Genomic DNA, 55,759 nt, shown 5'->3' on the forward strand with positions numbered 1-55,759 from the left:
GGGACGCGCACGCGCGTGCGGCGCGGCGCACCACGTCGGCGAGCGCGGCCTCGAGCACGGTCCGGCAGCGCCGCGTCCGGGCGGCCGCGCGGCGCGCCGACAGCCCCAGCGCCGCGCCGAGCCGGGCGGGCGGCAGGCCGTGCCGGAACGCCAGCAGGACGATCTCCTGATCGACCGGGTCGAGGTGGGCGAGGGAGGCGCGCAGGAGGTCGTGCAGTTCCTCGGACGGCGGCAGGTCGTCGGCGTCCGGGATCTCCGCGCCTTCCAGGAAGGGCGCGTCGGCGAACTCGCCGTCGCGTTCCCAGTGGAGGTCCTTGACGCGTCCGCGCCGGATGCAGCGGCGGCGCACCGCGCCGTACAGCCAGGACCCGAGGTGGAGGTGGTCGCGCATCCGGGGGGCGCGGCGGGCGGCGTCGATGAAGGTGTCGTGGACGATCCGCGCCGCGGCCCTCCCATCCCCCAGCATCGACAATGCGTAGTCGTAAATGCGCTCGCCGTATTCGTCGTAGACAGCGGCGAGGGCCGACTCGTCGCCCTCGTTCAGCCCTTTGACCAGCTTCCGGTCGGGCGCGTCAGCGGACGGGGACAACCTCGGCATTCAAGCTCCCGGCACCGGCATGGGAGTCCGTCCCCAAGGGGGTCGTCCGGACAATCGGCCCACCTTGCATACACCCGACGACCCCCGGAAGGCCACATGATCCCCGAAATCGCCATTAACCATGACCTTAGGGTGACCGGTCACGTCCCTGCGTGATCACGCGGACCCTGACTGGACGTCAGAATGCCGTTCACGGTTCGTCGTGCCGGTCCGGCCGCTGGGGCGGGATGCCGGGGAAGTCGTCGCCGAGGGCGTCGTCGTCGCGGAGCCGCGCCACGGCCCGCGAGACGGTGCTCTTGACCGTCCCCACGCTGACGCCGAGCACCTCCGCGATCTCCGCTTCGGACATGTCCTCGTAATAGCGGAGCATCACGGCGAGACGCTGCCGCTCGGGCAGCCGGCGGAGGGCGCGGCCGAGGGCGTCCCGCATATCGCTCCGGCGCGTGTGATCGTCCACGGGCCGGTCCGGAAGTTCGTCGGTGGGGTAAATGTCGAGTTTGCGCCTCCGCCACCAGGAGATCTGCGTATTCACCATGGCCCGCCGGACATATCCGTCGATCGCCGCGCGATCCTGAATGCGGTCCCATGCCAGGTACGTCTTGGCGAGGGCGGCCTGGAGGAGATCCTCGGCCTCGGCACGGTCGCTGGTCAGCCGCATGGCGGCACGGAGCAGTGCCGGCCCGCGCTCCGCCACGTAGTCGCGGAACTCCTCATGCCGTGTCCTGCCCAACTCACCACCGCACCAGGGGTCGCGGAGCCGCCCGGCCGCCTTTCCGGATCTTGGACCGTGCGCACTCCCGGTACAGTTGACGATCGCACGAAGATCGTAATTCCGGGCCTACATAAAGCACATATTCGGGTCAACCAGTGCAGAATCTTCAACCCAGGTAGATCAGACGTCCCCCACCGTGCGACTTATCGCGACAAATCCGTCGACAGGCATGTCGGCACACGTGAACCTTGACTCGCTGTCCTAACAACAGCGCCCCCGCCGGCCCGGTCCCGACAGCCGTGCCTCCACCGACGACGACGCCGGAGCGCCGACGCATGCCGCCACGTCACCGCCGCGCAGCGAGCCGCCGCCACCGCAAGGCCCCCCTCGGCGGCCCCGCACGCCCGGCCGTCCCGGACCCGGGCGTCCCGCCCGCGGAGCCGTCGTCCTCCGGCCCCTTCGCGTCGTTCCGCGGCCCCGCGCGCCGCCTCGTCCCCGTCCAGGTCCAGATCCGGCGGGCGACCGGCCGTCCCGACGCCGACCCCACGCCCCCCGCCGGGAAGGCGGAAGCGCCCGAACCGGCGATCGCGCAGACCGAAACGAGCACGAAGCCCGGGCCGGCCGGGACGGAGCCGACCGCCGGAACGAACCCGACCGCCGGAACGGACCCGACCGGACAGGCGACCGCGGCACCTTCACCCGCCGGGACGGAGCACGTCGGCGAGGCGGGCGCGCAGGCCGGGCCGCGCGCGTCCGAACGGGCGAAGCCGGCCGAACGGGCGAAGCCTCGTTCCGAGGGCGGGGACGGCGGCGGGAAGCCGGGCGCGCCGACGTGGGGCGTCCGGGCGGGGACGATCGTGGACGCGACGGCGCGGACGATCGTGCTCGATGTCGCGGGGACGTCCGTCCGGTTCGGGGTGGACGAGGACGTGCGCGTCTGGCGCGGCGGCCGCGGGACCGCGGGGGCGCTGCGGCCGGGGCGGCGGGCGATCGTGCGGGTGGGCGGCGGCGCGCCGGGGGCCGACGGGTTCCGGGCCGACCGGATCTGGGTCGACATCGAGCGCGTCGCCGGCACGATCACGGCGTGCGGGCGGGACACCGTGGAGGTGGACATGGGGCCCCACCGCGGGCGCGCCCGTGTGGTGATCCCCCCGCACGCCCTCGGCGCGGTGCAGGTCAGGCACCCGCGGATGCAACCGGGCTACCTGTTCGATGTGATCTGCGTGGACTCGCCGGACGGGCCGCTGGCGGTGCGGCCGGGCACGTCCCAGCCGGGGTACCGGGTGTCGGACCTGGCGGCGCCGGAGCCCGCGGCGCCCGTCCCGGGAACGCTGCACGGGACCGTGACGTGGTTCGGCGGGCTGGCCGCTCCGGCGGGGGCGGCGTATCCGGCGGTCGATCCGGAGGGGCTCGCCGGGGGGTGCGCGGACGCGCCCGCGCCGTGCGTCGCGATGCCGTACCTGTCGCTGGGCAGCGAGATCGTGGTGCGGAACGAGTGCGGCGGCCGGGAACGGTCCGTGCCGGTGGCCGAGTGCGGGTGCGTCGCGGCGCGGTTCTGCGACCGGTGCACCGAGTGCGGGGCGTCGCCGCGCGGCCGGATCGCGGAGCTGACGCCCGCGGCGTTCGTCGGGCTCGGCGGCGAGCTGGACGCGGGCTGCTTCAACGCGACGGTGCGTCCGGTGCTCGGCGGGAGGGCGGCGCGATGGTGACGGCGGCGCAGAACGCGCAGGTCCTGCTGCTGGCGGCGGTGCTGCTCGCGGCGTGCGCGGCGAAGCTGGCGTTCCGGGAGCCGGTGCCGTCGGCGCCCGACCACGTGCACGGGGTGCCGGTCCCGGCGGGCGCGGCGCGGGTGACGGCGCTGCGGTACAGCCGCCGGACGACCGTGTGCCTGGGGGTGGGCGAGGGCGTCCTCGGGGTGGCGCTGCTGGTGTCGTCGCACCTGTCGGTGCGGCTGGCGACGACGGTGGCGTTCGCGGCGGCGACGTGGGTGGTCGGCGAGCTGCGGGTGCGGCGGCCGGACGCCGGGTGCGGCTGCTTCGGCGGGCTCAGCGGGAAGCGGGTGGGGCGGCGCAGCGTGGCGCGGGCGGTGCTGCTCACGGTGGCGGCGGTCACCGCGCTGGGGGCGCCGCACACCGGGCTGGACGCCCTGCGCGACGGGCACGTGCTGATCGGCGCGGTGTTCGCGGTGGAGCTGGCGCTGTTCGCGGCGCTGTCGCCGGAGCTGACGGCCCTGCTGGGGCGGCGGCGCCTGCCGGGGGCGCGTCCGGTGACGCCGTGCGAGCGGCGGCGGAGCCCCCTGGCGGAGACGTACGCGACGCTGCACGCCAGCCCCGAGTGGGCGGCGCACGAGGACGCGGTGACGAGCGCCGTGCCGCTGGACGTCTGGCGCGAGGGCTGCTGGCGGTTCCTGGCATACCCGGCCCGCCTGGACGGGCGGGACGTGCGGCTCGTGTTCGCGGTGTCGACCGCGGAACGCGATCGGGTGGTGCGGCCCGCCCGCGTGCAGGCCGAACCACGGCTGTCTGCGGCTCTCTAGCCCCGTATCGGGGCAGCCCGATAAAGCCCTAGAGAATCATCGCGATGGTTCTCTAGGGCTTTCTACGTTCGCCCGTAGATACGCTTATAGATCGATGCGAAGGAAAATCTAGCCTTCTCTAGCGCTCCGGCTAGAGAACCGAATAATTCTCACGAAGGACGATGCGGCTCTCTAGCGGTCTATGGGCCGGACGCTAGAGAACCCTAGAAAGCGGAACGGGTGCCTTGTCAGCCGGGCTGGGAGCGGAGGAACGTGCCGAAGTGCGGCACGGTGAACGCGATCATGCCGCGTTCGGCGCTGTAGATCAGGCCCTTCTTGATGAGGCCGTCGCGGGCGGGCGACAGGCTGGACGGCTTGCGGCCGAGCTCCTCGGCGACCGCGGCGGTCGGAACGGGGTCGTCGCCGAGCATCGCCATCGCGCGCATGTAGTCGCGTTCGGCGGGCGTGGCCCGCTCGTAGCGGCTGCCGAAGAACCCGACGGCGAGCTCGCTCTCGGCCTCGGGCGCGGCGACCTTGATGTCGTCGGCGGTGATCGGGGAGCCGGGCGCGACGTCCCACACGACCTTCGCGTACGCCTGCACGAAGTACGGGTAGCCGTCGGCCGCGCCGTACAGGGCGTCCAGGGCGTCCTGGGTGAAGGTGACCTCCTCGCGCTCGGCGGGCGCGAGCAGCGCGTGGTCGGCGGACTCGCGGTCGAGCCGGTCGATGCGGGCGTACCGGAACAGCCGCTCGCTGTAGGACTTGCTCGCCGACAGGACGGCCGGGAGGTGCGGCAGCCCGGCGCCCACCACGATCAGCGGGCCGCCGACCTGCGACAGCTCGTGGCAGGCGGCGCACAGCGCGGACACGTCGTCGGCGGGGACGTCCTGCATCTCGTCGACGAACAGGGCGATGCCCGCGCCGACGTCGGTCGCGACGGACGCGGCGTCCACGAACAGCTCGGTGAGGTCGATCTCGAGGTCGCCGGAGTCGGCGCGGCCTCGCGCGGCGGGCACGTCGATGCCGGGCTGCCAGCGGTGCGCCCGCGCCTTCGACGCGCCGGACGGCTCCTCGCCGGCCTGCGCGAACGCCTTGAGCACGCCGAGGAAGGCGTCGATGCGGTCGGGCGCGCGGTGCCGGGGCGCGAGCTCCCGGACGGCGCGGTGCAGCGCCGACGCGACCGGGCGGCGGATCGACTGGTCGGGCCGGGCCTCGATCTTGCCCGTCCCCCACAGCCGCTGGATCGCCATCGAGCGGAACGCGTTGAGCAGCACGGTCTTGCCGACGCCGCGCAGCCCGGTCACGATCATGCTGCGTTCGGGGCGGCCGCGGGCCACCCGTTCGAGCACGACCTCGAACTGCCGCAGCTCGCGGTCGCGGCCGGCCAGCTCGGGGGGACGCTGCCCGGCGCCGGGGGCGTAGGGATTGCGCACGGGGTCCACGCTCTCGGACTCTATGAGGCGGTATAGCTGCGGCCGTAGATTTGCGTAGAAACCGCTGCGGCGTGTCGCGGGCCGCCGCCGGTGGCACGCGGTCCCCGCCGCCGGTGCCGCCGTCCCCTCGCGGATCGCCGTCGTCGCCATGTCGCCTCCCCGGGCGGGCGCGTTCGCGGGCTGGATTCGGAACCGTCGAACCTCTGTTCGACTCGTTCGAACACAGTAGCGCACGCGCCCGCCGCCGTCACACGAACCCGGCGGGTTCGCGGCGGGTTCACGCGAGGGACTCGTCGGCCTCCGACCGGTGCGGGACCTTTTCCGCCGGGATCGTCCCCATGCGTCCGGCCTGGAAGTCCTCGAACGCCTGCACGATCTCGTCCCGGGTGTTCATCACGAACGGCCCGTACCGCGCGACGGGCTCGCGGATCGGCAGCCCGCCCAGCACGAGGATCTCCCAGCCGTGCGCGCTCGCCTGCGGCTGCGCGTCGGCGGCCCGCAGGACCAGCCCGTCGCCCGTCCCCTTGTGGTGGGAGCCGCCGAGGACGGCGAGCCGCCCCTCGTCCAGCGCGACCTCCTCCACGCCGACCGTCCCGCGCCCGGACAGCACGTACACCATCGCGTTGAAGTCGCGCGGCCACGGCAGCGCCAGCCGGGCGCCCGGCGCGACGGTCGCGTGCAGGTAGTTGATCGGCGTGTAGGTGACGCCCGGCCCGTCGTGCCCGGCGAGCGACCCGGCGATGACGCGGACGAGCGACGACCCGTCGTCCGCGGCGAGCAGCTTCACGTCGCGCGCCTCGATGTCCTGGTAGCGCGGCGCGACCCACTTCTGCGCGCGCGGCAGGTTCACCCAGAGCTGCACGCCGTGGAACAGCCCGCCCCGGGAGACGAGTTCGGGCGGCGGCTGCTCGATGTGCTGGATGCCGGACGCGGCGGTCATCCACTGCGTGGCGCCGTCGGTGATGAGGCCGCCGCCGCCCGTGGTGTCCTGGTGCTGGAACGCCCCGTCGATGATGTAGGTGACGGTCTCGAAACCTCGGTGCGGGTGCCAGGGGGTGCCCTTCGCCTCGCCCGGGCCGTACTCGACGGCGCCCATGTGGTCCAGCAGCAGGAACGGGTCGGCGAGCGACAGGTCGATGCCCGGGAACGGGCGCCTGACCTGGAAGCCCTCGCCCTCGACGTGCTTCTTCGCGGTGACGACCTTGGCGACCCGCCGCCAGTCGGTGCCGCCCTCGGGCAGCCGGGGCAGGCGCGGCAGGGTCAGCGGGTTCGCGGTCACGGCGGGCATGGTGTCTCCCCTCGGTCGGCGCCCGGCCGGCGGCCGGACGTTCCGTCCCGCACAACCTAGTTGATGGTTCAACTATTTCCGGTTCGGGGTACCGTCTTCCAAGGAAGCCGTACCGGGGACATTAATTGAACGTTCAATCTGTGTTCTATACTGGTGCGTATGAGCGAACCGCGCTGGCTCGACGCCGCACAGCAGCGCGACTGGCGTGCCTACGTGGACGGCAGCGTCCGGCTGAGCGACATCATGGACCGCGACCTCAAGGCCAAGCACGGCCTGTCGGTGTCGGAGTACGAGATCCTCGTCCGCCTGTCCGAGGCGCCCGAGCGGCGGCTCCGCATGGCCGAACTCGCCGAGAACGCCAGCCAGTCGCGCAGCCGCCTCTCCCACACCTGCGCCCGGCTGGAGTCGAAGGGCCTCGTCGAGCGCGACAACTGCCCGAGCGACAAGCGCGGCGTCTTCGCGAACCTCACCGACGAGGGCCTCGCCGCGCTCGAACGGGCCGCGCGCGACCACGTCGAGACCGTCCGCGAGTACTTCATCGACATCATCGAGCCCGAAGACCTGGAGGCCGTGGGACGCGCCTTCAGCGCCGTCCTCAAGCGGCTGGAGGCCGGGCCCGGGCGCCCCTAGCGGGGCCCGGAACGGTCCGGAGCGGTCCGGAGCGGCCTACAGCGGCGCGGTGAGGCCGGTGAGCAGGCCGACCGAGATCAGGCTGAGGAACACCCAGCCGAACATCATCCCGTAGCCGAACGTCCGCCACCGGCCGCCGACCCGCCACACCAGCAGCCCGCCCAGCCCGAACGCGAACACCAGCAGCGCGACGAACTGCGGCAGGACGTTCGGACGGTCCGACGACATCAGCGGCGCGTACATCATCACGAGATCGACGAAGAGGAACGCGCCGCAGCCTCCGGCGAGCGCGGACACGTCCCGTCCGACGAACGCGCGGGCGCGCTCGACGAACGCCTCCGCCCGCTCCGTGCGGATCCGCGGCCCCGGCGTCCGGTCGACGTCCACCTGCTGCGCGACCGCGAAGATCTCGTCCTCGAGCGACGCGCCGTCGCGCTCCCGCTCCTCCGGATCCGCCATACCGGCTCCCTGGCCCGAGGTCGCCGGGTGCCCCGCCCGGCCCTGGAATGGGTGCGGCGCCCGTCCTGCCCGGCCCCGTTCTCCGGCGGGCGGCCCCACCGGAACCGTAGCGAATCCCGGGGTGACGCGCAGGGCACGCCGCGTGTCATTCTGGAGTCATGCCAGGTAGCAGGCTTGCGAAGAGCGCGGCGGCCGCCGCCGCGCTGCTCATGCTGGGGGCCGCGGCCGCGTGCGGCGGCGACGGGGACACCGAGGGCACCGCCCCGGCGACCCCGCCGACCGCGACGGGGACGGGGGGCTCGCCGACGGCGGCGCCGACGAACATGGAATTCCGCGCGGAGGTCAAGGAGGTGACCGCGCGGGACCTGCCGCACTCGTGGCGGGAGGGCTGCCCGGTGCCGCCCGGCGACCTCCGGATGATCGAGATGACGTACTGGGGGTTCGACGACCGCCCGCACACCGGCGGACGGCTCGTGGTGAACGAGAGCGCCGCCGACGACCTCGTGTCCGTCTTCCGGAAGCTGTACCAGATGCGGTACCCGATCGACCGCATGGAGCCCGTCGACAAGTACGAGGGCAGCGACTTCGACTCCATCGAGGCCAACAACACGTCGGCGTTCAACTGCCGCCAGGCGACCGGGTCGGGCTCGTGGTCGCAGCACGCCTACGGCCTCGCCGTGGACATCAACCCGTGCCAGAACCCGTACGTCAGCGCCGACGGCTCGATCGCGCACCCCGACTGCGTCAAGTACCGGAACCGCGATCTCGACGAGCCGGGCATGATCCATGCCGGCGACGACGTCGTCGACGCGTTCGCGGACATCGGCTGGGGCTGGGGCGGGACCTGGACGGGCGCGAAGGACTACCAGCACTTCAGCTCGAACGGCCGCTGACCGGCGCGGACGCGCCCGCCCGGGCGACGGGGGCTACATCAGCACGAACGCGACCGCGGCGATCGCGATGACGACCACGACCGCGGCGATGCCGAAGACGAGGCCCTGGTTCATGCCCGGCGCCTTCGCCGGCTGCTGCGGCGCCTGGCCGGCGAAGTTCTGGAACTGGTGCGTCGTGCCCGCGGGATCGTTCGGTGTCTGCGACATGCGGACGAGCGTAACGGATCACTGACGGGCCTTCACGGACAAATCGCCCGCGCGTGGTGGCGGAGAGTGTGGGATTCGAACCCACGAGGACTGTCCCCAGCCCTGGGCGCTTTCAAGGCGCCTGCACTAGTCCACTATGCGAACTCTCCCGGCGACCCATGCAGGTCGGTGCCCACGATAGCGTCCGCGCGCCGGTGGCTTCGACCGCATTCCCGGATCCGTGCGGGCGCCCGCCGGACGTCCGCGCCCGTCAGGCGTCCGGGACGCGGTACCCGGGGATGGACGGCCAGCGCACGGTCAGCACGACGGACTCCTCCTCCGCGCACCACGAGTGGTCGACGCCGCGCCCCCACACCACGTAGTCGCCCTGCTCGCACAGGACGACGTCCCGGCCGGGGAACTCGAGGCGGAACCGCCCGCTGATCAGCACCAGCAGCGCGGTGCGCTTCTCCCCGTCCGTCCAGGCCGCGCGGCGCTCCCCCCTCGGGTGGACGCCCCACTTGATCTCGACGTCGTCGCTGTGCCGGAGGTCGCCCGCGGGCTTGAAGTGGCCGAGCAGCCAGCCGCGGTCGCCGGCCGCGTCCACCGCGGCCTTCCCGACGTACACCCCGTCGCCGCCCGCGTCCCGTTCCCCGCCGCCCCGTTCGTCCACGTCCATGTCCGCGTCCACGTCGGGAAACTCTACGCCGTCACGGCGCGCCGGGCCCGGATCAGCCCTGGGGGGCGTCGCGGTCGGGGCGGCGGAACGCGAAGCCGTCGCCGACGACGGCCGCGAGATTGAGGTACGCCTCGCGGGTCGGCGGCGCGAGCTGCTCCAGCTCGACCTCCGCGCCCTCCTCCAGGTGGTCGTCGTACGGGATCCGGACGACCGCGCGGCAGCGGCTCTCGAAGTGCGCCTGGAGCTTGTCGAGGTCGACCTGGCTGCGGGTGCGGTTGCGGACCATCGACAGCACGACGACGCCGTTGCGGACCAGGTGCCCGTGGTCGTGCGCCTCCAGCCAGTCGAGGGTCGCGCTCGCGGACCGGGCGCCGTCCACCGACGGGGAGCTGACCAGGACGAGCTGGTCGGCGAGGCTCAGCACGCCCGCCATCGCGGAGTGCAGCAGCCCGGTCCCGCAGTCGGTGATGCAGATCGAGTAGAACTGCTCCAGGATCACGGCGACGGCGGCGTAGTCCTCGGCGCTGAACGCCTCGCTGACGGCCGGGTCGCGGTCGGACGCGAGGACCTCGAGCCGGGCCTGGTTCTGCGACGTGAACGCGCGCACGTCCGCGTACCGGTGGATGTTGTCGCGGTTGTTCAGCAGGTCGCGGACCGTCGCGGCCGTCTCCAGCCTGACCTTGTCCGACAGCGTGCCGCGGTCGGGGTTGGCGTCCACCGCGATGACGGTGTCGCCGCGCAGCGAGCCCAGCATCGAGCCGAGCCCGGTGGTCGTGGTCGTCTTGCCGACGCCGCCCTTCAGCGACATCACCGCCACCCGGTGGTGCCCGCCCGCGACCTGGGTGCGGGCGCGGGCGATGAGGTCCTTGCGGCGCAGCTCCCCCTGGGACTCGCCCAGGTGGAGGTTGCCGCCGCTGGCCTTGTAGACGGCGCGGCGCCACCCGGACGACGGCGCGATGCGGCGCTCGCCGAGCAGGTTCTCGGAGCTGAGGCTGTCGGCACCGCCCGGGTCGGACTCCTGCGGTTGCTGGGGCTGGGGGTAGCCCGCCGGGTAGGCGTACCCCTGCAGCGGACGGCCCGTGTTCGGGTCGATCGGCGCGTACGGCTGCCCGGTGTTCGGGTCCACCTGCGGGTACGGCTGCCCCGTGTTCGGATCGACCGGCTGGTACGGCTGCCCCGTGTTCGGGTCCACCTGCGGGTACGGCCGGCCCGTGTTCGGGTCGACGGGCTGGTACGGCTGCGCGGCGGCCGCGTTCGGGTCGTACGGCTGGCCGGTGTTGGGGTCGACCTGCGGATACGGCGGCGGGGTCGCGGGGCCGGGCTGGTACGGCTGGCCGGTGTTCGGGTCGACCTGCGGATACGGCGGCGGCGTCGCGGGACCGGGCTGGTACGGCTGCCCGGTGTTCGGGTCGACCGGCTGGTACGGCTGGGACGCCGCGACGTTCGGGTCCTGCTGGGAGAACTGCCCGATCTCCCAGGGCTGCTGCGCCTGGAACTGCTGCGGCTGCTGCCCGGCCGGGTCGAGCGGCGGAAGCTGCGACGGGTCGTACCCCGGGTAGCCGACGGCACCCGGGTACGGCGGCGGCAGCATCCCGCCCTCGAACGGCTGCGGCATCGGCCCGCCGTCGTACTGGCCGGGCTCGTACTGCGGGGGCTCGTACTGCGCGGGCTCGTACTGGCCGGGCTGCTGGGGCTGCTGGGGCTGCTGGGGATCGCCGTAGCCGGGGAAACCGGGCGGCACGGGGCCGTCCGCCTGCGTCTCCTGCGGCGGGGCACCGGCCGCCGGGGGCTCCTGGACGGGCGGCTCCTGGACGGCCGGGGGCGCCGCGAGCCACGGGTTGCCGACGGGCTCGGGCGGCGGCGCGCCGCCCTGCGGCGCCTGCCCGGGGGCCTGCCCGGCCGCGTCGTCCGGCTGCTGCCCGGGGGTCTCGGGCGCCGAGCCCGACGGCCGCCCCGCCGCGTCATCGTTCATCGCGTCCAGAGAGGCCAGCCGCTCCTCGAGGGAGCGCCCGTCGTGCTCGTTCCTTGCCACCGTTTCTCCCCTCGGCACCCTCTGACGAACAATCCGGAGCAGGGTGGGCATAGACCCCCGGAACAGCGTACCCGCGCGTCATTACCACGCATCCCTGTGTTACTTGCGGCACCCTCGCTTCAGGCCCGGGACGGCCTGCCTTCGACGGCCGCCGCGTGCGGTCACTGAACCGGACCGCCCGGTTCGCCGCCCCGGCTCCGGCCTCCGGACGCGAGCGCGATGCTTCGGCCCCGCCCTGGTCCGGGGCCCGGCCGCGGCCCGCTCCGGCCGATGGCCGCCTGCTCGCGTGATGGCCGCGCGGCCCCAGCGGATAACGTGAACGCATGCGTGCGATCGTGATCCGCGAGCCCGGCGACCCGGACGTCCTGGAGTGGACGACCGTGCCGGAACCGGCGGCGGGACCGGGCGAAGTACTGATCGACGTAGCGGCGAGCGCGGTCAACCGCGCCGACGTCATGCAGCGGCTCGGGTTCTACCCGCCGCCCGAGGGCGCGCCGCCCTACCCGGGCCTGGAGGTGTCGGGACGGGTCGCCGAGGTCGGCGACGGGGTCGCGTGGCCGCGCGTCGGCGACGAGGTGTGCGCGCTGCTCGCCGGCGGCGGGTACGCGGAGCGGGTGGCGGTGCCCGCCGGGCAGGTCCTGCCGCTCCCGGACGGCGTCGACCTCGTGGACGCGGCGGGCCTGCCGGAGGTCGCGTCCACCGTGTGGTCGAACGTCTTCATGCTGGGCGGCCTGCGGGCCGGGGAGACGCTGCTCGCGCACGGCGGCGGCAGCGGCATCGGGACGTTCGCGATCCAGCTCGCGAAGGCGCGCGGCGCGCGGGTCGTCTGCACGGTGGGCAGCGCGGAGAAGGCGGAGCGGTGCCGCGCACTCGGCGCGGACGTCGCCGTGAACTACCGCACCGAGGACTTCGTCGACGCCGGCCCCTACGACGTGATCCTCGACCTGATCGGCGCCAAGTACCTGGCCCGGAACGTGGACGCGCTCGCGGTCGGCGGCCGCCTTATGATCATCGGTCTGCAGGGCGGGACGAAGGCCGAGCTGGACATCGGCACGCTGCTGCGCAAGCGCGCGATGGTGCACCCGACGTCGCTGCGGTCGCGTCCCGTCCGGGAGAAGGCGGAGATCGTCGCGGGCGTGCGGGAGAACGTGTGGCCGCTGATCGCGTCCGGGGACGTCCGTCCGGTGGTCGACCGGCTGGTCCCCATGGCGGACGCGGCGCGCGCGCACGAACTGCTCGAACAGAGCGGACACGTCGGCAAGATCCTGCTGACCGTGTGAGGATGAGGGGATATGAGCGAGCCTTCAAAGAACGAGTCCGAACAGGAGCCTCAGGTTCTCGTGGTGGGCCCCGGCGGCATCGCCATGGAGGGCGGTGACCCGGATAAGGGCGACAAGTCGGTCGCCGAGATGGTCGAGCAGCCCGCGAAGGTCATGCGGATCGGCGGGATGATCCGCCAGTTGCTCGACGAGGTGAAGGCCGCACCGCTGGACGAGGCGAGCCGCGCGCGGCTCCGCGAGATCCACAAGTCGTCCATCAAGGAGCTGGAGGACGGCCTGGCACCCGAGCTCGTCGAGGAACTGGAGCGGCTCTCGCTCCCGTTCACCGAGGGGCACGTGCCGAGCGAGGCCGAGCTGCGGATCGCGCAGGCCCAGCTCGTCGGCTGGCTGGAGGGCCTCTTCCACGGCATCCAGACCACCCTGTTCGCCCAGCAGATGGCGGCGCGCGCGCAGCTCGAACAGATGCGCCGCGCCCTCCCCGCCGGGATGGTTCCCCCCACGGAAGAAGAACAGAAGCAGCACGGCACGCGCCACGCGTCCGGCCCCTACCTGTAGAGCGCTTCACGTCCGGGCCGCACCCGCCCAGGGTGCGGCCCGGACGTCTTTACGGAAACACGCGTCTTTACGGGAAGAGGCGCTCGAGCACCTGCGCGACGCCGTCGTCGTCGTTGCGGGCCGTCCGGTGCGTGACGGCCGCCAGCACCATCGGGTGCCCGTTCGCCACCCCGTACGACGTCCCCGCCCAGCCCAGCATCGGCAGATCGTTCGGCATGTCCCCGAACGCGACCACGTCGGCCGCGTCCACCCCGCGCTCCGCGCAGAACTCCGCGAGCGCCGTCGCCTTCGTGACCCCGAGCGCGCTCATCTCCAGCAGCCCCCGGCCCGACGAGTGCGTCACCGTCACCAGGTCGCCGACCGCCTGCCCCGCCTTCTCCGCGAGCACGTCCGGGTCGGCGTCCGGATGGAACGCCAGCAGCTTCGTGCCCGGACGCGCCACCAGCTCCGCGTCGTCGACGAACCGGCCGCCGAGCGCCTCCGCGTCCCAGCGGCCCAGGCTGTAGCGGGAGTCGAACACGAACCCCGTCGGGTACTCGACCGCGAACCGCAGCTCCGGGGCGACCCCCCGCAGCCGGTCGATCGCCTCCGCGAGCACGTCCGTCCCGATCTCGTGCGCGCGCAGCACGGTCTCCGTGTGCAGGTCGTACAGGACGGCCCCGTTCGCGCAGATCGCGACGCCGTGATGCCCGACCGCCGCGGCGATCTCGGTCATCCAGCGCGGCGGCCGCCCGGTCACCATGACGAGCAGCGCCCCGGCGCGCTCGACGCGGGCGAGCGCGTCGACCGTGCGGGCCGAGATCCTCCCGTCGGACCGGACGATCGTGCCGTCGAGGTCGGTGGCGATAACGCGGGGCGCAGGCTTGGTCATGTCACCTTCCAGTGCAGCTGAATCACACCTTAGGTGACCGCACAACCCACATGTCCGTCGAGTGGCCCCTTACCCCGTTCGTCCCCCCCGCACCGCGGCCCGGGACGGACGCCCCGGGCCGCGCGCGCCGGCACCGTTCAGCGGGCGACGGGCTCCAGCACGTCCGTCCCGAGGAACCGCCGCAGCGCCTCGGGCACCCGCACCGAACCGTCCGCACGCTGATGGTTCTCCAGGATCGCGACCATCCACCGCGTCGTCGCGAGCGTCCCGTTCAGCGTCGCGACCGGCTGGTTCCTGCCGTCCGCGTCCTTGTGCCGGACCGACAGCCGCCGCGCCTGGAACTGCGTGCAGTTCGACGTCGACGTGACCTCCCGGTACGTCCCCTGCGACGGCACCCACGCCTCGCAGTCGTACTTGCGGGCCGCGCTCGCGCCGAGGTCGCCCGCCGCCACGTCGATCACCCGGTACGGGATCTCCACCTTGGCGAGCATCTCCTTCTCCCACTCCAGCAGCCGCAGATGCTCCTCGTGGGCATCGGCCGGGTCGCAGTAGGAGAACATCTCGATCTTGTCGAACTGGTGCACCCGGATGATGCCGCGGGTGTCCTTGCCGTACGAGCCCGCCTCCCGCCGGAAGCACGACGACCACGCCGCGTACCGCCGCGGCAGCGCGTCGACGATCTCGTTCATGTGGTACGCCGCGAGCGGCACCTCCGAGGTGCCCACCAGGTACAGGTCGTCCTCTTCCAGGTGGTACACCTCGGCGGCGTGGGCGCCGAGGAACCCGGTGCCCTCCATCGCGTCCGGCTTCACCAGCACCGGCGGGTACATCGGGACGAACCCGTTCGACACCGCCTGCTCCATCGCGAGGTTCAGCAGCGCGTACTGCAGCCGCGCCCCCACGCCCGTCAGGTAGTAGAACCGCGCGCCCGACACCTTCGCGCCGCGCTCCATGTCGATCGCACCGAGCGCCTCGCCGAGCTCCAGGTGGTCCTTCGGCGCGAAGTCGAACTCCGTGGGCGTCCCGACGTGCTCCAGGAGGACGAAGTCCTCCTCGCCGCCCGGCGGGACGCCGTCCTCCACGACGTTCGGGACCGCCTTCAGCAGCGCGTCCAGCTCCTCGCCGAGCCGGTCGGCCTCGCCCTCGGCCTCCTTCACCTGCTGCGCCAGCTCCTTCGCGCGCGCCAGCAGCCGCTCCCGCTCGTCCCCGCTCGCCCGGGACACCGACTTGCCGAAACTCTTCTGCTCCGCCCGCAGCGTCTCGAAGGACGTCAAGGCGGAACGCCGCCTCCCGTCCAGGTCGAGCAGCCGATCGACGACGCCGTCATCCTCCCCGCGCGCGCGCTGCGACGCACGCAGCCGCTCGGGGTCCTCTCGAAGAGCTCGCAGGTCAATCACAACAGCGAGGCTATCGCCCCCGCGCCGCGCACCGGATCGTTTTTCAGGCCGCGCCGCTCGCCAGCAACGCGTGCGCCGGCAGCGCCACGCCCCCGTCCCGCTCCGGATACCGCGCCACGACCTCGTCGTACTCGGCCTTGATCCGCGCGACCGTCGCCGCGTCCTGCCGCCCCACCACCACGCCGTTGCTGCCGACCCGCGCCAGCGCGCCCAGCTCCCACCACTCGTCCGGATCGACGACGTGCTCCCACGTCACCTCTTCCACCGCGACGTTCGCGAACCCGGCCCCGGCGACCAGCCGCCGGAACGCCGCGGGCTCCCCGTGCTCCATGAACGGCGGCACCGGCACGTCCTCCGGCCACGGCACCCCCGCCCGGTCGATCGCCTCCCGCACCAGCCCCAGCGCCCCCGAACCCGGCATCGCCCAGCAGCTCACCGCCAGCCGCCCGCCCGGCCGCAGCACCCGCCGCAGCCGCACCAGCGCCGCCCCCGGGTCCCCCACATGGTTGATCACGAAGTTCCCGACGACCGCGTCGAACGACCCGTCCGCGAACGGCACGTCCGGCAGCACCGCCACCCGCACGTCCGCCTCCGGCACGTTCCGCCGCGCCGCCTCCGCCATCCCCGCGTCGGCGTCGACCGCCGTCACCGCCGCCCCCCGCCCGACCGCCGCGGCCGACACGATCCCCGGGCCCGTCCCGACGTCCAGCGTCCGCGTCCCGTCCGCGACCCCCGCCGCCTCCAGCAGGGGCCCCACCAGGTACGCCGTCAGCCGGGCGAACCCCCGCTCGTACGCGGACACCCGCCCGGCCCACAACTCACGCTCATAAGCATCGAAGTCCACCCGCGCAGTCTCCCACCCGAACGAACCCCGACGCCTTCACTGCACGTCCACGCGCACCACGGACGAGTTCGACCTCAGGTGGCCGTCGTCGCCCCAGAACCACGCCGTCCAACTCCCGTCCTGGTCGGCGGCGAACTCCTTCGCGAAACGCCCGTCGTGCCCCGTCTCGACCACCGCCATCTGCTTCCACTCGGTCGAGCCGGACGGCAGGAAGTACAGGCGGACGGGCTTGCCCGGAGCGAACGTCGGCGCGCTCCCGTCCACGGACCGGCGAAGCAGCCCGCTGACCGTGACCATTCCGCCCTTCTTCACGGTGCCCGGTGAAGCCCCGAAGTCCTGGATCTGCGTTTTGTACGTGCCGATCAAGTCCACGTACGCGATGGGGGCGTTCGACGCCAGGTACTCGAGGTCCTCCCAGTGCACCGCGGTCCAGTAGCCGTCACGGTCCGACGTGAACGTCTCCTCGAACTCGCCGTACCTGTCCGTGTCCGTGATACCCATGTACTCCCAGGTCGATGACCCCAAGGGCATGAAGTAGAACCAGACGGGGAGTCCCCACGGCGGGTGCCGTCCTCGTCTCTCCGTCCCTGAACCAGACCAGATCTAATTTGCCGCCCGGTCGTCACATTTCGGGCACGGTGTGCCCAGTGGTCTCGAAACGCACGGGACGGGCCGCCGCGTTCGTCGCGGCGGCCCGTCCCGCACACGGTCACCGCACGTCTACGTAGGCGGTGGCCGAGTTGGCCTTCACGTGGTCCTTGTCGCCCCAGAACCAGGCCGTCCAATACCCGTCACGCTCGGCGGTGAACGCCTTGGCGAAAGACCCGTCGGCGCCGGTGCGGGTCATGCCGACCTGCTTCCACTCCGACGAACCCTTCGGCATGAAGTACACGTACACCTCCAGGTTCGGCGCCGGCGCAAGGGCGCCCGTGCCCTTGAACCTGCTCAGCACCCCGTTGACCGTGACCGGCTTGCCCGCCGTCACCGGCGTCGGCGAAGCGCCGAACCGCGAGAACTTCGTCTCGAAGTCCGGCCTGATGTCCACCCAGCTGACCGGGGCGTTGGTCCGGAGGAACTCGTCGTCGCCCCAGAACCACACGGTCCAGCCGCCGTCCCGGTGCTCGGTGAACCGTCCGGTGAAGGCGCCGTCCGCGTCAGTGGTGACCGTCCCCCGGTACTCCCACGTCGACTCGCCCTCGGGCTGGAAGTACACGTGGACGGGACGCGAACTCACCGGCCCGGCGTCGCCTCCGGCGTTCCGCACCCGTCCGCCGAGAGTGACGACTCCGTCGGCGGTGGATTCCGCGGTGACGTGCGCGACCGTCCTGTCACGCACGTCCACGTGCTCGGCCACGCTCACGGTCGCGGCATGATCGGCGCTCCCGGCGGAACGCACCCTCCATTGGAGGTCCCGGTCCGCCCCGGCGCGCAACGAGAAGGACCCGTCTTCGGCCGTCACTCCCGTGGCCGCCACGTGCCAGAACAGTTCCTTCTCGCTCGCGCTTTCCAGGTAGACCCGCTCGCCTTCGATCGGAGCGTCACCGTTGAGGAGACGCCCCGTGGCGACGACCGTGTCCTCGCCCGTCGACGGCGTGTCCTGCTGGACGGAGGCACTGAAGGCAGAGATCTCCGGCGCTCCCGTCACCGTCAGCCGTCCGGCCGTGGCCAAACTTGTCGCCAGGAAGGACGTGTCCTCGGTCCGAACCACCACAGGCCCGGACGCCTGTGCGGTGAAGGTGAAGGCGAACGTCCCGTCCTCGGCCGAATCCACGCCACCGACCCGGGTCTCGGCATCGGTGCTGTAAGCGGTGTACCCGGAGACGGTCATGTTGCCCACGGGCTCGAACCCGCCGGCGCCTTCCCGGCGTACGACGCCCTCGACCGTGACCTCGGCGCCCGCCTCGACCGGCTGGGGGGTCACGATCGACGCGGAGATCTCCGTGGCCTTCTGGGAGAAGTCTCCGTCAGGGGCATCGCCGACAAGCTGGCACACCGCCTGCCCCGCCGACACGTAGATCCGGGTGGCCGTCGAAGGGATCGAGAGCGTGAAGGATCCGTCCGCGGCCGTCGTGGCCGAGGCGTCCCCGATACCCCGGACGGTGATCCCCTCGGGCGCGGGTTCGGGTTCCGCCCCTCGAACCTTCTGAACCAGAAGGCGTCCCTGGACCACGATGCCCCGCTCGTCGGGGTCCACGATCGCGGGGGACGTCTTCAGGTCGGCGAACCGTCCCTCGTAGCAGCTGTCGGCACGGGCGCTGCGCGTCAGCGTCGCACCGTCCGCCGTCGTCACCGTCACGTCGAACACGATGAAGCCAGGGTGGGCCTCGATGTCGACCTCGTACTCGGCCTTCCAGGTCCCGTCGTTCACGGTGCCGTCGACGAGGGTGAACGGCAGCGATCCGATGGTCGCGTCCACATCGGGCAACCGCCTGTGACGCAGGACCGCCTCGACGTTCGTGACGCCGCTCTCGGACTTGGCTTTGAGGGTGACCGTGGCGGTGCGGTCGGGTGAGAGGTTGTCGAACTCGACGGACAGGCTCACGTCGGTGGCGTCCGCGTGGGCCGTTCCGGGGATGAGGAGGGCCGACGCCGCCATGATGAGGGCGACGAGGACGGCCGAGAGTTTCGTTCTGCGCAAGGGCGACCTTTCCACTGGCGGCTGGCTCAGTGGGGGACGCCCGCTAGGCGATCTTGGTTGACCTCGGGTGAATCACGTTCGGGTCACGGGGTGGGCGGGGTGGGCGGGGTGCCGCCGATGGAGGTGAGCCAGGCGGCGGCCTCGGTGTAGTCGTCGTCGTGGGTGCCGCGGCGGATCTCGGGACGGACGCGGTCGGCGCGGGGGTACGAGCCGACGTAGCGGACGTCGGCGCAGATGCGGCGCAGGCCCATCAGGGCCTCGCCGACGCGGGCGTCGCGGACGTGGCCCTCGAAGTCCATCCAGAAGAGGTAGGAGCCGAGGCCCGCGCCGGTGGGGCGGGACTGGATGAGCGTCAGGTTGATGCCGCGCACGGAGAACTCGGTGAGGATCTCCAGGAGGGCGCCGGGGTGGTCCTCGCCGATGAACGCGACGACCGTCGTGCGGTCGGTGCCGGTGGGCTCGGGCGGGGCGCAGGGGCGGCGCAGGACGATGAAGCGCGTGACGGCGTCGGCGACGTCGTGGATGTCTTCGGCGAGGACGGTCAGGCCGTAGCGGGCCGCGGCGAACGAGCCGGCGAGCGCGGCGTCGTAGTGGCCGTCGGCGACGCGCTGGGCGGCCTCGGCGTTCGACGTCGCCGCGTGCCATTCGGCGTGCGGGACGTGGTCGGCGAGCCAGCGGCGGCACTGGGGCTGGGCGATGGGGTGCGAGGCGACGGACTTGATGTCCTCGATCGCGGTGCCCGGACGGACGAGCAGCGCGAACGTCACGGGCAGGTGGATCTCGCCGACGATCTGCAGGGGCTCGCCGGTGGCGAGTTCGTCGAGGGTGGTGGGGACCGAGCCCTCGACGGAGTTCTCCAGCGCGACGACCGCGGTGTCGGCGTCGCCGCGGCGCAGGGCGTCCAGGACGGCCGGGACGGTCGCGTACGGGACCTGCTCGGCGTCGGCGGCGCCCGGGACCCGCAGGAGCGCCGCCTCGGTGAACGTGCCGCGCGGACCCAGGAAGGCGTAGCGTTCCGGCCTGGCGTCTGCGGTCACGGGGTCCCCCGACGGTGGTGTGGAAGCGCACGCCTGACATCGGCGTGGCGAGAGGGACGATTCTACTTGCCGTCAGATGCGGGTGGGGGCGGCCTCGTCGCCGAAGTCGGCGAGGGGGTCGTCCATGGAGACGACGGGTCCCTTGCCGAGGCGGGCGGCGCGCAGGGCCTGGTTCTCCTCGGGGGAGAGCCGCTCGACGGGCTGCCCCGCCTGGACGGCCTTGGCGTAGGTGCGCGTCTCGGTGCGCCCGTTGATGGAGCTGATGACGACGCCGTCGCCGACGGCGTTGAGGAGCGCGAGGGAGAAGGAGCGCCGTCCCGTCATCTCCTTGAGGGCGTCGTAGTGCACGATGGCGAGGTCGCGCAGGGCGCACTCGTCCACCGTGCCGCCCGCTACCTGGAGCTGACGCCGCAGCATGTGCCCGCATTCGTCGACGACCTGATTCACCCGGTTGTGGGCCACCACCGCGATGGACAGGCCCACGACTCCGGCGACCAGGCCGGCGACGGCCACCGTGACCAACATCACGGGGCGAGCGTACCCACCTCCGCCCGCTTCCGCGAAGGATCCCGAGGGTGATCGTCGCGTAGCGCTCGGTCGACGAGCCAGCGACCGAGGAGGAAGACGGACGCGATGGCCGCCAGACCGAAGAGATCCTGGATCAATCGGCCGAAGAATTCCGCGATATATCCGTGTTCGGGGCCGATCATCCGGGCCCCCCACCACGGCAGCGGCCACAGGAAGTAGAACCACGTCGCCGCGCCGAAAAGACATCTTCGCGTGTCTCGCCCATCGCCCACCAGAGCCCCGATGACCGGGATCATCCAGACGAAGTGGTGAATCCACCCGACCGGGGACAGAAGGACGGACAGGAGGCCGGTGATCGAGACGCCCGCGAGCAGCAGGCCGTAGGACGCCGGACGGTCCGCGGCCGGGAGGTGGTCGGTCCCCTCGAACGTCCGCGACGGCGCCCCGCCGAGCGCGTCGGCGGCGCGGGTCGCGCGGTGCGCGAGCCTGAACCCGACGTACGCGACGGCCAGCCAGAGGACGCCCCACACCGCGGTCTGCAGCGCCCCGTCCGGGAGGGCCCGCGCGACGATGCCGTTGATCGCCTGGTTCGTCGTCCCGTCGATCGCGCCCGTCCGGTCGCCGCCCTGCAGCAGCGCGCCGAACCAGTAGTCGACCGAGTCGGACGGCAGCAGCATGAACCCGAACAGCGTCGCCCCGACCGCCGTCATGACCGCGTTGCCCGCGGCGCGGAACCGTCCGGTGATCAGGAAGTAGACGAGGAAGACGCCCGGCACCAGCTTGATCGCGACGGCGAGGCCGACGAGGACGCCGCGCGGCCAGCGCGGCGAGCGGCTGCAGCAGTCGGCCAGGCACATCGCGAGCAGGAACAACCCGACCTGCCCGAACCGGACCTGGTCCCGGTCCGGCAGGATCCATGCCGCCGCCCCGACGAGCGCCCCGGTCGCGAGGGGCGCCCAGCGGCCCGTCCGCCGGATGAGGTCGCGGAACGAGTACCGGACGACGAGCACGAGCGCCGCGTAGATGAGCGCCGTCCAGACGATCTGGGCCGCGCCCCACGGCAGCAGCGTGAACGGCACGGCGAGCACGGCGGCGAACGGCGGGTAGGTGAACGGGAGGAACTGCGGCGGCTGCGTGAGCACCTCGTACAGCGGGGCGCCCCGCAGGATCGCCCGTCCGCCCTCGCGGTAGACCTCGAGGTCGACGAGCCGCTGGTCGGGCGGGTTGGTGAGCCAGTGCGAGACGATCGGCGCCACCGCGGCCGCGGCGACGGCGAACCCGGCCAGCACGATCAGCAGGTCCGCCCACCTGCCGCCCGCCGCCCGAGATCCCTTGGCCCACACCCTGGTGAGTCTATTTATCCGCGTGCCCCCCGGCGTCGGGCGGTGGGACGCCTTCCCGCGGGACGGGATCGTTCGTCGGGTACCGGGCGTTCGCGTAGCCTGACCCGCATGGTTCAGCGGGGGACGAGGGCAGGGGTCTTGCTTGCGGCCCTCGCTGCGGTGGTCTGCGGGCTGTCGGTCCTGTTCGCTCCCCCGGCGGCGGCCGAACCCGGGGGACGCGTGGTCGTCATCGGCGTTCCGGGGCTGCTGTGGAGCGACGTCGACCGGGAGAACACGCCCGCGCTGTGGAGCCTGGTCGAGGACGGTTCGAGCGCGGCGTTGAGCGTGCGGACGACGCGGCGGCTGACGTGCCCGTCGGACGGGTGGCTGACGGTGTCGGCGGGGCAGCGGGCGCGGCTGCCGAACGGGGACTGCGCGCCGCCCGCGGCGCCCGTCCCGTCCGGTGACGGGGCGGTCGCGCCGGGCTGGCCCGCGATCGTGCGGGACAACGCGGGGACCGGGTACCGCGCGAAGGTGGGGCTGCTCGGGGACGCGGTGCACGCGGCCGGGGGCTGCACGCTGGCGGTGGGGCCGGGCGCGGTGTTCGGGCTCGCCGACGGGAGCGGGCGCGTGGACCGGTACGCCGCCACGCCGGAAGAGGTGAACCCCGCGGACTGGGCGGCGTGCCCGATCGCGGGGGTGTCGGTGGACGACGTGTTCCGCGCGCACGCGGACGGCGGGACGGACGCGGACGGCGGGACGGACGCGGACGGTGCGGCGGACGAGCGGGCCGCGGCGGCGGCCGCGGCGGACCGCCGGGTCGCGCGGGTGCTGTCGAGCGTCCCGGACGGGACGACCGTGCTGGTCGCGGGCCTCGCGGACGCGAGCGCGGACCCGCACCTGCACGTGGCGGTCGCGAAGGGCGAGGGGTTCGGCGGCGGGTACCTGACGTCGGGTGCGACGCGGCAGCAGGGGCTCGTGACGCTCACGGACCTGACGGCGACCGCGCTGCAGGAGCTCGGCCTGGACCGGCCGGACGCCGCGGTGGGGTCGGCGTGGCAGGGCGAGCCGACGGACGATTCGGCGGTCGAGCGGGTCGAGGCGCTGGACGACGACGATGTGGCGGCGCAGGGGATCAGCGCCGTGCAGACGTCCTTTTACTGGGTGCTGTTCGCGGCGCAGCTCGTCGCGTACGGCGCGGCGGCGCTGGCGCTGCGGAGGCTGGGCGGCGACCGGCGGTCGCGGGCGCGGATCCTCGGCGGGACGCGGGTGATCGCGCTGTTCGGCGGCGCGGTGCCGGCGGCGACGTTCCTGACCGGGCTGCTGCCGTGGTGGCGGGCGTCGAACCCGACGGTGATGCTCGTCCTGACGGTGCTGGGGTTCGGTGCGCTGCTGACGGGCGTCGCGCTGGCGGGGCCGTGGCGCAAGTCGGTGTTCCTGCCGGGGCTGGTGATCACGGCGGTGACGGCGCTGGTGCTGGCGCTCGACGTGATGACCGGGTCGAACCTCCAGCTGAACACGTTGATGGGGTACACGGCGCTGGTGGCCGGACGGTTCTACGGGTTCGGCAACCAGGCGTTCGCGCTGTTCGCGGTCGCGGCGATCCTGACGGCGGCGTGGCTGACGGAGTTCCCGCTGCGGCGGGGGCGGAAGGCGGTCGCGGTCGCGGTCGTGGCGGTCATCGGGGTCGTCGCGGTCGCGGTGGACGGGCTGCCGGCGTGGGGCAGCGACTTCGGCGGGGTGCTGGCGATGGTGCCGGCGTTCGCGATGCTCGGGATGCTGGTGACGGGCCGGCGGGTGTCGCCGGTGAGGCTGGCGGCGTTCTGCGTCGCGGGCGCGGTGGTGGTGCTCGGCATCTCGTACTGGAACGCGCAGAGCGCCAACCCCACGCATCTGGGGCGGTTCTGGCAGGACCTCGTGGCCGGTGAGGCGTGGAGCGTCGTCGTCCGCAAGTTCAACGCGATGATCGGGAGCCTCGGGTACTGGCCGTACACGGTGGCGCTGATCGCGGCGGTGGTCTTCCTGTTCTTCGTGCTGGCGCGGCCGACCCGGTGGCGGGTGTCGCTGCTGGGGCGGGCCTACGAGCACAGCCGCACGATGCGCCCGGCGGTGATCAGCGCGCTGGCGGTGGGGCTGATCGGCATGCTGGTGAACGACTCGGGCGTGGTGATCCTGTCGGTGGCGTTCAGCCTCGCGACGCCGCTGATGCTCGCGGCGGGACTGCGGTCGCTGGAGATCGACCTGAACGCAGGCACAGAAACACCAGGGCGAGCAGGACCGCGAGCAGAGTCCACGGAACGACCGTCGGCCGGACGGTCGTGAACAGCCACGACAGATCGTCCGGCATCCTTGCGAGCTTCGGCGCGCGCGCGGGCAGGTAGGCGAGGCTGAGCACGGTGGTGTGGGCGAGCAGGATCCAGTCGATGCGCGTCCACGGGAGCAGCGCGAGGAGCGCCCACCCGAACCCGTCGTACCAGGGCAGCGCGTAGGGGGCGGCGAGGAGCCACGCGAGGACGAACGCCGCCGACACCCGCGCGTGCTCCGTGTCGTCCCCGCGGGGGAGGGCGCGGACGAGCAGGGCGAACAGCGCCAGGGTGAGCACGACCATCCCGATCTTGATGAGGCCCCGGTTGGAGCCCCGGCCCATCGCGTCGTCCAGGAGGTGCCAGGGGGTGGCGAGCGACACCATCTCGCTGGCGCGGTTGATCTGGTCGAGGGCGTGCGGGCCGGCGAGGGCGTACGCGGCGGCGACGGCGGCCGCGGCGCCGCCGAACAGGGCGAGCAGGCGGAGCCGGGCGTGCCGGTCGCGCAGCAGGGCCCACGCGGGCCCGCCGCCGACGAGCGCCGCCGGGAGCTTGATCGCCGCACCGGCGCCCGTCAGCACGCCCGCCGCGAGGGCCCGCCCCCATCCGCGTCCGGAGAACACGGCGAGCGCCGCGACCATGGGGGCCACGGCGAGGACGTCGTTGTGCCCGCCCGAGACCAGGTGGTAGAGCAGCAGCGGGTTGCACGTCCACAGGAGCGCGGTGCGAAGGCGGCGCGCGCGCGTACGGGACGTCTTGTAGAGGATCCACGCGGTCAGCGCGAACGCCGCGACGTTGAGCGCCGAGAGGGCGAACACGGTCAGCTTCACCGAGTCGCCGCCGACCTGGGACGCGAGCGCCTGCCCGGCCGTCGTGATCGGCCCGTACACGCTGGTCGTCGTGCGCCACTCCTCCGCAGCGCCGATCACCGGGTCGCCCGGGACGTCCGCGGCGGTCGTCGCGTACGGGTCGTGCCCGGTGGCCGCCATCCGCCCGTACGACGCGTAGTTCAGGTGGTCGGCGGACCCGACGGGCGGCAGGAACATGAACGCGACGGCCGCGAGGAGGCCCGCCCCCACCAGCGGCAGCGGACGGACGGTCCAGCCGCGGCGAGCGGCGGCCATGCAGGCGCCCAGCCCGCCCGCGCCCAGCGCGATGCCCGCCACGACAAGGCCCGTCACCAGGTACGGCGAAGGGTTCGCGTGCAGGGAGTAGGGGGGGTCGGCCGGGGCTCCGGCGAGCGCCGGCTGGAACGCCGACGGCCCCAGCAGGGCCGTCACGAGGAAGCACAGCGTGCTCGCGCCGAGGGCGGCGAGCCCGCAGCCGCCGAGACCGGCCGGAGCCGGGCGGGTCATGGGCGGGGGCCGCGCACCCGGGCCAGCCGCCCGGCCACCGCGGGGTCGCGGACGGCCAGCGCCCGCGCCACGTCCCGGAACTGCCGGGCGCGGTGCGCCTGCGCGCGCCAGTCGGTGCCGGTGGCGCGGTGCGCGAGCGGCACCTCCACCTCCGTCACCCGGAACCCCTTGCGCAGCAGGTCGATGGTGAGGGCTGTCTCGACGCCGAACCCGGCGGCGAGCGGCCGCGCCGCCTCGAACGCCGGGCGGGTGAGGCAGCGCTGCCCGTTGAGCGGCTGGGTGGCGTCCCAGCCGGTGGCGCGGCGGATGCCCTCGCGGGACAGCCGCACGACCAGCCCGTGCCCGCCGAGCTTGACGGTGGTGGAGAACACCGCGATCGACATGTCGGCCTCGCCGCGCCGGACGGGCTCGACGAGCGGGGCCGCCTCGCGCGCGGTCCCGGCGAGGTCGGCGTCGAGGAACAGCAGGTGGCGCGGCTCCTCGCGGCCGTCCTCGAGCAGTTTGACGGCCTCGGCTCCGCTCTCCATGGCGCAGCCCTTGCCGCGGTTGCGGCCGTGCCGCACGACGCGCGCCCCGGCCCGTTCCGCCGCCCGGGCGGTGCCGTCGGACGAGCCGTCGTCGACGACCACGACGAGGTCGGCGCCCGGCAGTTCGCGGGCGGCCTCGACGGTGTCGGCGATGCGGTCGGCTTCGTCCTTGGCCGGAATGATCACCGCTACGTCCTGCATACCGGCGATCGTAGTGCGCGCGCCGCACGCTCGTGCCGGTTCGGGCGGCGGGTTCACCCGATGTTCCGGCGGTCGGTCGATGGTCGGTTCGGTCGGGTCAGCCGGCGTCCATGGCGGGCGCGGCCTCGGTCACGGTGAACACGGTGTCGAGCCCGGTGACCTGCAGGATCCGCTTGACGGCGGGGCGCGGGGCGGCGAGTTCGAGCGTGCCGCCCTGCTCCTTGAGCCGTTTCATGGCCGACAGCAGCACGTTCATGCCGGTCGAGTCGCAGAACTCGACGCCGCTCAGGTCGACCGTGATGTGGTCGACGTGGTCGCGCAGCAGGCCCGCGAGCGCGGCCTGCAGCCTGGGCGCGGTGTACAGGTCGAGCTCGCCGGTCGCCGTGACGACGGCGTGACCCCCTTGAGACGCGGTCGAGACGTTTAGCTCCACGTTCGGCACACTATCTCGCCGAAGGCCGGCGGGCCAGACGGTTCGCCGAGTCCCCTGTGACATGGGCGCGTCCGGGCGTGTCGCCCCTCCCGACCCGCCCACACCCTTTGCGTACTACGCACGGTAATGCGTTGTTTGCACCTCTGTTCGGGGCCTCGATCTTCACCGTTCGCCCTTCGCGGCGCCCCCGTTTGGGGGACGCTGAACCTGAGCAACAGCGGACGGCGCCGCCGCCCGCGCGGCGGAGCATTGGGGGGTGCGCCGGACATGACGGCCGAAGACCGCGAGGCCCGGCTTCGCGAACGTCTGGAGACGATCCGCGCGCGCTCCGCGAAGGCGAGCTCGTGGCGTTCGTCCACCGGGCACCTCACCCGGCTGGTGAACAAGGACGGCTTCGTCCCCGTGAAGGCGCGCCTGTCCCGGGAGGACGTCGCGTTCATCTCCGGCGCCCGCGACGAGGTGCTCGCGTTCGCCGAACTGTCGCTGCGCCTGCTCGACCTGCACCGGCCCCAGGACGCGGGCGGCATCACCAGCGACCCCGACCGCCCCATCCGCCGCTGCCGCGCCTGCATGACCCGCTGGCCCTGCGCCACCGTCCGCCTGATGGCGGACACGGTGTTCGACGGCGACACCTCCGGCTCCGGACGCTGACCGCCCTCCGCGGCCCGGCCGGCGCCGCCGAGCACGGCCGGGGTCACGCGGGCAGAATGACCTCGAACCTGCAGCCGGGGCCGGAGTTGGCGACGTCGATCTCGCCCGCGTGGGCTTCGATGATGCCGCGGGCGATGGCGAGGCCGAGCCCGGCGCCGCCGCCGGGGCTGCGGGCCGCCTCGCCGCGGAACGCGACGTCGAAGACGCGCGGCAGATCGTCCTCCGGGATGCCGCCGCAGGCGTCCGCGACCGTCACCCGCGCCCGCCCGTCCCGCACCTCCCCGACGATCTCCACGGTGCCGTCGCCCGGGGTGTGCCGGATCGCGTTCACCACCAGGTTGCGCAGCGCGCGGCCCAGCTCCCCCGTGTCGACCTGGACGGGCCCGGCGGCGCGCACGTCGCCGGTCAGCCGGACGCCCTTGGCGCGGGCGAGCGCCTCGGTGCCCGCGACCGTCTCGGCGACCAGGTCGGCCAGCCCGACCCGGCTCCGCGTCAGCCGCAGCGCGCCCGCGTGGATGCGGGACAGCTCGAACAGGTCGTCCACCATCCCGGTCAGCCGCTCGGCCTCCACCCGGATGCGGGAGTGGTACCGGTGGACGGTCTCGGCGTCGTCGACGACCTCGTCCTCCAGCGCCTCGGCCATCGCGCGGAGCCCGGCGAGCGGGGTGCGCAGGTCATGGCTCACCCACGCGACCAGCTCCCGGCGGCTGGCCTCGAGGGCCTGCTCCCGCTCGTGCGCGGCGGCGAGCCGCGCGTAGGCGGCGTCCAGCTCGCGGGACAGCTCGGCCAGCTCCGCGGGGAGGCGGCCCGCGGGCGGGCGGAACCGGTCCGCGCGGACGGCCTCGACCAGCGCCCGGTTCGCCGCGACGAGCCGGCGGCCGAGCAGCAGCGACACCGCCATCGCGACCAGGCCTGCGGACGCCACCACCGCGAGCACCACCGACCGGTCGTGGTCGTTGATCAGCATCAGGAACGAGATCACGAGGATCCCGCAGATCGTCGCGAGAACGGTGGCCGCGCTCACCACGACGAGCTGCGTCGCGACCGACCGGCCGCGCAGCAGGTACAGCAGGACGAGCGCGACGGCGGCCACCGTGACGGCCGCGAGCGTCGCGTAGAGGGCGACGAGGAGGAGATCGGCGAACGGGATCACGCGTCCTCCTCTTCCTCGGCGGGCTCGTAGCGGTAGCCGACGCCCCACACCGTGACGATACGGCGGGGCGCGGTCGGGTCGTCCTCGATCTTCTCCCGGAGCCGCCGCACGTGGACGGTGACGGTCGAGGCGTCGCCGAACGACCAGTCCCACACCTCTTTCAGCAGCTCGTCGCGGGTGAACGCGCGGCGCGGGCGGCGGATGAGGAACGCGAGCAGGTCGAACTCGCGGGCGGTGAGCGCGAGGGGCGCCCCGCTCAGGACGGCCTGGTGCGCGGCCACGTCCACGACGAGGTCGCCGTCGCGCCACGGCCCGCCGGGGTCCCCCGGCGCGGACGAGCCGGACGAGCCGGAGGAGCCGGGGCCGGGGCCGGGGCCGCGCGATCGGCGCAGCACCGACTTCACCCGGAGCGCCAGCTCGCGGGGGCTGAACGGCTTCGTGACGTAGTCGTCCGCGCCGAGTTCGAGCCCGGCGAGCCGGTCGGTCTCGGCGCCGAGCGCCGTCAACATCACGATCGGGACGGCCGAGGACGCGCGCAGCCGCCGGCACACCTCGAGCCCGCCGATCCCGGGCAGCATCAGGTCGAGGACGATCAGGTCCGGCGGGCGGTCGAGGGCGCGGCGCAGCGCCGTCCGGCCGTCCGCGACGCACGTCACGTCGTGCCCGTCGCGGGCGAGGTAACGGGCCACGACCTCCGCCACCGTGGGGTCGTCGTCCACGACCAGGATGCTGCCGGGGGCCGTCACGGGGCCACCGGCCGGGGGGTTCGCGCGCATATCACGGACCCAAAGTACGGGGCTCACCGGCGGTTCACCGCACGCGTCATCACTCTGTAAGGAGTCTGGCACGGAGCGAACATGGGACTTCACACTCGGCGACGATCGGCGCTTTAATGGCCGAATGCCGCAAACTCGCTCCGCGACCTCCACCGGCGCGGTCTTCGCGCTCATCATGGTCGGGGGCGCCCTCGCCACCGGCGTCGTGCTCGTCCTCACGACCTTCCGGAACTACCACTCGTTCACGATGCTCGGTTTCCGCGCGTCGGACGGGTACTTCCTGATGGAGTGCTTCCTCGCCGGAGCGGTCATCGGGGGCGTGCTGCTGTTCACGCGGCCGCGCGGCGCGGCGGCCCCGATCGCGGCGGCGATCGCGGCGTTCGTCGCGGTGGAGGTGGGCGTCCGGATCGGGGCGTACATCGCCATCATGCTGTCGGTGGGGCACTTCCCGGGCACGGGGCCGCTCGGCGACCTCCTGGAGCCGGGGCCGGTGAAGTTCATGGCCTACGAGCTGCTCGCGTCGCTGGTCGCCGGAGGGCTCGCGCTGGCGAAGGTGCTGATGTCGTCCGGTGCCGGGACGAACCCGGCGTTCGGCGCCGGGGCTCCCGGGCAGCCGTTCGGCGCCCCCGGCCAGCCGTTCGGCGCCCCCGGGCAGCCCCCTGCGGGGCAGCCGTACGGAGCTCCCGGCCAGCCCGTCCCGGGACAGCCCGTCTCGGGGCAGCCGATGCCGGGGCAGTTCGAGGCGTTCGGGCAACCCGCTCCGGGCCAGCCCGCGCACGGCCAGCCTGCTCCGGGCCAACCCGCTCACGGGCAGCCCGCGCCGGGCGGGCCCGCGCCGGGCGGGCCCGCGCCGGGGGCGTCCGGGTGGGCGCCGGGGCAGCCCATCGAGCCGCCCGCATCGCCGGGAGGGCAGCCGGGGGCGTGACCGCCGGGGGGCGGACGGACGCGGCCGCCGCCCGTCCGGATGCGTCCCCGAGGCGTCCCCGACCCCGGATTCAGGGTCGAGGTCGTCCTTCAGGGTGATGACGGGTGCCGGTGAGGCGGCCTACCTTGGGGGTATGGGCCGAACCATATTGATGATCCTCGGCGTGGTGCTGGCGGTCTGGCTGCTGTTCACCGTCGTCGGCGCCATCCTGTCGATGCTCAAGTTCTTCTTCTTCATCGGGCTCGTCGCGGTCGTCGTCGTACTCGCCGTCACCGTCGTCTCCAAGATGTCCAGAAGCGGATAGGAACCGGGACACCGGTCCCTTGCCGCCGGCTCGCCGATGGCCGCATGATTGCGCGATAAGTGTGCGGTTATCGGCGAAAGGACGTGTCGTGCCTGGTCTGACCGAGAAATTGCGCGAGCGCGCGCGCTCGCACCCCGACCGCATCGCCTACATCGCGGGCGACACGCAGATCACGTACGCGGACTTCGACCGCCGCGTCGACCGGGCCGCCGCGGCGCTCGCGGACGCCGGCGTCGGCGCCGGGGACCGGGTCGCCGTCCTCGACAAGAACTCGCTCGAGTACGCCGAGCAGCTCTTCGGCGCCGCCCGGATCGGCGCGGTGCAGGTCCCGGTGAACTACCGGCTGGCGCCCGACGAGGTCGCCTACATCGTCAACAACGCGCGCGCGAAGGTGTTCATCGTCGGGCCCGAGTTCGTCCCGGTCCTGGACGCGGTGCGCGACAGGCTCGAGCACACCACGCACGCGATCGTCATCGGCGGCGAGGACGGCCACGCCCACGTCGACTACGCCGCCTGGATGAACGCGGCGTCCGACACGGTCCCGGACGCCGCGATCGCGACGTCCGACGTGTTCGTGCAGCTCTACTCGTCGGGCACCACGGGCCTGCCCAAGGGCGTGATGCTCACGCACGACAACTTCCTCGCCGGCCTGCCGATGGTGAAGGAAGCCTGGGACGTCGACGAGTCCAGCGTCCTCATGGTCGCGATGCCGATGTACCACGTCGCGGGCAACGTCCTCACGGTCGGCGCCGTGTACGAGGGCATCACGGGAGTGATCGCGCGGGAGCCCGACCCGACGCTGATCGCCCGCGCGATCGAGGCGCACCGGGTCACGCACATCTTCCTCGTCCCGGTCCTGCTGCAGTTCATGCAGCTGATCCCCGAGGTGGCCGAGGCCGACCTGTCCAGCCTCCGGCTGCTGATCTACGGTGCGTCGCCGATCAGCGAGGACGTCCTGCGGGGCGCCATGCGGATGCTGCCGAACAGCGGTTTCATGCAGGTATACGGCCTGACCGAGACCACCGGCGCGATCACCATGCTGCCGCCGGAGGACCACGACCCGGACGGCCCGAACCCGCACCGGCTGCGCAGCGCGGGCCTGCCCAACTCGGTCACCGAGCTGAAGATCGTCGACCCGGCGTCGGGCGAGGAGCAGCCGACCGGGCAGGTCGGCGAGATCCTGTGCCGCACCCCGCAGAACATGAAGGGCTACTGGGGGATGCCGGACGCGACGTCCACGGCACTGCTGGACGGCGGCTGGTTCCGCACCGGCGACGTCGGCTACCTGGACGAGGACGGCTACCTCTACATGCACGACCGGGTCAAGGACATGATCATCTCGGGCGGGGAGAACATCTACCCGGCGGAGGTCGAGAACGCCTTGATGGGCCACCCGGACGTCACCGACTGCGCGGTGATCGGGGTCCCGCACGAGAAGTGGGGCGAGACGCCGAAGGCCATCGTCGTGCTGTCCGGCGACGTCTCCGAGCAGGACCTCATCGACTTCTGCCGGGAGCGGCTCGCGCACTTCAAGTGCCCGACGTCGGTGGAGCGCCGCGACGAGATCCCGCGCAACCCGACCGGGAAGATCCTCAAGCGCGAGCTGCGCGCCCCCTACTGGGAGGGCCAGGACCGGGCGGTCCACTAGGCCGGCCGGACCGGGCCGGGCGTTCGCCTCCGCGTGCGAGACGCGCGAGGGCGGCGAGGCGGGCGGGGCGTTCCGGTGGCCGGGCCCCGTCCGCTCGCCGTCCGGGCATGGACCCGGACGGACGCGCGCCGCCCGGGACGCCGCGGCGGTTCGCCGCGCGGCGGGTCGCGGGCGGGTCAGCGGAAGCGGACGGCGGCCGACAGCGGGCGGTGGTGGGACGACTCCACGTGCTCCGCCGGGACCCCGCAGGAGACGCTCGCCGACTTCGACATGAAGATGAAGTCGTGCTTCGCGATGGCGGTGCCGCGCCAGTCCTGGAGGGTCTCGTCGCCGGTCCGGGTCGTGCCGGGGCCCTGGTCGCACTCGTTGTAGGCCGCGTAGAGGGGGTCGAGGACCGCGCTCTTCGGCCCGTCCGCGAGGTCGCCGCCGATCACGACGCGGCCGGACCCGGCGAACTCGGCGAGCGCCCCGGCCTGCTTCGTCCGCCACTCGCCCGCGGGGTCGGCCGCGGCGGGGGTGAACTGGGTGACGCACACGCGGGCGCCCCACGCGTCGACCTCGCCGCACAGCGCGATGCGCCCGTCGCCCTCGGGGGCGGGCAGCTCCTCGGTCTCGGTCCCGGCGAGGGCCGCCGCGGTGCCGAGCGCGAGGCCGAGGCGGCCCTGCTCGTCCGCGCACTCCCCGCCACCGGGGTACTCGGCGAACTCCCAGCTCCACCCGTCGAGGTCGTCGTCGTCCCGGAGCGTGTCCACCTGCCCGGCGCAGACCTCCTGCAGCAGGACGGCGTTCGGTTCGACCTCGCGCCCGCCGACGACCGTCGTCCCGGCGCGCTCCACGATCTTCGCGGCCAGCCCGTCCGGGTCGCCGCCCAGCGGGCATCCGGGGCGGGCCTCGCCGCACACGTTCCACGTCACCGCGTTCACCGTCGCCGACGGCAGCTCGCGCGGCACGCTGTCGGCGTGGGCGGGGCCGCCGCCGGGGACGCCCTTGATCGCGGCGCCGGCGCCGGCGATCGTGACGATCACGGCGGCGGCCGTCACGGAGAGCAGGGGAATCAGGGCGCGGGGGGTACGCACACGTGCTCCATGTGGGGGAACTGCGGGGGGCGACGTCGGAATCTCACCACATCAAGATCGCCGCCGCCACCGGTTCCCGGGGACTCGGGCCAGCAAAATATGACAATTCAACCACCTGCCACGTGTCCGAAACCCTCTCACCTCGCGTTCCCGAACGAAAGGGCCGACCGCGCGCCCGCAGGCACTCGGCCGGCCCGCCCGGCCGCCCGGCGTCAGCCGAGGATCTCGACGACGCTTCCGGCGCCGACCGTCCGGCCGCCCTCGCGGATCGCGAAGCCCAGCCCGGCGGTCATCGCCACCGGCTTGCCGAGGTCGACGACCATCTCGACGTCGTCGCCCGGCAGCGCCATGCCGCCCTCGCCGAGGTCCACCGCGCCGACCACGTCCGTGGTGCGGAAGTGGAACTGCGGCCGGTACCCGTGGAAGAACGGCCTGCTCCGGCCGCCCTCCGCCGCGGTCAGCACCCGCACCCGCGCCCGGAACCGCAGGTGCGGCCGGATCGAGCCGGGGGCGCTGACGACCTGGCCGCGCCGCACGTCCGTCCGCTGGACGCCGCGCAGCAGGATCGCCGCGTTGTCCCCGGCCTCCGCGTGCTCCATCGACTGCCCGAACGTCTCCAGGCCGGTGACGACGGACGTCAGCGTCCGCTCGTCCAGCCCGACGACCTCGACCTCGTCGCGCAGCCGCACCGCGCCCTGCGCCACCACGCCCGTCACGACGGTGCCGCGCCCGGTGATGCTCAGGACGTTCTCGACCGGCATCAGGAACGGCTTGTCGAGCACCCGCTCGGGCACCGGGACGTACGCGTCGATCGCGTCGAGCAGGTCGCCGACGCGGGCCGTCCAGTACGGGTCGCCCTCCAGCGCCCGCAGCCCGGACACCCGCACGACCGGGACGTCCTCGCCCGGGAACCCGTACTCCGACAGCAGCTCCCGGACCTCCAGCTCGACGAGGTCGAGCAGCTCGGCGTCCTCGACCATGTCGGCCTTGTTCAGCGCCACCACGATGTGCCGCACCCCGACCTGGCGCGCGAGGACGATGTGCTCCCGCGTCTGCGGCATCGCGCCGTCCTGCGCCGACACGACGAGGACGGCCCCGTCGATCTGCGCCGCACCCGTGATCATGTTCTTCACGTAGTCGGCGTGGCCGGGCATGTCGACGTGGGCGTAGTGCCTGGTCGCCGTCGAGTAGTGGACGTGCGCGATGTTGATCGTGATGCCGCGGTCGCGCTCCTCGGGGGCGCGGTCGATGCCCGCGAACGGGACGGCCGACGCCAGCCCGCGCGCGGCGAGCACCTTGGTGATCGCGGCGGTCAGGGTGGTCTTGCCGTGGTCGACGTGCCCCATCGTGCCGATGTTCAGGTGGGGCTTGTCGCGCTCGAAGATCTGCTTGGCCATGATTCCGTCCTCACTCCTGGCTGGAACGTGAGAACCCGCGCGGACGCGGTGCGCCCGTACGTTTCCGAACCACCCCCCTCCGCTGGTTCTCCGGAGGCGGGGCGGAGAGGGGTCAGCGTCGCAGGCCGTCGACGGCCGCGTCTGCCGCTGCCACGAAGGAGGCAGCCGGCACCGCGCTCGGCAGAACGGTGTCCGCGAGCGTCCGGGTGCCGGCTGCGAAGAACATGCCGCGGACATTACGGAGTCTCCTCCGCCGCGTCGATCGATTTTTCGCGGGGCACGTTCAGCAGGACGACGCCCAGTGCGGCGCCCGCGAGCTGGCAGGCGGCGATCGCGAGGAGCAGGCCGTCCGCGCCCAGCGTCCCGGCGAGCACGGCGGTCAGCGCGGCGCCCAGCGCGGACGCGCCGATCTTCAGGCTGCCCGCGGTCGTGTTGACCTGGCCCAGCCGGTCGGGCGGCGCCTCCCGCTGCCGCAGCATCAGCGTCGCCGCGAACACCGGCCCCTCGCACAGGCCCGCGAGGACGAACGCCGCCATCGCCCACGGGACGGACGGCGCCGCCGCGGCGGCGCCCAGCGACGCGCCGAACCCGACCAGTCCCGCGATCATCACCGGTTCGGCGTGCCGGGGCGTCAGCAGGCGGCTCGACGCGAGCGACCCGAGCAGCGACCCCACGGCCATCGCCACCAGCAGCCGCCCGCCCGCGCTCGGCTCCGCCCCCAGGTGCCCGGCGAGCAGGACGGCCGTCACCGCGACGCCGCCGAACCCGAGCCAGCCCACGGTCGTCGCGACCGTCAGCGCCCGCAGCACCCGGCCCCGCACCAGGACGACCATGCCGCCGGTGACGATCGACGACACGGGCGGCGCGTCGTCCGTCCGGTCCGGCGGGGGCGGGAACGGCAGGAACGGCAGCGCGCACACCCCGACGACCGCGGCCGCGACGATCGCGACGCCCGCGAACTCGCCGCCGCCCGCGAACGCCGCGACGCCCGCCGCGAGGCCCGGACCCGCGATCGCCGCCAGGTTGTAGCTCGACGCCTCCAGCCCGTACGCGCGCGACAAACGCCCGGCGGGGACGAACCGGGGCAGCAGGCTCGTCAGCGCCACCACGATCGGCTCCGTGCAGCCGATCACCGCCGCGACGGCGAGCGCGAGGACGAGGGCGGACCGTCCGGCCGTCGCGAACAGCAGGGCCGTCGCCACCGCGTACCCGGCGGCGAGGAGGAGGGCGAGCCGCCGGGGCCGGGCCGTCCGGTCCAGCGCGTGCCCGATCACCGGCCCGCTGAGGACGTACGGGAGCGTCATCGCGGTCTGCAGGAACCCGGCGGCCGCGGCGTCGCCCGTCCGGGCCTGGACGGTCAGCACCACGGCCGTCGCGACGCCCTCCGCCGACACCCGCAGCAGCGTCGCGGCGGTGAGGTGGGCGCCGATCATGTCCCGCAGTCTCCCCCGGCCGCACGGCCTCGGAAAACCGCGATCTAGACTGCGGGTGTGACGGAGACGACAGCGCACGAGCACCGGGTCACCAGTGAGGTCGGGCGGCTGCGGACCGTCCTGCTGCACCGGCCGGGCGCGGAGCTGAAGCGGCTCACGCCGCGCAACAACGACAAGCTGCTGTTCGACGGGATCCCCTGGGCCGGGCGGGCACAGGAGGAGCACGACGCGTTCGCGGAGGCCCTCCGGTCCCGGGGCGTCGAGGTCCTGTACGTGACGGAGCTCCTGCAGGACGCGCTGGAGTACGAGGCCGCGCGCGAGCAGGCGATCGCGGACGCGATCGTCGACCTGCGGCTCGGCGACCAGCTCCGCCGCGTCGTCGAGGGGCACCTGCGCGACCTCGACCCCGAGAACCTCGCGCACACGCTGGTGGCGGGCCTCGCGCACGAGGAGCTGAAGGCGGGCCACGGGCTGGTGTACCGGCTGCTCGACGAGCAGGACTTCATCGTCGACCCGGTGCCGAACCTGCTGTTCACCCGCGACCAGAGCGTCTGGATCGGCGACCGGGTCGCGGTGACGAGCCTCGCGACGGACGCGCGGCGCCGCGAAGCCGACCTCGTGGGGCTCCTCTACGCGCACCACCCGCGTTTCGCGGGCGTCCGGCCGGTGTACGGGCCGTCCCTGGAGCACCTGGAGGGCGGCGACGTCCTGCTGCTGTGCCCGGGCGTCGTCGCGGTCGGGACGGGCGAGCGGACGACCCCGGCGGGCGTCGAGCGGCTCGCGCGGCAGGTGATCGGCGCGGGTCTCGCCCACACCGTCCTCGCGGTGCCCATCACGCAGGACCGCGCGACCATGCACCTGGACACGATCTGCACGATGGTCGACATCGACACCGTCGTGATGTACCCGCCGGTCGCGCACTCGCTCGTCGCGTACACGGTCACGCTCGACGGCGGCGACCTGCGGGTCGAGGGGCCGCGCCCGTTCCTGGAGGCCGCCGCGGCCGCGATGGGCCTCGACCGGCTCAAGGTCATCGACACCGGTCTCGACCCCGTCACCGCCGAGCGGGAGCAGTGGGACGACGGCAACAACACGCTCGCCGTCGCGCCCCGGCTGTGCGTCGCCTACGAGCGGAACATCGAGACGAACGCGCAGCTCGAGGCCGCGGGCATCGAGGTCATCCGGATCGGCGGCAGCGAGCTCGGCTCCGGCCGGGGCGGGCCCCGCTGCATGTCGTGCCCGATCCTGCGGGACGCCCCGTAGCGGTCACGCCGGCTCGAGGACCGCGCCGCGCGCCAGCTCCAGGCGGGTGCCGGCGAACCCCGCCCGCAGCCGCCGGTCGTGCGTCACGATCACCAGCGCGCCCCGGTAGGCGGCCAGCGCCTCCTCCAGCTCTTCCACGAGCATCGGCGACAGGTGGTTCGTCGGCTCGTCCAGCAGGAGGAGGTCGACCGGCTCGCCGACCAGCCGCGCCAGCTCGATCCGGCGGCGCTGCCCGTGCGACAGCTCGCCCACGCGGAGCCCCAGCTCGGACGGCCGGAACAGCCCGAGGGCGAGCAGCGCGTCCGCGTGCTCGTCGGGCGTGCCGGGACGGCCGTGCGCGTAGGCCCGCAGCACCGTGCGGTCCGCCGCGCCCGCCGGGCCGTCCTGCCGGAGCAGCCCGACGCGGCCCGGCCGCCGCACCTCGCCGGCGTCCGGCCGCAGCTCCCCGGCGAGCACCCGCATCAGCGTCGTCTTGCCCGCCCCGTTCGGGCCGGTGACCAGGAGCCGCTCGCCCGCCCGCACCGTCAGGCCGTCCACGCGGAGGCGTCCCTCGACGACCACGCCGTCGAGCGCGGCCACCTCGGTCGCGGTGGTGCCCGCGGTGGCGAGCGCGGCGGTGAAGCGCAGCGGCTCCGGCGGCGGCGGGGCGGGATGGTCGTCGAGCCACCGCAGCCTCTGCTGCGCCTGCCGGATCCGCCCGGCGGCACCGTGCGTCCGCGAGCGCGCGCGCCACGCCCCGGTGCCCATGCCCGCCTGCGTCATCTTGCGGGGGATGGCCGCCAGCCGTCCCGCGTTGGCGGTGACCAGCGCCGCGTGCCGGGTCCGCTCCGCCTTCCACTCCTCGTGCGCGCGGGCCTGCGCGGCACGCTCGGCGGCCTTCGCCGCGAGGTACCCGGCGTAGCCGTCGCCGTAGCGCCGCACCCGCCCGCCGTCGACCTCCAGGACGGTCGTCGTGACCCGCTCGAGGAACGTCCGGTCGTGCGTGATCGCCACGACCGTCCCGCGATGCGCGCGGAGCCGCCGCTCGAGCCAGGCGACGGCCTGGTCGTCGAGGTCGTTGGTCGGTTCGTCGAGCAGCAGCAGTTCGGGATCGGACGCCAGCGTGGCCGCGAGGACGAGCCGCGAGCGTTCGCCGCCCGAGAGCGTCCCGAGGGCGCGCCCCCGGTCGAGTCCGGGCAGCCCGAGCGCGTGCAGCGCGACGTCCACCCGCGCGTCGGCGTCGTAGCCGCCGCGCGCCTCGAACTCGGCGACCAGCCCCGCGTACGCGTCCAGCCCGTCCCTGTCGAGGGCGCGTTCGGCCGCGCGCATCCGCGCCTCCAGCACCCGGAGGTCGGCCAGGGCCAGGTCGACGGCCTCGCCCACCGTCGCGTGGAGCGGCAGGTCGAGCGCCTGCGGCAGATGGCCGAGGCCGCCGGGCGCGATCACCGTGACGTCCCCGTTCTCCGGCCGCACCGCCCCCGCCATCAGCGCGAGCAGCGTCGACTTCCCGGACCCGTTGTCGCCGATCACGCCGATCCGCTCGCCGGGCTTCACGGTGAGCGACACGCGGTCGAGGACGACACGGTCGCCGAAGCGCTTGGTGGCCTCGGCGAGCGCCAGTTGACTCGCGGTACGCAGAAGACCCACCTCCCTCCGATCAAGACGAGACGTACCGTCTCGCTTGCTCATGAGTATGCGCGCCTCACATGGAGAAGTCAAGACGGACCGTCTCGTCTGACGAGTGGGGCCGGGCGATCGCCTTCCCGGCCCCCGCGGCCCGCCTCTAGGCCGCCGGGACACGGCCGGACGGCGCGCCGATGCGGTGGCGGGCCAGGTCGGCCGCGACCCGCGCGGGCGGGCGGCCGTGCTCGCCCGCGGTGGCGAGCAGGTCGTCCACGGTGGTCTCGATGGCCGCCACCCGGGCGCGGGCCTCGGCGGCGTCGAGGCGGTGCAGTTCGGTGGTGACCGCGTTGATGACGCCGCCCGCGCTCACGACCTGGTCGGGCACCCAGAGGATCGACCGGGCGTGCAGCAGGTCGGCGACCTCGGGCGAGGCGAGCTGGTCGTTGGCCGGTCCGGCGATCGCCTCGCAGCGGAGCTCGGGCACGACCTCCGGGGTCAGCAGGCCGCCCAGGGCCGCGGGGATCAGGATGTCGACGTCCGCCGCGACGATCTTCTCCGGGTCGCACCAGGCGGCGCCGAGCGCGTCGCAGACGCCCTGCCTGCCCGGATCGATGTCGGTGGCCGTCAGGTCGGCGCCCTCGGCCGCGAGCAGGCGGCCGAGCCGTTCACCCACGCGGCCGAGCCCGATCAGCGCGCAGCGCCGGCCGTCCAGGCTCGGCGATCCGTACAGGCGGCGGGCGGTGGCGCGCAGCGCCGCGAGCGCCCCGTCGGCCGTGTGGGGGGACGAGTCGCCGCTGCCGCCCAGCCGCGCGGGCCTGCAGAGCAAGCGCGCCGAGGTCACCGGATTCCGCAGTTCGGTGATCTTCCAGCAGGTGAGCAACACCGCGCCCGCCCGGCTGCCCACCGTGCCGCCTCGATCTTGAAGTCGTGAGGAAAGCCGACCGCGGGCCCCGACCATCGCCCCGGCCGGAGCGGGCCGGAAAGACTGCGATCGCGTCCGAAGGCGGGTTCGAGCGGAGCGAGAACCTGATCGCGCAGCGAGCCCCTGGGCGAGCCGGACCGATGCGGCGATCGCACGCGGCGCCCGTTGAAGGAAAGGTCCCTGGGGCCTGACGCCGAGGGCGCCGCAAATGAACAATTTTGGACGCTCGGGCGGTGTCGACGGGGGCACGACAGCGCCCGAGCTCGACGAGGACACTACAAGGTGCGGAGCCGGGCACTTCGGGCGGGGGTGTACTTTTCAACTACCTCGGCCGGGGAGAGCCCCCGTTACGCCGGGTACGCCCTGGTCGTGGGCACTCCGTTGCGGGTGTCGTCGCAGAAGTCGCTCGTCGACGGCTCGTCGAAGAGATCGGGGAAGGCGGACAGGTCGGGCATGACGGCGTGCTCACCGGTGGCCGAGGCGATCCCGTTCATCTCGTTCGACCGGGGTGCCCGCAGGACGGCCCACACCGTGGTCGCGCCGTCCTCGTGGCGCACCCCCCAGCCTTCGGAGAGGGCCTCGACGATGCCGAGTCCCCGGCCGCCGAGGGAGGAGAGCGTCCCGGGGCCGCGGCGCGGCTCGGTCATGGCGCCGCCGTCGCTGACCTCCAGCTCGAGGACGTCGCCGTGGCAGATCCAGCAGACCCGGACCTGGCCGGACGGCAGGGGACGCGCGTGCCGCAGGGCGTTGCTGATGAGTTCGCTCACGATGACGCTGGCATCGTCCACGACGGCTTCGTAGACGCCCGATTCCGCCAGCTCTGAGCTGAGGCGCTTACGGGCGACCGCGACGCTGGACGGCGCGTGTGGCAGCAGTACGACGCTCGACGCCCTCACCTCCCCGTCGATTCGGTTGCTCGGACTGTCCCGTCGCCGCTCTTCCGGTACGACCGGAATGCCCTGTTGACATCGTCCGGAAACACGGACGCTCCAGTTTGCCACCTGCACAACGAGTCACCGGCCTTTCGGTCACGGTGATCACCCCCGGTCGTGGCGTCCGACGCGTCTCCGATGCCATCTCGTCACCAACTTCGCCCAACAATGGATCTATCCACCCACCGCCGCCTTACTCATCGGAACCGTGTTATCTACGTCGCCCTCGGGTCTGGCGGACGACCGGAACCGGCCGTCCCACGGATCAGCACACTGCCAGGCGACGGGATCGTCGGCGGCGCGGAACACGCCGACCTCACCCGTCCGGTCCCACCCCACTGGCCTCACGGTTAGTAACCGGTCCGCACGTCCCGGCTGGTCAACGAGATTTCCGCAGGACCAATCGCATGCGGGTTCCGGTCCCGTTCCGGGCCGGGTGGGCGGACACGGTGCCGTGCTGCGCCTCGGTGAGGCGTTTCACGATGTAGAGGCCGAGCCCGATGCCGCCGAAACGGCGGCGGTCGCCGGCGTCGCCCTGGACGAACCGTTCGAAGACCCGCTCGTGGTCCTCGGGCGGGATACCGACGCCCTCGTCCTCGACCGTCACCTCGATGCAGGCGCCGTCGGCGCGCGCGCAGACGCGGACGGTCCCGCCGTCCGGGGAGTACTTGAACGCGTTCTCCATGAGCTGGCCGAGGACGATGTCGGTCGCCATCGGATCGCCCTGGGCGTACGGCAGGTCCGGGTCGATCTCCAGCTCGACGCGATGGGCCGCCGACAGGGACCGGAACCCGGCGACGACGCCCTCGACGACGCGGCGCAGGTCGAACGTCTCGACGGTGACGGCCAGCTCGTCCCGTCCGGCGCGGGAACCGAGCAGGAGGTGCTCGACGAGGCGGCCGAGCGACTGGGCGCGCTCGGCGATCGTCGCGACGGCCGCGCGGCGGTCGGTGTCGGCCAGCTCGTCCCACCGGTTGACCAGCGTGGACGCGAACCCCTGGACGACCGTGATCGGGGTGCGGAGCTCGTGGCTGGTGGTGGCGAGGAACAGGTCCTTCGCCTCCTCCAGGGCCTTCGCCTCGGACACGTCGCGGAAGTCGAGGACCAGCTCGCCGGTCTCCTCGATCTCCGCGGCCAGCACGTTCAGCCACGTGCCCGACTCGAGCTGGTACGTCAGGTCCTCGCCGACCGCGGGCATCTCGAACGGCAGCGGGCGCCCGATCGCGTCGTCCGGCGGGATCCCGGTGATCGCGTGCGCGGCCGGGTTCCACTGCCGGACGACCAGGTCGTGGTCCAGGACGGCGATGCCGTCGGCGCTCGAATCGATCACCGCGCGCTCGTGCGCCCGCTGCCGGACGACGTTCGCGTACGCGACCGCGTTCCCGACGGCGACGCCCGCGTGCCCGGCGAGGAGTTCGAGCAGCTCCAGCTCGGTGTGCCCGACCTTGCGGCCGGAGAACAGGGCGTAGAGGGCGCCGAACGGCCTGTCCTTCACGAACGACAGCCCGAGCGCGATCGTGTGGAGCCCTTCCAGCTCCGCCCAGATCAGGTCGCCGAGCCGCCGGTCCCCCGTCGCGAGCTTGATCGTCTTGCCGCTGCGCAGCAGCTCCCCGACCAGGCTCGGCCGCAGCTCCGCGGACGCCCCGCGCATCCGCTCCGGCAGCCCCGACATGCTGACCAGCCGCAGCCGCTCGCCCTCGATCCGGACGAACCCGCCCGCGTCCGCCCCGGTCAGCTCGATCATCGCGCCGGTGATCCGGTCGAGGACGACCGCGAGATCGAGCTCGGCGTTCAGGTCGGCGACGATGTCGTTCAGCCGCCGCACCAGCCGCGCCCGCTCGGTCATGTGGTGCTGGACGATCTCGTCGTCCTCCACCGGCCGGTACACGCCGACCCACCCGAGCTGCGTCCCGGACGGGTCCTTCAGCAGGCTCGTGTCGATGCGGACGTCGATGAGCCGGCCGTCCCGGTGGAACCGGCGGGTCGCGATCGAGATCTGCCCGCCGTCTCCGGCCCGCCGGGTGAGCAGCCGCTCCTGGACGGCGTTGTGCTCGGCCTTCAGCTCGTCCGGGACGATCGGCGGCACGCGCCCGATCATCTCCTCGGCCGTCCAGCCGAACATCCGCTCGGCCGCCGGGTTCCACACGGTGACGCGGTGCCTGCCGTCCACGGCCACGATCGCGTCCGCGGCGCTCTCGATGACCGCCCGCGCGATGGGGTCGTGGACGTGGTGGTGCACGACTGTCATCGTGCCACCGGACCCGTTGCCGCGCCGGGGAACCGCAACGGAAAAGTTCTCACTCTTCACGGTGCGGCAACGGAAGAACGCCACGTCAGCGGCGTTCGCCGCGCGAATTCGCCAGGCGGCCGGCGGCCAGCGCGGCGGCTCCGGCGAGCAGGAACGACAGCAGCGACGCGCTCATCCAGCTCTGCGGCGCGAAGTTCAGCAGCTCCCGGACGTCCGTCCAGAACCCGGCCCAGCCGCTCACCGTGCCCGGGTTGATCAGCTGGTAGGCGACGAAGCCGATCACCCACGCGGCGACCATGCCCCACCGCGACGGCGCGGCGACCGAGCCGTCCCAGCCGTCCCGTCCGCGACCGAGGAAGAAGTCGGCGGCCAGGACGCCCAGCATCGGGACGAACACCGAGCCGATCAGCGACAGGAAGCCCGCGTAGTCGCCGATGTCCAGGACGAGCGCCAGCAGCGTGATCAGCGCGCCGAGCGCGACCGTCAGGACGCGGCGGTCCGCGCGGGGCGCGAGGTTCTGGATCGACACCGCCGTCGAGTACACGTTCGCGAACGACTGGTCGGCCTCGCGGAGCACGAACACGCCGAAGAACAGCACGCCCAGCGGCACCGCGAGGAACGGGTCGAACACGTTCCCGGTCGACCCCGCCAGCGCCAGGGCGAGCAGCCCCAGCACGTACGCGACGATCTGCGTGGCCGAGTAGCCGACGGCCGCCGCGCCGAACGCGCCCCGCTCGGTGCGCGCGTGCCGGGTGTAGTCGGCGGCGACCGGCACCCACGAGATCGACACCGCCAGGGCCGCGTCGGCGCCGATCAGGAAGCCGTCCCAGCCGCCGTCCGTCAGATCCGGCAGCGGCTCCCGCACCAGCAGCACGTAGAAGTAGACGAGCGCGACGATCACCGCGGCCGTCACGTACCGGCGCAGCAGCCGCACCGAGCCGAGCGGCCAGATGGTCAGGGCGGTCGTCAGCGCCCCGGCCGCGAGCACGTAGCCCCACCGCGGGATCCCGTCCCACAGGTGCCGCGCCGCGTCCGCGATCACGATCAGCTCGAACGTCCCCCACCCGATGAGCTGCGCGATGTTCAGCACCGTCGGCGCGTACGACAGCCGCGCCCCGAACAGGCCCCGCAGCAGCACCATCGCGGGACGTCCGGTCCGCGCGCCCGGCACCGCGGCGAGCCCGAGCATCAGCCCGCCGACGACCGTCCCGACGATCATCGCGACGATCCCGGCGGCGATCGACAGCGTCGGCACGCCGTTCTCGTCGGGCGCCAGCACGGTGTAGGCGCCCGAGAACGCCAGCAGGCTGACCCCGAGGTTCGCCCAGAACGCGCTCTGATCCCAGAAGCCGAGGACCTTCGGCGCCGGCTCGTCCAGGGTGTACGGGACCTCGTCGACGGCGGACGCCATGCGGCACTCTCCCTACGCCGGCATTACCCGGACAGGTTCATGCGGTCGGCGACGCCTCTGGGTTCGCCCTCTCAGCCCGGCCTCGGCCCGAGCTCCCGCGGAGAAATAGACGGAAGGATGCTACAACCGCCCGAAATGTCACGCCACGTACGGGTCCCCGTCGGCCTCCATCGGACGGCCCGCCGCCGCCCACGCCTGCATCCCGCCGTCGACGTTCCTCGCCAGCCACCCGGCCTGGTTCAGCGCCACCGTCACCTGCGCCGACCGCCCGCCGGACCGGCAGATCACGAACACCTCGCGGTCGCGGGGGATCTCCGCCGCCCGGTCGCTGAGCCGCCCCATCGGGATGTGGACGGCCTCGGGCGCGTGACCCGCGTCCCACTCGTCCTGTTCCCGCACGTCGAGCAGGTAGGCGTCCTGTGGAACCTCGGCGGCAGGCACCGCCGGCACGTCGTCCCCGAAAATCATCACTCCTCCATGGAACCGCGCGGAACCCCGCCGCGTCGAATCACGCATGCGGTATCGGACGCCACTCCTCGCCGCGTCCGGGCTGGCTCTGATCCTTTCACTGGCCGGTTGCGGCGACGAAAGCACCTCGGGCAATTCCGCCGACGGCCCCGCCACGGTGCGGCCGTCCAGCTACCCCGTGGAGACCCTCACGATCAAGGTCAAGGCCTCCGCGGAGGCCCCCGCCAAGGTCTGGACCCTCACCTGCGACCCGCCCGGCGGCTCCCATCCGGAACCCGCCGCGGCCTGCGCGGCGCTCGCCGAGGCCGAAGACCCGTTCGAGCCCGTCACGAGCAAGATCTGCACGAAGATCTACGGCGGTCCCGCCACCGCGACCGTCCAGGGCACGTGGCGGGGACGCGAGATCGACGCGAAGTTCTCCCGCGAGGACGGCTGCGAGCTCCACCGCTGGAACGAGGTGGCCCCGCTCTTCGGCGACGTGGCCGAACGCACGCCGGCATCGCCTCCCGGCGGGCCCTGACCGCTCACCGGAGGGCCAGGCGCGCCTCTTCGCGGGCCGCCTCGCCCTCCGGAAGCGCCCACTGCTCCAGCACCGACCGGCGGGCGGCGCGCAGCGCCCCGGGCGGCAGCCCCGCCACGGCACCGGCCATCGCCAGCCCCTCCTCCAACGCCCGCCCGGGTTCGACCAGCCGGGTGATCAGACCCCAGGCGAGGGCCTCCTCCGCCGGGACGCGCCGCGCCGTCAGCAGGACGTCGAGAGCCCTCCCCTGCCCGACGATGCGGGGAAGGCGCACGGTGGCGGCGTCCAGGCACGGCAGGCCCTGCCCCAGGTTGAGCGCGCCGAACTCGGCGGTCGTGGACGCGACCCGGAGATCGGCCCACAGCGCCAGCTCGAAGCCGCCGCCGAAGCAGTAGCCCTCGATCGCGGCGACGACCGGCTTGGCCGGCGCCGCGCGCGTGACCCGCATGGGCGGCGGCCCGTCCGCGGTCGGCACCGGGAAGTCGCCCGCGGCCATGGCCTTGAGGTCGTTCCCCGCGCAGAAGGCGCCGCCCGCCCCCGTCAGGACGACGGCCGCGACCTCGTCGTCGCGTTCGGCGGCGGCGACCGCCTCCCCGAGGGCCTCGGCCATGGGGCCGTCCACGGCGTTCCGGCGCTCGGGACGGTCGAGAGTGATCAGCCGGACGGGCCCGCGGTCCTCGTTTCGAATCATGCGGGTCACCCTAGATAGATCGATCTAGTTAGTGCAAGGGATAGGCTTCCCGCATGGGATCCGACACGCGGGCGCGGCTACTGGAGGCCGCGGCACAGCTGTTCCGGGAGCAGGGGTACGCGGCGACCGGGCTGAAGCAGATCACCACGGCCGCCGAGGCGCCGTGGGGCTCGCTCTACCACTTCTTCCCCCGCGGCAAGGAACAGCTCGGCGTCGAGACCGTGGAGCACTCCGGCACCCGCTACCTCCGGCTTTTCGACCTCGTCTACGCACGCACCGAGAGCCGCGCGGACGAGTCCGTCCGGGACGTCTTCCGGCTGAGCGCCGAAGCCCTGGAGAAGTCGAACTGGGGCGACGGGTGCCCGATCGCGACCGTCGCGCTCGAGGCCGCCACCACCAGCGAGCCCCTGCGGCACGCGTGCGCGGACGTCTTCGCCGGCTGGCGGGCGGCCACCGCGCGCCGCTTCGCGGCCGAGGGCATCGAGCCCGCGGACGACCTGGCGATCTACGTGCTGTCGGCGTTCGAGGGCGCCCTGATCCTGAGCCGCACCGCCCACGACACCACCCCGCTGCGGGTCACGTCCGAGATCGTGGCCCGCACCATCCGCGACCACCGCCCGGCCGGCTGATCGACGATCGTCCGGTGGGTCGGTCCTTGAAAGGGACCCGACCGGGCATGACCTTGGTCTCGATCCAGTTGCGGAACATCGAAGCGTTCTTGTCGGCCCATCGAAGATTTCGTATGTTCGCACAAATCGGGGCGTAGTTCCTGCCCTGCCGTCGTCCGCGGGCGACCCCGCGGGCGCGGCCTTCTCGCACGAGGAGACGCCATGCCCGAGGTCAAACGCCGCGACCTGCTGGCCGGACTCGCGGCCGTCACCGGGTTCGCGACCGTCGGCCTGCTCCCCGGCACCGCCTCCGCCGCCACCCGGCGGCGTCCCGGCGCCGCACTGCCCCCGTCCCTCACCGTCGGCGACCGGGCCGTGGTCGCGCGCGTCGACGCGCGGCGGGCACTGCGGCACCTGAAGGTGCTCAGCGACGAGATCGGCTGGCGCATCGCCGGCACCCCGTCCGAGCACCGCGCCGCCCGCTACATCGCCGGGGAGCTGCGCGCCCTCGGCTACGACGTCGAACTCCAGCCCTTCCCGGTCGCCGACAGGTACCTCGCGGAGATCCGCGCCCGGGGCGAGCGCCTCTGGCAGAGCAGCGCGTCCCCGCAGGGCGCCGTCGCCTCGGTGGACGGCGAGGTGGTGGACGTGGGCCGGGTCACCGAGGTCACCGGCGACGTCCGGGGCGAGCTGGTCCTGTTCGACCGCGTCGTCGACAAGGAGACCGAGCAGGCCAAGGCGGCCGCGGACGCCGGAGCCCGTGCGGCCCTCATCGTCAACGCGCGCTCGCGGACCTACCCCGAACGCAAACCCGGCTCGTTCACCCCGCGCCTGCGGGAACCGGTCGCGATCCCGGTCCTGGGACTGGCCGCGTACCACGGCGAGCGCATCCGCGCGGGCGCCCGGCGGCTGTCCTTCGAGGTCACCCACCACTCCGGGCTGACCTCGTACAACGTCCTCGCCGAGCGCAGGGCGACCCTGCCGAACCCCGCGGGCAGGGCCGTCATCGTCAGTGCCCACTACGACAGCGTCCCCGGCTCCCCCGGCGCCAACGACGACGGCAGCGGCACCGCGCTGTGCCTGGAACTGGCGCGCGTCCTGCGCCGCCTGCCCACCCAGCAGGCGATCCGCGTCTGCCTGTGGGGCTCGGAGGAATCCGGCCTGATCGGCGCCCGGCACTACGTGAAGGAGCTCGACGAGGCGGGCGCCGCACGCATCACCGGCTGCTTCCAGAACGACATGGTCGCCACCAGCCACCCGCCCGCGGGCACCTACTGGCTGCTGTCGGTGGACGGAGCGGACAACACCACCACCGCCGCGGTGAACGCCGCCGCGCGCCGGCTCGGCTACGCCGACCAGACCAAGGGCCCCACCGCACGCGGCTCCAGCGACCACGAGGCGTTCTACGAACGCGCCATCCCGGCGGGCAACTTCAGTTGGCGCGGCGGCGAAGCCCCCAGCCAGCTCGAACCGCTCTACCACACTCCCGAGGACACCATCGCGGACAACATCAGCCTGAAACGCCTCCAGGTCTCCCTCGAACTGATCGGCTGCGCCGCCTACGACGTCGCCCGCCACAAGTAGCCCGGCGGTGCCGCCGCCGGCGAGTTCCTCCCCGAGCGGCGGCACCGCCCCAGGTCAGCTCACCGGCCGTCCAGGCGAGTCGAGCCAGACGTCCTGCCCTTCCGGCGCCACCGTGAGCCCGATACGCGTGACCTCCGGCCTCCCGGCCGCGTCCCACCGCTCCTCCGCGTCCCGGACGCTCCGAGCACTCACCCGCTGGTCGCGGAGCGGCATGAACGGCGATGGACCCACGCATCGTCCCCGTGCCGTCCCGTCCTCCCGCACCCGCAGCGCCACCAGGGGCCAGTCGGGGTGGATCGTCGGCGCCAAGGGCACGACGATCAGCCCACCAGGCCGAGTCTGCCGAACCCACGCGTAAGGCACCGTGCGGACGGACGCCGTGGCGACGATCCGGTCGAAAGGCGCCCCCGCCGGGTACCCAGCCTCGCCGTCCCCGGCGATCACCTGCACCCGAAGGCCGACGGACCCGAGCGCCGCGCGCGCCGACGCCGCGACCGCCGGATCGATCTCGACGCTGACGACGTCGCCCTCACCCACCAGCCGCGCGAGGACGGCGGCGTTGTAACCGGTCCCGGTACCGATCTCCAGCACGCGCATCCCGGGCGCCAGGTCCATCGCGTCGAGGAGGCGGGCCATGATGGACGGGGCACTGCTCGAACTGGCGGACACCATCCCCTTCCCCGTCAACGGGTCGCACACCTCGGCGGGCAGGTCCGGGTCCGCCAGCACCCGGGTCACGATCGGGACGTCCGCCGCCACCAGCTCCCGCCACCGCTCCGGGTCGTCCGAGCGGCGCAGCGGCTCCAACCACCCCGCGGCGTTCCGAACGAAGATCTCCTCGGGGATGAACGGCTCCCGGGGAACGGCCGCGATGGCGTCGCGCACATTCACTGCTTCCCGGTCCCGTTGCACATGACGCACGGCCTCCACACCCTGTTGCCGTCATCGGATTCCCACTTGCCGCCCTTGCCGCCGCAGGACGAGCAGTCCACATCCCTTTTGTGCTTACCCACCACTTTCACCTTCTTCCATTACTTCACGGCTGCGCGAGTGTCCACGCGTCTTGTTCGCACCCTTGCCGATTTCCTCGTCCCGTGCCGTCACCTCGCACCGAACAGCGCGAACGACCAGGCCAGGGCACGTTCGACCAGACCGCCTCCGCGACACGGCGTCGCGTCGCGCCTTCGCCGTCGACGGGGCAGAGCACGCGACGGAACGGTCGCCTCCGGGACGGATTGACGCCGCCCACCCGGACATCCCTCGACGATCCGAGAATCCCGCCGATGCAGCATCGACCGGATCCGGTCCGCGAGATCACAGGCATTCTTCGCTTCGACCAGGCCGTCCGGGAGTAACGCCCAAAGTGAGCCGGTGTACTCGCCCCACCAGAGGTGAATACCGGGAAATACGCGCCGAAGTTCGTCTACGGCCTGGTCGAGGTCGATGTCGAAGACCGGGGCGGCCGGGACGGGGACGCCATGAGCGGCCCGGTAAGGCTGGACGGCGTTGACTGAAGGCATGCGTCACCTCCGAAGGGCGCGCCGACGCGCGCGTGGAATGCAGGCGGGACGTCCGGTGGTGGGGGCCACCGGCCGGAGCGCGCCCGTCTGGGCGCGCTCGCATCTCAGCGTTCGATCAGCGCCCAGGAGGTGCGACCGTCGAGGGTGTCGAACCGGCCGGCCTCGTCGGCGTACGCATCGGCGAGCAGAAGGCCCCGCCCGTGCTCGGGGAGGTCGTCGTCCCGCGCGGGGGCACCGCGCCCGATCGGGCCGCCGCCGTCCAGGACGGTCAGGCAGACGTGTCGCGCGGTGAGGGAGAGTTCCGCCTTGATCCGGCCGCCGGGCGCCCCGCTGGCGCTGTGCCGCAGCGCGTTCGTGCCGTACTCACTGATGATCAGCTCGAACGCGTCCGCCATGTCGGCGTCCGCCGCGAGCGGCAGCCGCACCCACCGCCGCAGATGCGGCACGGACTCCGCCACGCCGGGCACGTCCACCCGCCACGCCCGCACCCGCTCGTCCGCGCCCCAGCGATCCGGCCCCGGCGAGCTGCCGAGCGTGTCGGCGACGGGTGCCGGTCCGGACCGGCGATTCCCCCGTGCGCGAAGCGAGCCAAGACCGCCGTGAAGGATCGGCGATGCCAGGCTGCGCAGGACTATCCTCATGGTTGCCTCCCTTTCGAGGGACGGAAGCCGCGCGGCCGGGCAGGGCTCCAATCCACACCCGGCCGCGCGGCGGTCTTCGGGCCGCTCGGGCCCTCACGTCTCAGGCTCGCTGCATCATGCGGCCATCGGAACGAGCGGGTCTTCGCAGGCCGTCGCCACACTCTGTGAATCAACGCATGCGGACAGTGTGCTGCCTGGCATACTTCCGCGCAACGGGCTTCGTGAAATTTCTCGAGAGACAAGGAAGCGAGGCGGCATGCCGTCCTCCCCGACCGTCCGGCGACGACAACTCGGCACCGAACTCCGCCAACTGCGCGAGGCCAGGGGCTTGACCGGAGACGAGGTCACCGAGCGCCTCGGCTGGTACAACGCGAAGGTCTCGCGCATCGAGAAGGGCCGGATCTCCGTGCCCTGGTCCGATGTGGCCGACCTCCTCGACGTCTACGAAGTGACCGACCCGGCCGTCCGCGAAGCACTCGTCCAGCTCGCGAAGGCCGCGCGGCAGAAGGAGTGGTGGCAGCCCTACAGCGATCTGCTCAGCAAGAACGCCCGGACCTACATCGGGCTCGAATCAGCCGCCGAGACACTACGGACCTACCAGCCCTCATCGGTCCCGGGCCTGCTTCAAACCCCTGACTACGCGCGGGCGATCATCACGCACGGCGGACCGTTGACGCTGAGCGAAGAAGACGTCGAACGTCGTATAAGCCTCCGTCTGAAGCGACAGGAGGTACTCGCAGACGCGGGCAATCTCGAACTCTGGGCCGTCCTGGACGAGGCGGTCCTCCATCGTGAGGTCGGAGGTCCGCGGGTGATGCAGGGCCAGCTCGCGCACCTGGTGGACATGGCTTCTCGTCCACGTGTCGACCTTCAGATCCTGCCGTTCGGGGCGGGGCCGCATGCCTCCCTCAGCGGAATGATCGGCATCTTCGGTTTCCCCGCCCCTGACCCCGAAGTGGCATACGTCGATACGGTCTCGGGTGCGCTTTTCCTGGAACGCAGCACCGACGTCCGCGCGATGGCATCAGCCTTCCAGCACCTCACCGCGACGGCGCTCAGCCCCGCAGCCTCTGTCGAGGAGATCAAAGTGGCTGGTCGGCGTTACCGGGAAAGGGTAGAAGGATGAACATGGAACAAGACTTCAGCGATGCGACCTGGCGCAAGAGTCGGCGCAGCCAGACGACCACTGATCAGTGTGTCGAGGTCGCGATCATCGGCGGCTCCGTGGGCATGCGGGACTCCAAGGAGCCCGACGGTCCCGTGCTGGTTCTCACGTCGGGCGACTGGCGTGCCTTCGCTCGCGCGATCAAAGATCGCGACGCGTGAGCGGCCCGGCTCGCCCGCTTGCCGACGTCCGCCCGGCCCCCACCCGCCGGACTACGGGAGTACTGCGACGTCCTTCGTGAGCCCCGCGCGTCAGCCGATCGGGCGTTCCCTCTCCTTCCGCTGGTGGGCGGGGCTAGGGTTCGCGCGTGAGTTTGAAGTTGCGGCGGGTCGATCTTGAGCACGTCCGGGTCATGGTGGGGCTGGCGGACGGGCCGTGGACGAGCGAGGGCGTTCGGCGGGGGCTCGTTGACGCCGGGTGGTTGCGTGCGGGGGACGACGTCGTCTGGACGCATGGGGAGGCGGTCGAACTCGTCGGCGGCTGGGAGCTGGAGCTCGGGGCGGTGCCGCCGGAGCCCTACTCGTGCGTGGTCCTGCCGTTCGCCCTGCTGTGGCCGCCGCTCGATGTGGACGGGCAGGAGGACGACCTCGACGAGGAGGAAGAGGACGACCTCGATGAGGACTACGCGGACGACTGGGAGCGGGTGCCGGAGGCGGGACCCGCGGAGTTCGGGGCGGAGTTCCTGCGGGTTCGGGCACTGGTCGAGGGGCTGATCGGGCCGCCTTCGAGCGTCCACGGGAACCTGGAATCGGGCGTGCGGTGGGACGTCTGGGAGCGCGGCGCGACCGTGTTCACCCTCTACGCCCAGGACGACGTCCCCTCGTACTCGCACTACGACCGCCTCGCGCTCGGCGTCTGGGGTGCCGAGGGGTGGACGCCTCCCGAGTGAGGCCCTTTCCCCGCGCGGTCACTTGAGGAGGCGGGAGAGGCGGCGGTCGGCGAGGGGTTTGCCGCCCGTCTGGCAGGTGGGGCAGTACTGGAGGGACGAGTCGGCGAAGGAGACCTCGCGGACGATGTCGCCGCAGACGGGGCATTTCTCGCCGGTGCGGCCGTGGACGCGGAGGCCGGTCTTCTTCTCGCCCTTGAGGTTGCTCGCCTCCAGGCCGCGGGAGCGTTCGACGGCGTCGCGCAGGGTCGTGACGATGGCGTCGTGCAGGGTGGCGACGTCGGTGTCGTCGAGGGTGGCGGCGATCTTGAAGGGGGACATGCGGGCGGCGTGCAGGACCTCGTCGGAGTAGGCGTTGCCGATGCCCGCGATGACCTTCTGGTCGCGCAGCAGGCCCTTGATCTGCGTGCGTTTGCCGCCGACGATCTCGCGGAGGGCGTCGGTGGTGAACGCGTCGTCCAGGGGGTCGGGGCCCAGGGCGGCGATGCCGGGGACGTCGGCGGGGTCGCGGACGACGTAGACGGCGAGGCCCTTCTTCGTGCCGGCCTCGGTGAGGTCGAAGCCGGAGCCGTCGTCGAGGTGCAGGCGGAGGGCGAGCGGGTTCTTGGCGGAGGGGCGCACCGGTTTGGCGGGCACCTCGTCGTGCCAGCGGAGCCAGCCGGCGCGGGCCAGGTGGACGACGAGGTGGACGCCGTCGACGTCGAGGTCGAGGAACTTGCCGTGCCGGGCCGCGTTCGTGATCGTGAGGCCGCCGAGGGCGGTGATCGGCGGGTCGTACGTCTTGAGCGCGGAGATGGCGAGAACATCGACGCGGGCGACGACGCGGCCGACCGCGCGCTCGCGCAGGAAGGACGTCAGCGCCTCGACCTCTGGCAACTCGGGCATGGGACCAGTATCGGCGATGGGATCGCTGTCCACACCCCTGTGGAAGGCTGTGGATAACTCTGTGCACAACGTCGAGGGTGGGGGGATCTCGGCGGCGATACGTCCACAAACGCCGACATAGCGCGGGGGAATGACTAGTCACTTCGGCGCACAGGCTGTGGATAACTTGCGCATGGGGAGCCTTGTTTTCGGCGCGCGCGCAGAGTGTCGCCTTGCGCGACAGAGCGTGTGACGGGGATCTCGGAATAACCCCTAGGGGGTACGGGTTGCCGGGGGTGTCCGGTTATGGCAACATGTCAAAGGCGAGATACCCCCCAGGGGTAAGGACGAGGGAGGAATCCGAGATGAGCACGAGCACCTACAACGTCGCCGGGATGACCTGCGGTCACTGCGTCAGCGCGGTCACCGAGGAGGTCGGCCAGGTCGCGGGCGTCACGAACGTGGACGTCGACCTGAAGGCCGGCACGGTGACCGTGTCCAGCGAGGGCCCCGTCGACGTCGAGCTCATCCGGGCCGCCGTGGACGAGGCCGGCTACGAACTGAAGGCATAAGCGGCGGCGGCCGCGATCAGCGAGCGGAGAAACGGTCATGAACACCGCGACCAAGCTGGGGGCGTACGCCCTGGGCCTGGCCGCCGTCTTCGGCGGCGCCCTCGGGGCCGGTAACGTCACCGGTCCCGTGGGCGCGGCCCCGGAGACGGAGAGCCACGGACACGGAGAGCAGGGCGGGCACGGGGAGCAGGGCGGGCACGGCGGGCACGCGGCCGGCGCGGGTACGCCCGGCGGGCTCCAGGTGTCCGAGGACGGCTACACGCTGGCGCCTCGGCGGACGACCGTCGAGGCCGGGGAGAAGACGGACTTCTCCTTCACGATCAACGGACCGGACGGCGAGCCCGTCACCGGGTTCGAGCCCCTGCACGGCAAGCGGCTGCACCTGATCGTCGCGCGCCGGGACCTGTCGGGGTTCCAGCACCTGCACCCGACGCTGGCGAACGGTGTCTGGACCGTCCCGCTGACGCTGAAGGACGCGGGCGTCTACCGGTTCTTCACCGACTTCAAGCCCACCGGGGCGAAGCGCCAGTACACGCTCGGCGCCGACGTCACCGTCCCGGGCGACCTGCGGCCCGCCCCGCTGCCGGAGCCGGAGCAGGTGGCGAAGGTGGACGGCTACGAGGTGCGGCTCACCGGCGGGCTCGTGCCCGGCGAGAGCAGCGAGCTGACGCTGAGCGTGCGCAAGGACGGCGAGCCGGTCGGCGACCTGCAGCCCTACCTGGAGGCGTACGGCCACCTGGTCGCGCTGCGCGCGGGCGACCTCGCCTACCTGCACGTCCACCCGGACGGCGAGCCCGGCGACGGGAAGACGAAGCCGGGACCGGACATCACGTTCTTCGCGGAGGCGCCGAGCGCGGGCGCGTACCGGCTCTACCTCGACTTCAAGCACGGCGGCAAGGTCCGGACGGCCGAGTTCACCGTCCACGCGGGCCACGCGGCGCTCCCCGAGGACGAGCCGGCCGGGCCGCACGAGGACGGCGAGCCCGGTGACGGGCACGGCCACACCCACTAGACGGTACGAGACACGAGCGAGGGAGGGGCGATGACGACCGGCGCAGAACCCGGAAGCGTCGAGCTGGCGATCGGCGGGATGACGTGCGCCTCGTGCGCCGCCCGCATCGAGAAGAAGCTCAACCGGATGGACGGGGTGACCGCGACCGTCAACTACGCCACCGAGAAGGCGAAGGTCGAGTTCAGCGGGGACGTCACCCCGGACGATCTGATCGCCACGGTCGAGAAGACCGGGTACACGGCCGAGCTGCCGCCGCCGCCGAAGGCGGCGGGTGCGGCCCCGGAGGCGGCCGAGCCCGCCGACGAGCTCGCGCCGCTGCGGCAGCGGCTGGTCACCTCGGTCGTCCTGGCCGTCCCGGTGATCGCGATGGCGATGGTCCCGGCGTTGCAGTTCGAGTACTGGCAGTGGCTGTCGCTGACGCTCGCCGCGCCGGTGGTCGTGTACGCGGGGTGGCCGTTCCACAGGGCCGCGTGGACGAACGTGCGGCACGGCGCGGCGACGATGGACACGCTCGTCTCGATGGGGACGCTCGCGGCGTTCGGCTGGTCGCTGTGGGCGCTGTTCTTCGGGACGGCCGGGGAGCCGGGGATCAAGCACGGGTTCGAGTTCTCGATGACCCGTTCGGACGGCTCGATGAACATCTACCTCGAGGCGGCCGCGGGCGTCATCGCGTTCATCCTCGCGGGCCGGTACTTCGAGGCGCGGTCCAAGCGGCGGGCGGGCGCGGCGCTGCGGGCGCTGCTGGAGCTCGGCGCGAAGGAGGTGTCGATC

The 55,759-nt window shown here is 72.9% G+C and carries 54 protein-coding genes, 1 tRNA gene, 1 pseudogene and 1 riboswitch (1 of these 57 cut by a window edge); of the genes and pseudogenes, 21 read left to right on the top strand and 35 right to left on the bottom strand.

Annotated features, from left to right (window positions below):
- Positions 1-598: RNA polymerase sigma factor (locus tag ACFQ11_RS12285; RefSeq protein WP_378298379.1), on the bottom strand; the 598-nt coding region annotated here is incomplete at its 3' end.
- Positions 599-788: 190 nt separating this feature from the next.
- Positions 789-1,328: a SigE family RNA polymerase sigma factor gene (locus ACFQ11_RS12290; RefSeq protein WP_378298380.1), complete on the bottom strand. Its 540-nt coding sequence runs from the start codon at positions 1,326-1,328 to the stop codon at positions 789-791.
- A gap of 317 nt (positions 1,329-1,645) precedes the next feature.
- Between ACFQ11_RS12290 and ACFQ11_RS12295 the strand changes: the two genes are divergently transcribed.
- Both ACFQ11_RS12295 and ACFQ11_RS12300 read left to right on the top strand, forming a co-directional pair.
- Positions 1,646-3,019, top strand: coding sequence for a hypothetical protein (locus ACFQ11_RS12295; protein WP_378298381.1), 1,374 nt, complete (start codon positions 1,646-1,648; stop codon positions 3,017-3,019).
- Positions 3,013-3,846 (top strand): MauE/DoxX family redox-associated membrane protein, encoded by an 834-nt coding sequence (locus tag ACFQ11_RS12300; RefSeq protein ID WP_378298383.1) that lies wholly within the window; start codon positions 3,013-3,015, stop codon positions 3,844-3,846. The genes ACFQ11_RS12295 and ACFQ11_RS12300 overlap by 7 nt, the downstream gene beginning before the upstream one ends.
- A 227-nt stretch (positions 3,847-4,073) precedes the next feature.
- On the opposite strand, the gene ACFQ11_RS12305 is transcribed toward ACFQ11_RS12300, so the two are convergent.
- Both ACFQ11_RS12305 and ACFQ11_RS12310 read right to left on the bottom strand, forming a co-directional pair.
- The gene (locus tag ACFQ11_RS12305) at positions 4,074-5,258 is read right to left on the bottom strand and encodes an AAA family ATPase (protein WP_449193558.1); all 1,185 of its coding nucleotides are present in this window, start codon (positions 5,256-5,258) and stop codon (positions 4,074-4,076) included.
- Between the two features lie 277 nt (positions 5,259-5,535).
- Positions 5,536-6,546, bottom strand: coding sequence for a pirin family protein (locus ACFQ11_RS12310; protein ID WP_378298387.1), 1,011 nt, complete (start codon positions 6,544-6,546; stop codon positions 5,536-5,538).
- Positions 6,547-6,705: 159 nt separating this feature from the next.
- On the opposite strand from ACFQ11_RS12310, the gene ACFQ11_RS12315 reads away from it, so the two are divergent.
- Positions 6,706-7,176, top strand: a complete 471-nt coding sequence (locus tag ACFQ11_RS12315; protein ID WP_378298389.1) for a MarR family winged helix-turn-helix transcriptional regulator — start codon at positions 6,706-6,708, stop codon at positions 7,174-7,176.
- A gap of 36 nt (positions 7,177-7,212) precedes the next feature.
- Here the strand turns inward: ACFQ11_RS12315 and ACFQ11_RS12320 are convergent, their stop codons facing one another.
- A complete protein-coding gene (locus tag ACFQ11_RS12320) occupies positions 7,213-7,635 on the bottom strand; it encodes a hypothetical protein (RefSeq protein WP_378298391.1) in 423 nt (140 codons plus the stop codon).
- 158 nt (positions 7,636-7,793) lie between these two features.
- On the opposite strand from ACFQ11_RS12320, the gene ACFQ11_RS12325 reads away from it, so the two are divergent.
- Positions 7,794-8,528, top strand: a complete 735-nt coding sequence (locus ACFQ11_RS12325; protein ID WP_378298393.1) for a M15 family metallopeptidase — start codon at positions 7,794-7,796, stop codon at positions 8,526-8,528.
- A gap of 33 nt (positions 8,529-8,561) precedes the next feature.
- On the opposite strand, the gene ACFQ11_RS12330 is transcribed toward ACFQ11_RS12325, so the two are convergent.
- From ACFQ11_RS12330 to ACFQ11_RS12345, 4 genes are all read right to left on the bottom strand, one after another.
- A complete protein-coding gene (locus ACFQ11_RS12330) occupies positions 8,562-8,735 on the bottom strand; it encodes a hypothetical protein (RefSeq protein WP_378298395.1) in 174 nt (57 codons plus the stop codon).
- Positions 8,736-8,792: 57 nt separating this feature from the next.
- Positions 8,793-8,884, bottom strand: a tRNA-Ser gene (locus ACFQ11_RS12335).
- Between the two features lie 101 nt (positions 8,885-8,985).
- On the bottom strand, positions 8,986-9,393 hold the full coding sequence (locus ACFQ11_RS12340; protein WP_378298482.1) for a cupin domain-containing protein: 408 nt from the start codon (positions 9,391-9,393) through the stop codon (positions 8,986-8,988).
- 52 nt (positions 9,394-9,445) lie between these two features.
- Positions 9,446-11,425 carry a MinD/ParA family ATP-binding protein gene (locus ACFQ11_RS12345; RefSeq protein WP_378298397.1) on the bottom strand — a complete coding sequence of 660 codons (1,980 nt, stop codon included), beginning with the start codon at positions 11,423-11,425 and terminating at the stop codon, positions 9,446-9,448.
- 323 nt (positions 11,426-11,748) lie between these two features.
- On the opposite strand from ACFQ11_RS12345, the gene ACFQ11_RS12350 reads away from it, so the two are divergent.
- Complete coding sequence (locus tag ACFQ11_RS12350) at positions 11,749-12,705, top strand: NAD(P)H-quinone oxidoreductase (protein ID WP_378298399.1); 957 nt, start codon at positions 11,749-11,751, stop codon at positions 12,703-12,705.
- 12 nt (positions 12,706-12,717) lie between these two features.
- Positions 12,718-13,260 carry a bacterial proteasome activator family protein gene (locus ACFQ11_RS12355; RefSeq protein WP_378298401.1) on the top strand — a complete coding sequence of 181 codons (543 nt, stop codon included), beginning with the start codon at positions 12,718-12,720 and terminating at the stop codon, positions 13,258-13,260.
- 67 nt (positions 13,261-13,327) lie between these two features.
- Here ACFQ11_RS12355 and ACFQ11_RS12360 read toward each other — a convergent pair whose 3' ends face one another.
- The 8 genes from ACFQ11_RS12360 to ACFQ11_RS12395 form a co-directional block, all read right to left on the bottom strand.
- Positions 13,328-14,131 carry an HAD family hydrolase gene (locus tag ACFQ11_RS12360; RefSeq protein WP_378298402.1) on the bottom strand — a complete coding sequence of 268 codons (804 nt, stop codon included), beginning with the start codon at positions 14,129-14,131 and terminating at the stop codon, positions 13,328-13,330.
- A 137-nt stretch (positions 14,132-14,268) separates the two neighbouring features.
- Positions 14,269-15,528, bottom strand: coding sequence for a serine--tRNA ligase (gene serS / locus ACFQ11_RS12365; protein WP_378298403.1), 1,260 nt, complete (start codon positions 15,526-15,528; stop codon positions 14,269-14,271).
- A gap of 43 nt (positions 15,529-15,571) precedes the next feature.
- The gene (locus ACFQ11_RS12370; protein WP_378298404.1) at positions 15,572-16,372 is read right to left on the bottom strand and encodes a class I SAM-dependent methyltransferase; all 801 of its coding nucleotides are present in this window, start codon (positions 16,370-16,372) and stop codon (positions 15,572-15,574) included.
- Positions 16,373-16,408: 36 nt separating this feature from the next.
- Complete coding sequence (locus tag ACFQ11_RS12375) at positions 16,409-16,873, bottom strand: hypothetical protein (RefSeq protein WP_378298406.1); 465 nt, start codon at positions 16,871-16,873, stop codon at positions 16,409-16,411.
- A 208-nt stretch (positions 16,874-17,081) separates the two neighbouring features.
- Positions 17,082-19,010 carry a hypothetical protein gene (locus ACFQ11_RS12380; RefSeq protein ID WP_378298408.1) on the bottom strand — a complete coding sequence of 643 codons (1,929 nt, stop codon included), beginning with the start codon at positions 19,008-19,010 and terminating at the stop codon, positions 17,082-17,084.
- Between the two features lie 83 nt (positions 19,011-19,093).
- Positions 19,094-20,047, bottom strand: a complete 954-nt coding sequence (gene pheA / locus ACFQ11_RS12385) for a prephenate dehydratase (protein WP_378298410.1) — start codon at positions 20,045-20,047, stop codon at positions 19,094-19,096.
- A gap of 72 nt (positions 20,048-20,119) precedes the next feature.
- Positions 20,120-20,572 carry a DUF4446 family protein gene (locus ACFQ11_RS12390; protein WP_378298483.1) on the bottom strand — a complete coding sequence of 151 codons (453 nt, stop codon included), beginning with the start codon at positions 20,570-20,572 and terminating at the stop codon, positions 20,120-20,122.
- Positions 20,572-21,918 (bottom strand): glycosyltransferase 87 family protein, encoded by a 1,347-nt coding sequence (locus tag ACFQ11_RS12395; protein ID WP_378298412.1) that lies wholly within the window; start codon positions 21,916-21,918, stop codon positions 20,572-20,574. Before ACFQ11_RS12395 ends, ACFQ11_RS12390 begins: the two co-directional genes overlap by 1 nt.
- A 138-nt stretch (positions 21,919-22,056) precedes the next feature.
- On the opposite strand from ACFQ11_RS12395, the gene ACFQ11_RS12400 reads away from it, so the two are divergent.
- Entirely contained in the window at positions 22,057-24,219 is a 2,163-nt protein-coding gene (locus ACFQ11_RS12400; RefSeq protein ID WP_378298414.1) for a hypothetical protein, read from the top strand.
- Positions 24,220-24,403: 184 nt separating this feature from the next.
- On the opposite strand, the pseudogene mptB reads toward ACFQ11_RS12400, so the two are convergent.
- From mptB to ACFQ11_RS12415, 3 genes and pseudogenes are all read right to left on the bottom strand, one after another.
- A pseudogene (gene mptB, locus ACFQ11_RS12405) lies at positions 24,404-25,555 on the bottom strand (polyprenol phosphomannose-dependent alpha 1,6 mannosyltransferase MptB); the annotation flags it as partial.
- A complete protein-coding gene (locus tag ACFQ11_RS12410) occupies positions 25,552-26,283 on the bottom strand; it encodes a glycosyltransferase family 2 protein (protein WP_378298416.1) in 732 nt (243 codons plus the stop codon). The gene ACFQ11_RS12410 and the pseudogene mptB, both read right to left, overlap by 4 nt.
- Positions 26,284-26,380: 97 nt before the next feature.
- The gene (locus ACFQ11_RS12415; RefSeq protein ID WP_378298418.1) at positions 26,381-26,716 is read right to left on the bottom strand and encodes an STAS domain-containing protein; all 336 of its coding nucleotides are present in this window, start codon (positions 26,714-26,716) and stop codon (positions 26,381-26,383) included.
- A gap of 267 nt (positions 26,717-26,983) precedes the next feature.
- On the opposite strand from ACFQ11_RS12415, the gene ACFQ11_RS12420 reads away from it, so the two are divergent.
- Positions 26,984-27,367 carry a hypothetical protein gene (locus ACFQ11_RS12420; RefSeq protein ID WP_378298420.1) on the top strand — a complete coding sequence of 128 codons (384 nt, stop codon included), beginning with the start codon at positions 26,984-26,986 and terminating at the stop codon, positions 27,365-27,367.
- Positions 27,368-27,410: 43 nt separating this feature from the next.
- Here the strand turns inward: ACFQ11_RS12420 and ACFQ11_RS12425 are convergent, their stop codons facing one another.
- Positions 27,411-28,520 carry a sensor histidine kinase gene (locus ACFQ11_RS12425; protein WP_378298421.1) on the bottom strand — a complete coding sequence of 370 codons (1,110 nt, stop codon included), beginning with the start codon at positions 28,518-28,520 and terminating at the stop codon, positions 27,411-27,413.
- Entirely contained in the window at positions 28,517-29,266 is a 750-nt protein-coding gene (locus ACFQ11_RS12430) for a response regulator (protein WP_378298422.1), read from the bottom strand. Before ACFQ11_RS12430 ends, ACFQ11_RS12425 begins: the two co-directional genes overlap by 4 nt.
- 154 nt (positions 29,267-29,420) lie before the next feature.
- On the opposite strand from ACFQ11_RS12430, the gene ACFQ11_RS12435 reads away from it, so the two are divergent.
- The 3 genes from ACFQ11_RS12435 (at position 29,421) to ACFQ11_RS12445 (ending at position 32,173) form a co-directional block, all read left to right on the top strand.
- Positions 29,421-30,221, top strand: a complete 801-nt coding sequence (locus tag ACFQ11_RS12435) for a hypothetical protein (RefSeq protein ID WP_378298423.1) — start codon at positions 29,421-29,423, stop codon at positions 30,219-30,221.
- 133 nt (positions 30,222-30,354) lie between these two features.
- Positions 30,355-30,525 carry a hypothetical protein gene (locus tag ACFQ11_RS12440; protein WP_378298424.1) on the top strand — a complete coding sequence of 57 codons (171 nt, stop codon included), beginning with the start codon at positions 30,355-30,357 and terminating at the stop codon, positions 30,523-30,525.
- 88 nt (positions 30,526-30,613) lie between these two features.
- Complete coding sequence (locus ACFQ11_RS12445; protein WP_378298425.1) at positions 30,614-32,173, top strand: long-chain-fatty-acid--CoA ligase; 1,560 nt, start codon at positions 30,614-30,616, stop codon at positions 32,171-32,173.
- Between the two features lie 176 nt (positions 32,174-32,349).
- Here ACFQ11_RS12445 and ACFQ11_RS12450 read toward each other — a convergent pair whose 3' ends face one another.
- The 3 genes from ACFQ11_RS12450 to ACFQ11_RS12460 form a co-directional block, all read right to left on the bottom strand.
- Positions 32,350-33,213 (bottom strand): endonuclease/exonuclease/phosphatase family protein, encoded by an 864-nt coding sequence (locus ACFQ11_RS12450; protein ID WP_378298426.1) that lies wholly within the window; start codon positions 33,211-33,213, stop codon positions 32,350-32,352.
- Between the two features lie 248 nt (positions 33,214-33,461).
- Positions 33,462-34,646 carry an elongation factor Tu gene (gene tuf / locus ACFQ11_RS12455; RefSeq protein WP_378298427.1) on the bottom strand — a complete coding sequence of 395 codons (1,185 nt, stop codon included), beginning with the start codon at positions 34,644-34,646 and terminating at the stop codon, positions 33,462-33,464.
- A gap of 236 nt (positions 34,647-34,882) precedes the next feature.
- Complete coding sequence (locus ACFQ11_RS12460; protein WP_378298428.1) at positions 34,883-36,079, bottom strand: MFS transporter; 1,197 nt, start codon at positions 36,077-36,079, stop codon at positions 34,883-34,885.
- 57 nt (positions 36,080-36,136) lie between these two features.
- On the opposite strand from ACFQ11_RS12460, the gene ACFQ11_RS12465 reads away from it, so the two are divergent.
- Complete coding sequence (locus ACFQ11_RS12465; RefSeq protein WP_378298429.1) at positions 36,137-37,342, top strand: arginine deiminase; 1,206 nt, start codon at positions 36,137-36,139, stop codon at positions 37,340-37,342.
- A gap of 3 nt (positions 37,343-37,345) precedes the next feature.
- Here the strand turns inward: ACFQ11_RS12465 and abc-f are convergent, their stop codons facing one another.
- The 6 genes from abc-f to ACFQ11_RS12495 all read right to left on the bottom strand — a co-directional run bounded on the left by abc-f (position 37,346) and on the right by ACFQ11_RS12495 (position 44,922).
- Positions 37,346-38,959, bottom strand: a complete 1,614-nt coding sequence (gene abc-f, locus ACFQ11_RS12470; RefSeq protein ID WP_378298484.1) for a ribosomal protection-like ABC-F family protein — start codon at positions 38,957-38,959, stop codon at positions 37,346-37,348.
- A gap of 145 nt (positions 38,960-39,104) precedes the next feature.
- Positions 39,105-39,848, bottom strand: coding sequence for a Rossmann-fold NAD(P)-binding domain-containing protein (locus ACFQ11_RS12475; protein WP_378298430.1), 744 nt, complete (start codon positions 39,846-39,848; stop codon positions 39,105-39,107).
- Positions 39,849-40,213: 365 nt separating this feature from the next.
- Positions 40,214-40,762 carry an ATP-binding protein gene (locus ACFQ11_RS12480; protein WP_378298431.1) on the bottom strand — a complete coding sequence of 183 codons (549 nt, stop codon included), beginning with the start codon at positions 40,760-40,762 and terminating at the stop codon, positions 40,214-40,216.
- Positions 40,763-41,177: 415 nt separating this feature from the next.
- Positions 41,178-43,046 (bottom strand): PAS domain-containing protein, encoded by a 1,869-nt coding sequence (locus ACFQ11_RS12485; RefSeq protein ID WP_378298432.1) that lies wholly within the window; start codon positions 43,044-43,046, stop codon positions 41,178-41,180.
- A gap of 85 nt (positions 43,047-43,131) precedes the next feature.
- The gene (locus tag ACFQ11_RS12490) at positions 43,132-44,457 is read right to left on the bottom strand and encodes a purine-cytosine permease family protein (RefSeq protein ID WP_378298433.1); all 1,326 of its coding nucleotides are present in this window, start codon (positions 44,455-44,457) and stop codon (positions 43,132-43,134) included.
- Positions 44,449-44,566: riboswitch (TPP riboswitch) on the bottom strand. Its footprint overlaps the gene before it by 9 nt.
- A 29-nt stretch (positions 44,567-44,595) precedes the next feature.
- Complete coding sequence (locus ACFQ11_RS12495) at positions 44,596-44,922, bottom strand: rhodanese-like domain-containing protein (protein WP_378298485.1); 327 nt, start codon at positions 44,920-44,922, stop codon at positions 44,596-44,598.
- A gap of 181 nt (positions 44,923-45,103) precedes the next feature.
- Here ACFQ11_RS12495 and ACFQ11_RS12500 point away from each other — a divergent pair, with 181 nt between their 5' ends.
- Positions 45,104-45,445, top strand: a complete 342-nt coding sequence (locus ACFQ11_RS12500) for an SSI family serine proteinase inhibitor (RefSeq protein ID WP_378298434.1) — start codon at positions 45,104-45,106, stop codon at positions 45,443-45,445.
- 4 nt (positions 45,446-45,449) lie between these two features.
- Here the strand turns inward: ACFQ11_RS12500 and ACFQ11_RS12505 are convergent, their stop codons facing one another.
- Entirely contained in the window at positions 45,450-46,136 is a 687-nt protein-coding gene (locus ACFQ11_RS12505; RefSeq protein WP_378298435.1) for an enoyl-CoA hydratase-related protein, read from the bottom strand.
- A gap of 53 nt (positions 46,137-46,189) precedes the next feature.
- On the opposite strand from ACFQ11_RS12505, the gene ACFQ11_RS12510 reads away from it, so the two are divergent.
- Positions 46,190-46,765, top strand: coding sequence for a TetR/AcrR family transcriptional regulator (locus ACFQ11_RS12510; protein ID WP_378298436.1), 576 nt, complete (start codon positions 46,190-46,192; stop codon positions 46,763-46,765).
- 201 nt (positions 46,766-46,966) lie between these two features.
- The gene (locus ACFQ11_RS12515; protein ID WP_378298437.1) at positions 46,967-48,328 is read left to right on the top strand and encodes a M20/M25/M40 family metallo-hydrolase; all 1,362 of its coding nucleotides are present in this window, start codon (positions 46,967-46,969) and stop codon (positions 48,326-48,328) included.
- Positions 48,329-48,382: 54 nt separating this feature from the next.
- On the opposite strand, the gene ACFQ11_RS12520 is transcribed toward ACFQ11_RS12515, so the two are convergent.
- Both ACFQ11_RS12520 and ACFQ11_RS12525 read right to left on the bottom strand, forming a co-directional pair.
- A complete protein-coding gene (locus ACFQ11_RS12520) occupies positions 48,383-49,213 on the bottom strand; it encodes a methyltransferase domain-containing protein (protein WP_378298438.1) in 831 nt (276 codons plus the stop codon).
- 739 nt (positions 49,214-49,952) lie between these two features.
- The gene (locus tag ACFQ11_RS12525; RefSeq protein WP_378298439.1) at positions 49,953-50,306 is read right to left on the bottom strand and encodes an ATP-binding protein; all 354 of its coding nucleotides are present in this window, start codon (positions 50,304-50,306) and stop codon (positions 49,953-49,955) included.
- A gap of 439 nt (positions 50,307-50,745) precedes the next feature.
- Between ACFQ11_RS12525 and ACFQ11_RS12530 the strand changes: the two genes are divergently transcribed.
- From ACFQ11_RS12530 to ACFQ11_RS12540, 3 genes are all read left to right on the top strand, one after another.
- Positions 50,746-51,615, top strand: a complete 870-nt coding sequence (locus ACFQ11_RS12530; RefSeq protein WP_378298440.1) for a helix-turn-helix domain-containing protein — start codon at positions 50,746-50,748, stop codon at positions 51,613-51,615.
- A gap of 2 nt (positions 51,616-51,617) precedes the next feature.
- A complete protein-coding gene (locus ACFQ11_RS12535; protein WP_378298441.1) occupies positions 51,618-51,815 on the top strand; it encodes a DUF397 domain-containing protein in 198 nt (65 codons plus the stop codon).
- Positions 51,816-51,961: 146 nt separating this feature from the next.
- A complete protein-coding gene (locus ACFQ11_RS12540) occupies positions 51,962-52,543 on the top strand; it encodes a hypothetical protein (protein WP_378298442.1) in 582 nt (193 codons plus the stop codon).
- Positions 52,544-52,561: 18 nt separating this feature from the next.
- Here ACFQ11_RS12540 and ACFQ11_RS12545 read toward each other — a convergent pair whose 3' ends face one another.
- Positions 52,562-53,425 (bottom strand): Fpg/Nei family DNA glycosylase, encoded by an 864-nt coding sequence (locus ACFQ11_RS12545; RefSeq protein WP_378298443.1) that lies wholly within the window; start codon positions 53,423-53,425, stop codon positions 52,562-52,564.
- A 344-nt stretch (positions 53,426-53,769) separates the two neighbouring features.
- On the opposite strand from ACFQ11_RS12545, the gene ACFQ11_RS12550 reads away from it, so the two are divergent.
- The 3 genes in view from ACFQ11_RS12550 to ACFQ11_RS12560 are tightly spaced (at most 37 nt apart) and all read left to right on the top strand, a layout consistent with a single transcriptional unit that may run on beyond the window.
- Positions 53,770-53,976 carry a heavy-metal-associated domain-containing protein gene (locus ACFQ11_RS12550; protein WP_378298444.1) on the top strand — a complete coding sequence of 69 codons (207 nt, stop codon included), beginning with the start codon at positions 53,770-53,772 and terminating at the stop codon, positions 53,974-53,976.
- A 37-nt stretch (positions 53,977-54,013) separates the two neighbouring features.
- Positions 54,014-54,988: a hypothetical protein gene (locus ACFQ11_RS12555; RefSeq protein ID WP_378298445.1), complete on the top strand. Its 975-nt coding sequence runs from the start codon at positions 54,014-54,016 to the stop codon at positions 54,986-54,988.
- Positions 54,989-55,018: 30 nt separating this feature from the next.
- Positions 55,019-55,759, top strand: the beginning of a protein-coding gene (locus ACFQ11_RS12560; RefSeq protein WP_378298446.1) for a heavy metal translocating P-type ATPase. Its footprint extends 1,575 nt past the window's final position; only the first 741 of its 2,316 coding nucleotides appear in the window; the start codon lies at positions 55,019-55,021; the stop codon falls past the right edge of the window.

Origin of the sequence: Actinomadura sediminis, assembly GCF_042675525.1 — a bacterium.
GTDB lineage: Bacteria > Actinomycetota > Actinomycetes > Streptosporangiales > Streptosporangiaceae > Spirillospora > Spirillospora sediminis.

Bases quoted from the DNA above. Each gene is read 5' to 3' on its own strand.
- ACFQ11_RS12505 (WP_378298435.1), bottom strand. From the start codon at position 46,136: ATGATTCGAAACGAGGACCGCGGGCCCGTCCGGCTGATCACTCTCGAC.
- ACFQ11_RS12310 (WP_378298387.1), bottom strand. From the start codon at position 6,546: ATGCCCGCCGTGACCGCGAACCCGCTGACCCTGCCGCGCCTGCCCCGG.
- ACFQ11_RS12375 (WP_378298406.1), bottom strand. From the start codon at position 16,873: ATGGGTATCACGGACACGGACAGGTACGGCGAGTTCGAGGAGACGTTC.
- ACFQ11_RS12485 (WP_378298432.1), bottom strand. From the start codon at position 43,046: ATGACAGTCGTGCACCACCACGTCCACGACCCCATCGCGCGGGCGGTC.
- ACFQ11_RS12360 (WP_378298402.1), bottom strand. From the start codon at position 14,131: ATGACCAAGCCTGCGCCCCGCGTTATCGCCACCGACCTCGACGGCACG.
- ACFQ11_RS12295 (WP_378298381.1), top strand. From the start codon at position 1,646: ATGCCGCCACGTCACCGCCGCGCAGCGAGCCGCCGCCACCGCAAGGCC.
- ACFQ11_RS12320 (WP_378298391.1), bottom strand. From the start codon at position 7,635: ATGGCGGATCCGGAGGAGCGGGAGCGCGACGGCGCGTCGCTCGAGGAC.
- ACFQ11_RS12530 (WP_378298440.1), top strand. From the start codon at position 50,746: ATGCCGTCCTCCCCGACCGTCCGGCGACGACAACTCGGCACCGAACTC.
- ACFQ11_RS12325 (WP_378298393.1), top strand. From the start codon at position 7,794: ATGCCAGGTAGCAGGCTTGCGAAGAGCGCGGCGGCCGCCGCCGCGCTG.
- ACFQ11_RS12515 (WP_378298437.1), top strand. From the start codon at position 46,967: ATGCCCGAGGTCAAACGCCGCGACCTGCTGGCCGGACTCGCGGCCGTC.
- ACFQ11_RS12435 (WP_378298423.1), top strand. From the start codon at position 29,421: ATGCCGCAAACTCGCTCCGCGACCTCCACCGGCGCGGTCTTCGCGCTC.
- ACFQ11_RS12410 (WP_378298416.1), bottom strand. From the start codon at position 26,283: ATGCAGGACGTAGCGGTGATCATTCCGGCCAAGGACGAAGCCGACCGC.
- ACFQ11_RS12555 (WP_378298445.1), top strand. From the start codon at position 54,014: ATGAACACCGCGACCAAGCTGGGGGCGTACGCCCTGGGCCTGGCCGCC.
- ACFQ11_RS12355 (WP_378298401.1), top strand. From the start codon at position 12,718: ATGAGCGAGCCTTCAAAGAACGAGTCCGAACAGGAGCCTCAGGTTCTC.
- tuf (WP_378298427.1), bottom strand. From the start codon at position 34,646: ATGGCCAAGCAGATCTTCGAGCGCGACAAGCCCCACCTGAACATCGGC.
- ACFQ11_RS12510 (WP_378298436.1), top strand. From the start codon at position 46,190: ATGGGATCCGACACGCGGGCGCGGCTACTGGAGGCCGCGGCACAGCTG.
- ACFQ11_RS12440 (WP_378298424.1), top strand. From the start codon at position 30,355: ATGGGCCGAACCATATTGATGATCCTCGGCGTGGTGCTGGCGGTCTGG.
- ACFQ11_RS12300 (WP_378298383.1), top strand. From the start codon at position 3,013: ATGGTGACGGCGGCGCAGAACGCGCAGGTCCTGCTGCTGGCGGCGGTG.
- ACFQ11_RS12350 (WP_378298399.1), top strand. From the start codon at position 11,749: ATGCGTGCGATCGTGATCCGCGAGCCCGGCGACCCGGACGTCCTGGAG.
- ACFQ11_RS12545 (WP_378298443.1), bottom strand. From the start codon at position 53,425: ATGCCCGAGTTGCCAGAGGTCGAGGCGCTGACGTCCTTCCTGCGCGAG.
- ACFQ11_RS12330 (WP_378298395.1), bottom strand. From the start codon at position 8,735: ATGTCGCAGACACCGAACGATCCCGCGGGCACGACGCACCAGTTCCAG.
- ACFQ11_RS12460 (WP_378298428.1), bottom strand. From the start codon at position 36,079: ATGATCGGCGCCCACCTCACCGCCGCGACGCTGCTGCGGGTGTCGGCG.
- ACFQ11_RS12340 (WP_378298482.1), bottom strand. From the start codon at position 9,393: ATGGACGTGGACGAACGGGGCGGCGGGGAACGGGACGCGGGCGGCGAC.
- ACFQ11_RS12535 (WP_378298441.1), top strand. From the start codon at position 51,618: ATGGAACAAGACTTCAGCGATGCGACCTGGCGCAAGAGTCGGCGCAGC.
- ACFQ11_RS12390 (WP_378298483.1), bottom strand. From the start codon at position 20,572: ATGTTGGTCACGGTGGCCGTCGCCGGCCTGGTCGCCGGAGTCGTGGGC.
- ACFQ11_RS12490 (WP_378298433.1), bottom strand. From the start codon at position 44,457: ATGGCGTCCGCCGTCGACGAGGTCCCGTACACCCTGGACGAGCCGGCG.
- ACFQ11_RS12315 (WP_378298389.1), top strand. From the start codon at position 6,706: ATGAGCGAACCGCGCTGGCTCGACGCCGCACAGCAGCGCGACTGGCGT.
- ACFQ11_RS12420 (WP_378298420.1), top strand. From the start codon at position 26,984: ATGACGGCCGAAGACCGCGAGGCCCGGCTTCGCGAACGTCTGGAGACG.
- ACFQ11_RS12550 (WP_378298444.1), top strand. From the start codon at position 53,770: ATGAGCACGAGCACCTACAACGTCGCCGGGATGACCTGCGGTCACTGC.